Annotated in this window: 55 protein-coding genes and 3 tRNA genes (1 of these 58 cut by a window edge); 37 read left to right on the top strand and 21 right to left on the bottom strand. The window is 54.6% G+C overall.

Annotated elements, in window-relative coordinates; translation table 11 throughout:
• The first annotated feature begins 50 nt into the window (after positions 1 to 50).
• Together ACZ5ER_RS09625 and ACZ5ER_RS09620 are read left to right on the top strand one after the other, a co-directional pair.
• Positions 51 to 314, top strand: coding sequence for a hypothetical protein (locus tag ACZ5ER_RS09625; protein ID WP_464934317.1), 264 nt, complete (start codon positions 51 to 53; stop codon positions 312 to 314).
• A complete protein-coding gene (locus tag ACZ5ER_RS09620) occupies positions 311 to 715 on the top strand; it encodes a ParB/RepB/Spo0J family partition protein (protein WP_464934316.1) in 405 nt (134 codons plus the stop codon). Before ACZ5ER_RS09625 ends, ACZ5ER_RS09620 begins: the two co-directional genes overlap by 4 nt.
• Here ACZ5ER_RS09620 and ACZ5ER_RS09615 read toward each other — a convergent pair.
• The gene (locus ACZ5ER_RS09615; RefSeq protein WP_464934315.1) at positions 712 to 3,756 is read right to left on the bottom strand and encodes a peptide transporter; all 3,045 of its coding nucleotides are present in this window, start codon (positions 3,754 to 3,756) and stop codon (positions 712 to 714) included. The genes ACZ5ER_RS09620 and ACZ5ER_RS09615 overlap by 4 nt on opposite strands.
• 10 nt (positions 3,757 to 3,766) lie before the next feature.
• A complete protein-coding gene (gene glmS / locus ACZ5ER_RS09610; RefSeq protein WP_464934314.1) occupies positions 3,767 to 5,578 on the bottom strand; it encodes a glutamine--fructose-6-phosphate transaminase (isomerizing) in 1,812 nt (603 codons plus the stop codon).
• Between the two features lie 112 nt (positions 5,579 to 5,690).
• On the opposite strand from glmS, the gene ACZ5ER_RS09605 reads away from it, so the two are divergent.
• Positions 5,691 to 5,885: a PCNA-inhibitor gene (locus tag ACZ5ER_RS09605; protein WP_050003709.1), complete on the top strand. Its 195-nt coding sequence runs from the start codon at positions 5,691 to 5,693 to the stop codon at positions 5,883 to 5,885.
• Here ACZ5ER_RS09605 and ACZ5ER_RS09600 read toward each other — a convergent pair.
• Complete coding sequence (locus tag ACZ5ER_RS09600) at positions 5,880 to 7,031, bottom strand: methyltransferase (protein WP_464934313.1); 1,152 nt, start codon at positions 7,029 to 7,031, stop codon at positions 5,880 to 5,882. The two genes, ACZ5ER_RS09605 and ACZ5ER_RS09600, sit on opposite strands and share 6 nt — an antisense overlap.
• A 61-nt stretch (positions 7,032 to 7,092) precedes the next feature.
• Here ACZ5ER_RS09600 and ACZ5ER_RS09595 point away from each other — a divergent pair, with 61 nt between their 5' ends.
• Together ACZ5ER_RS09595 and ACZ5ER_RS09590 are read left to right on the top strand one after the other, a co-directional pair.
• Positions 7,093 to 7,557: a hypothetical protein gene (locus ACZ5ER_RS09595; RefSeq protein WP_464934312.1), complete on the top strand. Its 465-nt coding sequence runs from the start codon at positions 7,093 to 7,095 to the stop codon at positions 7,555 to 7,557.
• A gap of 14 nt (positions 7,558 to 7,571) precedes the next feature.
• Positions 7,572 to 8,507: a hypothetical protein gene (locus tag ACZ5ER_RS09590; RefSeq protein WP_464934311.1), complete on the top strand. Its 936-nt coding sequence runs from the start codon at positions 7,572 to 7,574 to the stop codon at positions 8,505 to 8,507.
• On the opposite strand, the gene rnhB is transcribed toward ACZ5ER_RS09590, so the two are convergent.
• From rnhB to ACZ5ER_RS09575, 3 genes are read right to left on the bottom strand one after another with little or no spacing between them, the layout of a single operon-like run.
• Entirely contained in the window at positions 8,479 to 9,177 is a 699-nt protein-coding gene (rnhB, locus tag ACZ5ER_RS09585; RefSeq protein WP_081947243.1) for a ribonuclease HII, read from the bottom strand. The genes ACZ5ER_RS09590 and rnhB overlap by 29 nt on opposite strands.
• 4 nt (positions 9,178 to 9,181) lie before the next feature.
• Positions 9,182 to 10,003: a metal ABC transporter permease gene (locus ACZ5ER_RS09580; RefSeq protein ID WP_050003707.1), complete on the bottom strand. Its 822-nt coding sequence runs from the start codon at positions 10,001 to 10,003 to the stop codon at positions 9,182 to 9,184.
• Entirely contained in the window at positions 10,000 to 10,797 is a 798-nt protein-coding gene (locus ACZ5ER_RS09575; RefSeq protein ID WP_050003706.1) for a metal ABC transporter ATP-binding protein, read from the bottom strand. The genes ACZ5ER_RS09580 and ACZ5ER_RS09575 overlap by 4 nt, the downstream gene beginning before the upstream one ends.
• Before the next feature lie 178 nt (positions 10,798 to 10,975).
• On the opposite strand from ACZ5ER_RS09575, the gene eif1A reads away from it, so the two are divergent.
• The 25 genes from eif1A (at position 10,976) to ACZ5ER_RS09450 (ending at position 34,440) form a co-directional block, all read left to right on the top strand.
• Positions 10,976 to 11,326 carry a translation initiation factor eIF-1A gene (gene eif1A, locus ACZ5ER_RS09570; protein ID WP_050003705.1) on the top strand — a complete coding sequence of 117 codons (351 nt, stop codon included), beginning with the start codon at positions 10,976 to 10,978 and terminating at the stop codon, positions 11,324 to 11,326.
• Positions 11,327 to 11,343: 17 nt separating this feature from the next.
• Positions 11,344 to 12,120, top strand: coding sequence for a serine protein kinase RIO (locus ACZ5ER_RS09565; protein ID WP_464934310.1), 777 nt, complete (start codon positions 11,344 to 11,346; stop codon positions 12,118 to 12,120).
• Between the two features lie 4 nt (positions 12,121 to 12,124).
• Complete coding sequence (locus ACZ5ER_RS09560) at positions 12,125 to 12,829, top strand: KH domain-containing protein (RefSeq protein ID WP_050003703.1); 705 nt, start codon at positions 12,125 to 12,127, stop codon at positions 12,827 to 12,829.
• Between the two features lie 2 nt (positions 12,830 to 12,831).
• Positions 12,832 to 14,517, top strand: a complete 1,686-nt coding sequence (gene top6B, locus ACZ5ER_RS09555) for a DNA topoisomerase VI subunit B (protein WP_464935190.1) — start codon at positions 12,832 to 12,834, stop codon at positions 14,515 to 14,517.
• Positions 14,510 to 15,664, top strand: a complete 1,155-nt coding sequence (locus ACZ5ER_RS09550; protein ID WP_464934309.1) for a DNA topoisomerase IV subunit A — start codon at positions 14,510 to 14,512, stop codon at positions 15,662 to 15,664. The genes top6B and ACZ5ER_RS09550 overlap by 8 nt, the downstream gene beginning before the upstream one ends.
• Complete coding sequence (locus tag ACZ5ER_RS09545; protein WP_464934308.1) at positions 15,661 to 16,914, top strand: DUF530 family protein; 1,254 nt, start codon at positions 15,661 to 15,663, stop codon at positions 16,912 to 16,914. The genes ACZ5ER_RS09550 and ACZ5ER_RS09545 overlap by 4 nt, the downstream gene beginning before the upstream one ends.
• 4 nt (positions 16,915 to 16,918) lie before the next feature.
• On the top strand, positions 16,919 to 17,314 hold the full coding sequence (locus ACZ5ER_RS09540; protein ID WP_050003700.1) for a DUF1699 family protein: 396 nt from the start codon (positions 16,919 to 16,921) through the stop codon (positions 17,312 to 17,314).
• Positions 17,315 to 17,361: 47 nt separating this feature from the next.
• Complete coding sequence (locus ACZ5ER_RS09535) at positions 17,362 to 19,452, top strand: McrB family protein (RefSeq protein WP_050003699.1); 2,091 nt, start codon at positions 17,362 to 17,364, stop codon at positions 19,450 to 19,452.
• Positions 19,449 to 20,858 carry a 5-methylcytosine restriction system specificity protein McrC gene (locus ACZ5ER_RS09530; protein ID WP_050003698.1) on the top strand — a complete coding sequence of 470 codons (1,410 nt, stop codon included), beginning with the start codon at positions 19,449 to 19,451 and terminating at the stop codon, positions 20,856 to 20,858. Before ACZ5ER_RS09535 ends, ACZ5ER_RS09530 begins: the two co-directional genes overlap by 4 nt.
• Positions 20,859 to 20,893: 35 nt before the next feature.
• Positions 20,894 to 21,697: a GTP cyclohydrolase IV gene (locus ACZ5ER_RS09525; protein ID WP_464935189.1), complete on the top strand. Its 804-nt coding sequence runs from the start codon at positions 20,894 to 20,896 to the stop codon at positions 21,695 to 21,697.
• A gap of 52 nt (positions 21,698 to 21,749) precedes the next feature.
• Positions 21,750 to 21,935: a hypothetical protein gene (locus ACZ5ER_RS09520; protein WP_050003696.1), complete on the top strand. Its 186-nt coding sequence runs from the start codon at positions 21,750 to 21,752 to the stop codon at positions 21,933 to 21,935.
• On the top strand, positions 21,925 to 22,200 hold the full coding sequence (locus ACZ5ER_RS09515) for a type II toxin-antitoxin system RelE family toxin (RefSeq protein WP_050003695.1): 276 nt from the start codon (positions 21,925 to 21,927) through the stop codon (positions 22,198 to 22,200). Before ACZ5ER_RS09520 ends, ACZ5ER_RS09515 begins: the two co-directional genes overlap by 11 nt.
• Before the next feature lie 293 nt (positions 22,201 to 22,493).
• Positions 22,494 to 22,835: a hypothetical protein gene (locus tag ACZ5ER_RS09510; RefSeq protein ID WP_464934307.1), complete on the top strand. Its 342-nt coding sequence runs from the start codon at positions 22,494 to 22,496 to the stop codon at positions 22,833 to 22,835.
• 24 nt (positions 22,836 to 22,859) lie between these two features.
• Positions 22,860 to 23,861, top strand: coding sequence for a hypothetical protein (locus ACZ5ER_RS09505; protein ID WP_464934306.1), 1,002 nt, complete (start codon positions 22,860 to 22,862; stop codon positions 23,859 to 23,861).
• A 4-nt stretch (positions 23,862 to 23,865) separates the two neighbouring features.
• A complete protein-coding gene (locus ACZ5ER_RS09500) occupies positions 23,866 to 24,996 on the top strand; it encodes a hypothetical protein (protein ID WP_464934305.1) in 1,131 nt (376 codons plus the stop codon).
• A gap of 44 nt (positions 24,997 to 25,040) precedes the next feature.
• Positions 25,041 to 25,808: an ABC transporter permease gene (locus tag ACZ5ER_RS09495; protein WP_050003691.1), complete on the top strand. Its 768-nt coding sequence runs from the start codon at positions 25,041 to 25,043 to the stop codon at positions 25,806 to 25,808.
• Positions 25,805 to 26,269 (top strand): hypothetical protein, encoded by a 465-nt coding sequence (locus ACZ5ER_RS09490; protein ID WP_464934304.1) that lies wholly within the window; start codon positions 25,805 to 25,807, stop codon positions 26,267 to 26,269. The genes ACZ5ER_RS09495 and ACZ5ER_RS09490 overlap by 4 nt, the downstream gene beginning before the upstream one ends.
• Entirely contained in the window at positions 26,266 to 27,015 is a 750-nt protein-coding gene (locus ACZ5ER_RS09485; RefSeq protein ID WP_464934303.1) for an ABC transporter ATP-binding protein, read from the top strand. The genes ACZ5ER_RS09490 and ACZ5ER_RS09485 overlap by 4 nt, the downstream gene beginning before the upstream one ends.
• A gap of 54 nt (positions 27,016 to 27,069) precedes the next feature.
• The gene (locus ACZ5ER_RS09480; RefSeq protein ID WP_464935188.1) at positions 27,070 to 28,146 is read left to right on the top strand and encodes an HD domain-containing protein; all 1,077 of its coding nucleotides are present in this window, start codon (positions 27,070 to 27,072) and stop codon (positions 28,144 to 28,146) included.
• A 98-nt stretch (positions 28,147 to 28,244) separates the two neighbouring features.
• Positions 28,245 to 30,443, top strand: coding sequence for an elongation factor EF-2 (locus ACZ5ER_RS09475; protein WP_464934302.1), 2,199 nt, complete (start codon positions 28,245 to 28,247; stop codon positions 30,441 to 30,443).
• Positions 30,444 to 30,880: 437 nt separating this feature from the next.
• The gene (locus ACZ5ER_RS09470) at positions 30,881 to 31,456 is read left to right on the top strand and encodes a hypothetical protein (protein ID WP_464934301.1); all 576 of its coding nucleotides are present in this window, start codon (positions 30,881 to 30,883) and stop codon (positions 31,454 to 31,456) included.
• The gene (locus ACZ5ER_RS09465; RefSeq protein ID WP_464934300.1) at positions 31,437 to 32,420 is read left to right on the top strand and encodes a transglutaminase-like domain-containing protein; all 984 of its coding nucleotides are present in this window, start codon (positions 31,437 to 31,439) and stop codon (positions 32,418 to 32,420) included. The genes ACZ5ER_RS09470 and ACZ5ER_RS09465 overlap by 20 nt, the downstream gene beginning before the upstream one ends.
• A 270-nt stretch (positions 32,421 to 32,690) precedes the next feature.
• Complete coding sequence (tuf, locus tag ACZ5ER_RS09460) at positions 32,691 to 33,977, top strand: translation elongation factor EF-1 subunit alpha (protein ID WP_050003684.1); 1,287 nt, start codon at positions 32,691 to 32,693, stop codon at positions 33,975 to 33,977.
• Between the two features lie 51 nt (positions 33,978 to 34,028).
• Positions 34,029 to 34,337 carry a 30S ribosomal protein S10 gene (gene rpsJ, locus ACZ5ER_RS09455; protein ID WP_050003683.1) on the top strand — a complete coding sequence of 103 codons (309 nt, stop codon included), beginning with the start codon at positions 34,029 to 34,031 and terminating at the stop codon, positions 34,335 to 34,337.
• 16 nt (positions 34,338 to 34,353) lie between these two features.
• Positions 34,354 to 34,440, top strand: a tRNA-Ser gene (locus ACZ5ER_RS09450).
• Positions 34,441 to 34,641: 201 nt separating this feature from the next.
• On the opposite strand, the gene ACZ5ER_RS09445 is transcribed toward ACZ5ER_RS09450, so the two are convergent.
• Together ACZ5ER_RS09445 and ACZ5ER_RS09440 are read right to left on the bottom strand one after the other, a co-directional pair.
• Entirely contained in the window at positions 34,642 to 35,850 is a 1,209-nt protein-coding gene (locus ACZ5ER_RS09445; protein ID WP_464934299.1) for a DEAD/DEAH box helicase, read from the bottom strand.
• Between the two features lie 71 nt (positions 35,851 to 35,921).
• A tRNA-Lys gene (locus ACZ5ER_RS09440) sits at positions 35,922 to 35,999 on the bottom strand.
• A 139-nt stretch (positions 36,000 to 36,138) separates the two neighbouring features.
• Here ACZ5ER_RS09440 and ACZ5ER_RS09435 point away from each other — a divergent pair.
• Entirely contained in the window at positions 36,139 to 36,846 is a 708-nt protein-coding gene (locus ACZ5ER_RS09435) for a DUF835 domain-containing protein (RefSeq protein WP_158506644.1), read from the top strand.
• A gap of 46 nt (positions 36,847 to 36,892) precedes the next feature.
• Positions 36,893 to 36,980, top strand: a tRNA-Leu gene (locus ACZ5ER_RS09430).
• 474 nt (positions 36,981 to 37,454) lie between these two features.
• On the opposite strand, the gene ACZ5ER_RS09425 is transcribed toward ACZ5ER_RS09430, so the two are convergent.
• Entirely contained in the window at positions 37,455 to 39,863 is a 2,409-nt protein-coding gene (locus tag ACZ5ER_RS09425) for a DEAD/DEAH box helicase (protein WP_464934298.1), read from the bottom strand.
• A 55-nt stretch (positions 39,864 to 39,918) separates the two neighbouring features.
• Positions 39,919 to 40,284 carry a DUF5658 family protein gene (locus ACZ5ER_RS09420; RefSeq protein WP_464934297.1) on the bottom strand — a complete coding sequence of 122 codons (366 nt, stop codon included), beginning with the start codon at positions 40,282 to 40,284 and terminating at the stop codon, positions 39,919 to 39,921.
• A gap of 116 nt (positions 40,285 to 40,400) precedes the next feature.
• Between ACZ5ER_RS09420 and ACZ5ER_RS09415 the strand changes: the two genes are divergently transcribed.
• Positions 40,401 to 40,835 (top strand): hypothetical protein, encoded by a 435-nt coding sequence (locus ACZ5ER_RS09415; RefSeq protein ID WP_464934296.1) that lies wholly within the window; start codon positions 40,401 to 40,403, stop codon positions 40,833 to 40,835.
• Here the strand turns inward: ACZ5ER_RS09415 and ACZ5ER_RS09410 are convergent.
• From ACZ5ER_RS09410 to ACZ5ER_RS09385, 6 genes are all read right to left on the bottom strand, one after another.
• Entirely contained in the window at positions 40,832 to 41,500 is a 669-nt protein-coding gene (locus tag ACZ5ER_RS09410; RefSeq protein ID WP_464934295.1) for a segregation/condensation protein A, read from the bottom strand. The two genes, ACZ5ER_RS09415 and ACZ5ER_RS09410, sit on opposite strands and share 4 nt — an antisense overlap.
• Before the next feature lie 2 nt (positions 41,501 to 41,502).
• Positions 41,503 to 45,069 carry a chromosome segregation protein SMC gene (gene smc / locus ACZ5ER_RS09405; RefSeq protein WP_464934294.1) on the bottom strand — a complete coding sequence of 1,189 codons (3,567 nt, stop codon included), beginning with the start codon at positions 45,067 to 45,069 and terminating at the stop codon, positions 41,503 to 41,505.
• Positions 45,070 to 45,113: 44 nt separating this feature from the next.
• The gene (locus ACZ5ER_RS09400; RefSeq protein WP_464934293.1) at positions 45,114 to 45,539 is read right to left on the bottom strand and encodes a DUF835 domain-containing protein; all 426 of its coding nucleotides are present in this window, start codon (positions 45,537 to 45,539) and stop codon (positions 45,114 to 45,116) included.
• A 154-nt stretch (positions 45,540 to 45,693) separates the two neighbouring features.
• Positions 45,694 to 46,095, bottom strand: a complete 402-nt coding sequence (mce, locus tag ACZ5ER_RS09395; protein WP_050003674.1) for a methylmalonyl-CoA epimerase — start codon at positions 46,093 to 46,095, stop codon at positions 45,694 to 45,696.
• Between the two features lie 4 nt (positions 46,096 to 46,099).
• Positions 46,100 to 47,068 (bottom strand): methylmalonyl Co-A mutase-associated GTPase MeaB, encoded by a 969-nt coding sequence (meaB, locus tag ACZ5ER_RS09390; RefSeq protein ID WP_464934292.1) that lies wholly within the window; start codon positions 47,066 to 47,068, stop codon positions 46,100 to 46,102.
• Between the two features lie 39 nt (positions 47,069 to 47,107).
• Positions 47,108 to 47,536, bottom strand: a complete 429-nt coding sequence (locus tag ACZ5ER_RS09385) for a cobalamin B12-binding domain-containing protein (RefSeq protein ID WP_464935187.1) — start codon at positions 47,534 to 47,536, stop codon at positions 47,108 to 47,110.
• Between the two features lie 119 nt (positions 47,537 to 47,655).
• Here ACZ5ER_RS09385 and ACZ5ER_RS09380 point away from each other — a divergent pair, with 119 nt between their 5' ends.
• A complete protein-coding gene (locus tag ACZ5ER_RS09380; protein WP_081947240.1) occupies positions 47,656 to 48,303 on the top strand; it encodes a PHP domain-containing protein in 648 nt (215 codons plus the stop codon).
• Positions 48,304 to 48,393: 90 nt separating this feature from the next.
• The gene (locus ACZ5ER_RS09375; RefSeq protein WP_464934291.1) at positions 48,394 to 49,923 is read left to right on the top strand and encodes a dihydropteroate synthase-like protein; all 1,530 of its coding nucleotides are present in this window, start codon (positions 48,394 to 48,396) and stop codon (positions 49,921 to 49,923) included.
• On the opposite strand, the gene ACZ5ER_RS09370 is transcribed toward ACZ5ER_RS09375, so the two are convergent.
• Positions 49,908 to 50,207, bottom strand: coding sequence for a DUF3216 domain-containing protein (locus ACZ5ER_RS09370; protein WP_464934290.1), 300 nt, complete (start codon positions 50,205 to 50,207; stop codon positions 49,908 to 49,910). The genes ACZ5ER_RS09375 and ACZ5ER_RS09370 overlap by 16 nt on opposite strands.
• Positions 50,204 to 50,968, bottom strand: coding sequence for a YchF/TatD family DNA exonuclease (locus ACZ5ER_RS09365; RefSeq protein ID WP_464934289.1), 765 nt, complete (start codon positions 50,966 to 50,968; stop codon positions 50,204 to 50,206). The genes ACZ5ER_RS09370 and ACZ5ER_RS09365 overlap by 4 nt, the downstream gene beginning before the upstream one ends.
• 93 nt (positions 50,969 to 51,061) lie before the next feature.
• Here ACZ5ER_RS09365 and ACZ5ER_RS09360 point away from each other — a divergent pair, with 93 nt between their 5' ends.
• Complete coding sequence (locus ACZ5ER_RS09360) at positions 51,062 to 52,003, top strand: DUF835 domain-containing protein (protein WP_227738715.1); 942 nt, start codon at positions 51,062 to 51,064, stop codon at positions 52,001 to 52,003.
• On the opposite strand, the gene ACZ5ER_RS09355 is transcribed toward ACZ5ER_RS09360, so the two are convergent.
• Together ACZ5ER_RS09355 and ACZ5ER_RS09350 are read right to left on the bottom strand one after the other, a co-directional pair.
• Positions 51,992 to 52,240 carry a DUF504 domain-containing protein gene (locus tag ACZ5ER_RS09355; protein ID WP_050003667.1) on the bottom strand — a complete coding sequence of 83 codons (249 nt, stop codon included), beginning with the start codon at positions 52,238 to 52,240 and terminating at the stop codon, positions 51,992 to 51,994. The two genes, ACZ5ER_RS09360 and ACZ5ER_RS09355, sit on opposite strands and share 12 nt — an antisense overlap.
• Complete coding sequence (locus ACZ5ER_RS09350) at positions 52,237 to 52,947, bottom strand: MBL fold metallo-hydrolase (protein WP_050003666.1); 711 nt, start codon at positions 52,945 to 52,947, stop codon at positions 52,237 to 52,239. The genes ACZ5ER_RS09355 and ACZ5ER_RS09350 overlap by 4 nt, the downstream gene beginning before the upstream one ends.
• A 153-nt stretch (positions 52,948 to 53,100) precedes the next feature.
• Here ACZ5ER_RS09350 and ACZ5ER_RS09345 point away from each other — a divergent pair, with 153 nt between their 5' ends.
• Entirely contained in the window at positions 53,101 to 54,156 is a 1,056-nt protein-coding gene (locus ACZ5ER_RS09345; RefSeq protein ID WP_464934288.1) for a M20/M25/M40 family metallo-hydrolase, read from the top strand.
• 423 nt (positions 54,157 to 54,579) lie between these two features.
• Here the strand turns inward: ACZ5ER_RS09345 and ACZ5ER_RS09340 are convergent, their stop codons facing one another.
• Positions 54,580 to 54,803: the 3' end of a DEAD/DEAH box helicase gene (locus tag ACZ5ER_RS09340; RefSeq protein ID WP_464935186.1), read on the bottom strand. Its footprint extends 2,560 nt past the window's final position; only the last 224 of its 2,784 coding nucleotides appear in the window; the start codon falls outside the window, past its right edge; its stop codon occupies positions 54,580 to 54,582.

The following is a 54,803-nucleotide window of genomic DNA, read 5'->3' as shown; positions in this document are numbered from 1 at the left end:
TGCCGTCGCAAAGGTGTTTCACGTCCGCTCTTCCCATTGGGGTGTGGTCAATGGCCGTCGTGGGGCTCTATCTCTTTCCCTGGGTGGAAGCCGTCTTTATCGGGACTGCCTGCCGCTATGCGCGCTTTTACACCCCAAACGAGCTGGAAGCTCTCCTGAAGAACGCGGGCTTCGAAGAGGTGGAGAGCGCTGGTGTAATACTCTTCCCCTCGTTCTGGCCGTTTATCGGCCTTGCGGAGAAGGCTGACAGGAAGTGCTACAAAAGATGCAAAAACATAGCCGCGTTTATCGCCGTTAGGGGTGTGAAAGGGTGAGCGAGATAAGCCTCATCACACGGGAAGGGGCATTCAAACGTGCCGAACGGATAAGGAGGGAATACGAAGCAATCTACGGCATTGGGTTTGACCTTGAGCGGGCCTTTGTCTCCCTTGAGAATCTCGTCCCCACCCAGGTGGAGCTCAGCGAGGGAAAGCTCCTCTTGGTTCTCCAGGAGATAAAGCACGGGTATGACGCCCCGATAATCGTGATACCGCACGGTGGGAGGTATTACATCATAGACGGCCACCACAGGGCCTTTGCCCTGAAGAAGCTCGGCTTCGACCGGGTTGAGGCGATTATCCTCAAACCACGCTCGGAGTTCGTTCCAGGCATCGTCAAAACAGCGGAAAAAGAAGGGCTAAAAAGGCTGGAGGATATGAAAATAGTGAGGGATTAACCCTCCCAAATTACATACTCCTTCTGTGTGATGAAAATCGGCTCTATCCTCTTTCCGACGATGATGACCTTGTCTTTGCCGTACTTCTTGTGGAGCTCCTGGATGTACTTGCCGAAGACGTTTTCGGGCATGCTGGCCTGAGCGACTATCGTGTTGTTGCCCTCCTTGACACTCAGCTCCTTGACCGGAACGTAGGTTATGATGTCCTGGTGGGGCTCGAGGTAGAAGTCGTCCTTCTCTATGTCCTTGCCGTTGGGGGCAACGTAGTAGACTATGCTCGCCCTGAGGGTAAGCTTCACGCTGTCGTAGTCCTTTCTGAACGCGGCCTTGAGCTCAAGCTGGCCGCTCTGGCCCTCGCCGAGTATGTAGCTCGGGTTGGCTACCTTCCCGTTGACCTTCGGTGCCCCGTTGAGCACTCCAACTGGGCCCTCCTGGATGAGGACGAGGCGGTAGCCGGTGGCGTTGGGTATCGTGAGGGTCACCTCAACGGGGGTCTCGTTCAGGTAGTCCATGCTGAGGCCCTCTGCGAGAACCTCTCTCTTTATGAGCTCGGTTCCGTTGTATGCCTCAAAGACGAGCTTTGCGTCCTTTATGTCCCTTCCGAAGGCCGAAATCCAGAGCCTCAGCTTCTGCTCCCCTGGCTGGAGCTTTCCGCCGCCGAGGGTGGTGTAAACGGTCTTCCAGGTGTCGTTCTCGTACCTGTCTATCCTGTAAACTGCGAACGGCCTGAACTCGTAGGTCGAAACGCCGCCGTTGCTATACACCGGCTTGAAGTTGGCGAACAGCTTCTGGGACTCCCAGGGGTCCGGGGAGTACGGAACGTGGAAAGCCAGCTGAACGAAGTTGCTGAAGGCTATCTTCTGGTACGCCAGCAGTCCGTAGTTGCCGAAGATGTAGAGGACGTAAGGTATGTCCCCCCTGCCGCCTATTACCTGCCCCGTGGTGAGGTCAATGGTCGCCAGCGGCTGGTACGCGCTGTTTCCTGATGCTATGTAAACGGCAAGCCTGCCGCTTTCGTTGGCGTACTGAATCTGCTGTGTTGATATGGCCTGGAACATCGGAATGTGCGTCTGCTCGTAGTGGTTGATGGCGCCGCCGAGGTAGCTTATGGCGTTGAACTTTCCTATGTCCTGCTGCCAGGTTATCATGTAGTTGAGGCCCCACGCCTCAAAGTCCTGCTCGCTCTCGTTTCCGTAGTGCGAGAAGAAGTCCGCAACAATGTAGCGCCTGTCGTATGCGTGGCCGCCGTCGGTGGCGGAGCGCCTGTGGCTGAGCAGGCTGGATTCAATCCAGTACCCGTAGTCCCACCAGCTGGTTGCGCTGTCGAGCGGGTGGCTGTTCTCCCTGAGCCAGCTGAGCGTGTTCACCCAGTCAGCCGGAACGGAGCCCTGGCTCCTTGCGTAGCTTTTGGCTATATCATTCATGTGCTGGGCACCTATAACCGGAACAGGCAGGAATAGGAGGATGAGGAGCGCCGCGTAGAGGGCCTTGGTGCCGAGGCTCTCCTTCATGTTCTCGACGAACAGGAAGGCCTCTCCAACCGGGACGCCAGCCAGGAGGAGTATGGCTCCAGAGGCCTGGAACACGAACCTGACCGCCATGAAGAGCAGGTATATAGAGCCGGCGTAGTAGCTGACGAGGAAAATTTCTTTCTCTGTTGGTTTACCCTTAGCTAGTTGTATTGTAAGTCTCAATAGTACAATGCCAAATCCACTTACTGAAATCAAGAATAACAGCCCGTCTTGAGGCTTTACGTTTGGGTACTCCTTGAAATAATACACGTAAGTTAATATGACTCCAAGTGTTATCCCTGCTGATATTCCTTGTGTCACGGGGGAGTTGTTTTCTTTTAATTGTTCTATGAGCTGTATTAATAAAATTACCAAACCAAAAAGTGCTATAGCACCTACTACAATTCCCTTTTGAATTCCAATGCTATAATAGCTGATTATTGTCCCCCAATCAGTCCTTGCGAGCTCGGCAACGGTCTGGTAGAGCGGGTTTGACTGGGTGGCGCCGCCGAGGAAGTTGAAGAGCTCCCTGCCAAAGTACGCGTAGAACGCCAGGAAGCCGAGAACCGCTATGGCCACTACCGTCCCAAAGCGGTGCTTTTTGTCGGAGTAGTTGAGGCCAAGCCTCTCACCGTAGAGCATCACTGCAACGAGCGCACTTAGCGCCATAAGGCTCTCGAAGGCGAAGATAAGGAAGCTCTTAATCCCGATAAACCCGATGCCGGAGAGCCATATACCGAGAACAAGCGAAAGTCCGTAGAGCGGGAAGAAGTCCTGGGTGAATTTCTTCAGCTGTGGAATCATGCCGAACGTGAAGAAGACGACCACAGTAAGGCCCGCGAAGAGCAGGAGTATTCCGACACCGAACTGGCTTCCGGTCCAGACTGCCATGTAGAGGACGCTGGTCGCGAGGAAGAGCACTCCTGAGAGCACCTTCTTCCAGTTCCACTCCTTCTCGTCGAGGTATATCATAAGGAATAGCACCGCGTATAGGAAGAACATCATGAACGGCCCTTCTCCACGGTTGTTGCCGGAGTAGGTCTTGCTGAAGCTGGCGTAGGAGAACATCATGAAGGCGGCTGCCCATACGCCGGCCCAGTTGGAGTGGAGCTTCCTCCCGAGGAGGTAGACAGCTATGACTGTCATCGCACCGACGAAGGGCGGCCAGAGCTTGAAGGCCCCGAGCTGGTCGTATCCGAACGCCGAGACGACTTTGTAAAAGAACGCCTGTACGGTATAGAGGCCGAGGTAGCCGCTGGCCTTAATTCCTGTGGGCGGATTGGCATATGCGAAATACTTGGGAATCCACTCATTGATGGCTATCTTGTACATCTCATAGTGGAAAAAAGTGTCGGGGTCGAGGAAGGTCTTGTAGTTGGACGTCACGTTCCTCAGTTTAAAGCCCAGATACGCGAGCAGGAGGGCTATCAGGGGGAGTCCATAGGCCTTGAACTTCTGGTAGTACGCTGAGAGGGAAGAGCTGTTCCCCCTTCCATTCTCCTGCCTCTTTTTAGCCTCAGTCTTCACCATTCCAATCACCTCATTCAACTGTAACGGACTTCGCAAGGTTCCTCGGCTTGTCGGGGTCGTTGCCCCTCAGCACGGCAAGGTGGTACGCGAGGAGCTGGAGCGGGACGACGTAGGGGATTGGACTTAAAACCTCGTCAACATCGGGCATCCTGATGAACGTGTCCGATACCTCACGCAGCTTTTCAGAGGAGCCGATGGATATTACGTAGGCCCCCCTAGCCTTCGCCTCCTCGATGTTGCTCACCATCTTGTCGAAGGTCTTCCCGTTCGGTGCTATCGCTACGACCGGGACGCCGTCCTCAATCAAGGCTAAAGGCCCGTGCTTGAGCTCCCCTGCGCTCAGCCCTTCCGCGTGGATGTAGCTTATCTCCTTGAGCTTCAGGGCACCTTCTAACGCCGTCGGAAGGCCTATGCCCCTGCCTATGTAGAAGAAGTCCTCTCTGTCCTTAAGGCTCTCTGCAAGCTCCCTGAGCGGTTCGCTGAGGTTTAAGATGCTGCCCTCAACGAGGTCTGGAACCTCCCTTAGGGACTCTTCGAGCCCCTTCAAGTACTCCTCGTCGGCGGTTCCGAGAACCCTCGCCAGCTCGATGGCGAGCATCGTCAGAACCGCGAGCTGGGTCGTGTAGGTCTTGGTCGCCGCCACACCGATTTCGGGCCCCGCGTGGGTGTAGAGCGTTAAATCGGCTATTCTAGTCGCCATGCTCCCGACTACGTTGACGATGGCTAAGACCTTGGCCCCCTTCTTCTTCGCGAGCTTCATCGCCGCGAGCGTGTCGGCAGTTTCACCGCTCTGGGTTATCGCTATGACGAGGGAGTCCTCATCAACGAGGTCTTCGAACTCGTAGCGGAACTCACTGGCGTCCTCGACGAACGGGACTTTCTTGGCAAGCCTCTGGAGGAGGTACTTTCCGACGAGGCCCGCATGGTATGAAGTCCCCATGGCGACGATGAATATTTTGTCGTAGTTCGCTATTTCCCTAGCCACGTCCCGGATTATCTCGGCGTTCCCGTGGATTGCGTCCCTCAGAACCCTCGGCTGTTCGAATATCTCTTTGAGCATAAAGTGCGGGAAGCCGCCCTTCTCCGCCATCTCAAGCGTCCACTCTACGGTCTGGACTTCCTTCTCCACCTCTTCGCCTGTCTCAAGCTTCTTAACCACCCAGGAGTCCTTCGTAACGATGGCATATTCCATGTCATCGAGGAAAACGACCCTGTTGGTGTACTCAAGGAAAGCCGGGACGTCGCTCGCCCCGAAGTTCTCGCCCTCCCCGATTCCGAGAACGAGGGGGCTCTCGTTTCTGACGAAGTAAATCCTATCCGGCTCCTCGGTGTAGATTACGCCGAGGGCAAATGAGCCTTTGAGCCTGAGAAGGGCCTTCCTAAGGGCTTCCTCAAAGCTCCCGCTCGATTTAAGCTCCTCCTCTATCAGGTGGGCTATGACCTCGGTGTCCGTGTCGCTCTCAAAGGCGTGGCCCTTTTCAAGCAGCTCCTTCTTTAGCTCCGCAAAGTTCTCAATTATACCGTTGTGGACGAGGGCTATCTTCCCGGTGCAGTCCTTCTGGGGATGAGCGTTAATATCGTTCGGGACGCCGTGGGTGGCCCAGCGGGTGTGTCCGAGGCCGCGCTTTCCGGGCATGTCGAGCAGGTTGAGCCTCTCAACGACTTCATCAATCTTTCCGGCACCTTTTTTGATATACAGCTTTCCGTCCTCTTCGGTTACAACGCCGACGGAATCGTAACCGCGGTATTCGAGCCTTTTCAGGCCCCTGACGATTACTTCACAGGCCTTCCTGTCGCCGATGTAGCCGATGATTCCGCACATGACACTCACCTCTTACTCTCTCCCACGATAATCCTCCGAACGTTAAAAGTTTTCCTGAAGCGGGCGGGGAAAAGCCTTTATACAAGGGCCTCAACCTTTGATGGGTGGGCTGATGAACAGGAAGCTCGACGAGTTTCTGGGGAACGTGGAGCCGAAGACGAAGCGGGAGGAAAAACCTAAGACAAAGAAAAAACGCCTGAAATCAACGAGTCTTGAAGCGTTTCTCCCTGAAGAGCACGTCAATTATTTCAAGCAGCTTAGAATCGGCTCCAAGAAGATTAGGAACGCGAAGATAGAGGAGCTATAGCGCCTCCGCTATAATTGCTTTGTCGCCCACCTTGAAGACGAATGCCCTTCTTTCGCCCTTCAGGTTTGCCTCTATTCTCTTCCTGATCCTCCAGTACTCCTCGTTCGGGACGCTTATCTTGAGCGTCGCCCTTCCAAAGCCCTCCCTCCTCAAGAGGTCGTTAATCCTAACCGGGTGGAAGGGCAGGACTGTGACAACTGCGTACGTCCTCTTGAGGTAGGGGCTCTTGATTGGCTCATCACCGGTGGCTAAAACGCGCCTCTTCTCCCTGAGGAGCATCTTGGCGTTCTCGCCGAGCTTGTGGAGAAGCTCGTTCAGCAGGTCGGCGTAGTCCACAGCCTGCGGGATTTCGTAGAGGTACTGTCCGGGCTCAGTTGTCCATTCGACGATGTTCTCAAGGTCGGGGTCGCTTTCAAGCCTGACGCCTGCGGGCAGGATTACCGCACTCCTCCCCGCCCTTGCCAGCGGTTCGGTGTAGAACGTCAGCCTGTTGAGGTGGCCGTAAAGGTCAATGTACTCAAACTCGCCCTTCCAGGGAACCCTCTCGCGCCTCATCTGTGGGGGTAAGTCGAAGATGAACGAGTCGGTCTTCGGGCTGTAGGCCTGGTATATCTCAAGCGGGCTCGGGAGCAGGTCTTCGAGCCTCCTCTCTGGCATCTCTGGGGGTCTAGCCGGGTCCGAGAAGATTACCTCGGCGCCCACTCTCTCAACGGTCTCGGGCGCGAGCGAGTCGGCGTTGATGAACTCGATGTTTTCGACACCGTAGCGCTCGGCGTTCCTTTTGGCGAACTCTATCTTGAGCGGGTCTACATCTATTCCGTAGGCATTCTCGACTTTCATCGCGTAGAAAATCAGCTGGATTCCGACTCCACAGGAGACGTCTGCGAGGCTTTTGACGCCGAACTCTTTCAGGCGCTCGGCGCGGTATTTGGCAACTATTTCGTGGGTGGCATAGCGGAGGCCTTCGAGGTCCATCCACAGGTCGTCGCGCGAGAACTTGTCCCTGGCCCTAATCCTGGCCCTCGCTATCTCCGCTATGAGTTCCCAGTCCTTACCGAGCCTCGCTCTAAGTTTTTTCTCGTCGAAGCCCCGTTTTATGAGCTCCACTGCCTCCCTGACTTTCTCTTCAGTGATTCCCTCGAGCATGTTTTCGCTTAAGGGGGAGACGCTTAAAAACGTTGCCCGCTTAGTTTGGACGGTGTTAATAATGGACTGGAAGAGGGCCGTCTTTGCTCTAATCGTCGTCCTCACCATGGCCGGAACAGTCTGGTTCACTTATCACTTCGCTTCTCAGGAGAGCCTAAACGACTACATCGGCGACGAGGTCTGGTACGTGCCCGCGAGCAGGAACGTCCTCCACCGCCTTGGGGTTCAGGTGGCCTACGAGCACAACGGCACCTACGGGGTGAACGTGATATTTGCAAACGAAAGCTCTAAAATAAAGTACCTCAGCACGGCCGATGCAGTGGCCACTTTCAGCGGTGTTAAGTTCAGGCTTCAGTACCACAACTTCCCCGGGGTCTACTACGAGATTCCTGCGGACAAATACGAGGACTTCCTTGAAAGGCTCTCCGGACGGTTACCGGGGGGAGCTATTACGTCGTCCCCGGATTCAGGTATCCCGACAAGGAGGACATCCAGAACTACCTCAACACGGAGCACCCCTTCCTAGGAAAGGACATCATAATGCTGGGCATGGTTCTCCTCGGGGACAGGCCAATCAGCTGGCGCCTTCCGGGCATAATCGAGTTCGCCCTCATAGAGCTCCTCGTAGTTCTCGCCGCATACAGGATAAGCAAAAGCTACCTCGCTTCGCTCATAGCGCTTGTCTTCGTCGCTGCCGACCCGACTCTCCAGGCAACCGCTGTAACTGCCATGCTCGACATCCACGTCGCTTTCTTCGTCGCGCTATTCGTTTTCGCCCTCGCGTACGGAAGCAACCTCGGCTCCTCTGTGGCGCTGGGTCTTGCGGGGGCAACAAAGCTGAGTGGTGCCTTTGGCTGGCCTGTTCTTCTCATCAAGGCCCTCAAAGAGGAGAACTCTTTCGTCCGGTTCTTTTCGACCGTTGTCATAGTGCCGGGAATAGCGTTCCTCCTGCCCGAGCTCCCGATAATAATGGCGATAGGCTTCGTCCCGTGGGTGAGGGAGTTCCTGGGGAGCTTCCAGTGGCACCTCAGCTATAAGGGCTCGAACCCGCACACCTCACCGTTTTGGGAGTGGTTTATCAACTACCGCCCCTTCCCGTTCCACTTCGACCCAAACGTCTTCGCGGAGACGAACCCAGTCCTGCTCATCAGCATGGTAGTCCTCATCCTCGCAGTGCCCTGGCTTTACAAGAGGAAGCCGGGAATCCTCGCGCCCTTCATGGTATTCTGGAGCACAATAGGGTTTTTTGCCCTTCAGTATGTCTTAGGGGGCAAGACTCAGTTCAGCTTCTACGCGACGGTTCTCGTTCCGCCCGCGTCAGTGGTCATGGGTGTAGCCTTAAACGAGCTCCTCAGGCGGGAAGCCTTCAAAAGCTCCCTCACTTTCTACTGGGAGAAGATGAGGGGGCTAAAAGAGTGGGCTCTTGAAAAGGCTGTACGGAGAAAAGCTAACCCCTCAGAAAGTCCTCAAGACTGAGCTGGCCCCTCTTTGACTTTTTGGCTTCCATCTCTGCCTTCAGCTTTTCCTCAATCTTCTTCAGGGTCTTCCAGCCCCTTCTCACAATCGGGGGAAACTCTCCGTGCTCGCGGTAGTAGCCTTCAAGGAAAGCCCTCGTCCGGGGGTCGCTCGGATAGCCGCTCCCTATCTCGCCGTACTCCTCTTTCAGCCTCTCGATTTCCCTGTCCCTGGTAACCTTCGCCACGATTGAAGCCGCTGAGACGACCGGGAACAGGGCGTCGGCGCGGTGTTTTGCCACAATCTCAGCCCCAAAGTTCAGCCTCGCCTCCAGCTCATTCCCAAAGCGCTCCTCATCAACGTCAGCCGCGTCCGCGTAGACGACATCGGGCCTGACCTTGAGGGAGTTCAGCGCCCTCGCAAAGTTCTCGACCTCGAACTCGTTGAGGGTCCCCTCGCGGGAGCTTATCTCCTCGGGCGAGAGCACTAGGATAACGTGGTCGTCGGCCATGCCGAGTATTTCGTTAAAGAGCTTCTCGCGCCTCTTGGGGGTCAGCTTTTTGGAGTCCTTGACGCCGAGCTTTTCCAGCTCTTCAGCCTTCTCCTCGTCAATGACTACGGCCGTTATGACCATGGGGCCTATCACTGGTCCCCTGCCGGCCTCGTCTATGCCCGCTATCTTTCTCCCCACTGGCTCACCTCCTGAATAGGATTGCCCCGTAGATTGCGCCGAGGATTATCGTCGCTATGCCGCTCGGCGGGATTGCGGTGAAGTATGCCAAGACTACTGACGAGAGCTGAACCGCCAGGGTAAGCAGAAGACTTACGGCGAGAACCTTTCTGAGGTCGGAGCTTACCATCAGTGCTATCGCGCCGGGCAGGACGGCGATGACCTGGAGGGTTATCAGGCCGACGGTTTGGACTATCAGGGCTCCCATCGCCCCCACAATGACGTAGAGAATCATCAGGTACGCCCTCACGTTCCCACCGTGGCTTTCCATTCCCTCGGGGTCAAAGCTGAGGTAGAGGAAATCGCGGTAGAGGACGAGAAGGACGAAGAAAATCAGCGCGCCCCCGAGAACCAGCACGGTCAAGTCCTGGAGCGTTATCAGGAAAATGTCTCCGGTGAGGTACGAGACTATGTTCTCGCTCAGCGGGAAATATGGCCTGCTCGCCATGACCTTGTAGAGGATTCCAAAGCCGAGAACGGTAAGTCCGGCGACGAAGCTCGCCACTATTCCGACGGCAGAGTCCGGTGTAAAGCCGAGCTTTTCGAGCTGGGCTATTGTGAGGACAATCGCGGTCGTTACGGCGAGCGCAACGAGGGTAACGAGGGCGTAGCTGTTGAAGATGAGCGCGAGGATCATTCCAAGGACTGCACCAAGGAGGAGCGCGTGGAAGAGGGCGTGGGTGAGGAAGGCCAGCCCCTTGGCGTTTATCAGCGGGCTCAGGAGGCCCAGCAGGACGCTGACCATTATGCTCGCCAGGAGGGCCCTGATTATAAACTCCGGGATCACTGCCTATCCCCCCTTCTCCCCATGTGGATGTGGAAGTCGCCGGTTATGCAGTAGAGCTTTCCGTTTACCGGTATCACTTTCGCCAGCGGGCCGTAGACGGACTTAATGACGCCGTCGTTGAGGACTTCCTCTGGACTGCCGAAGGCGATGAGGCGCCTGTTAATCAGCATTACGAGGTCACCTATCTCAAGGAGAGGGTTTATGTCGTGGGTGGTTATTATCATCGTGACGTTCTTCTCGGACTTTATCTTGCTGAGCACGTTGGTGACCTCGGCCCTTGCACTCGGGTCAAGGGCAGACAGCGGTTCGTCGAGGAGGAGCAGTTTAGGGTCGCTCATAAGGGCCCTCGCAAGGAGAACCCTCTGCTTCTGCCCGCCGGAGAGCTCCCTGAAAAGTCTATCCTTAACGTGGTCGAGACCAACGAAGACCAGGACTTCTTCTGCCTTCTGAATTATTTCCGCAGGAATCTTGAAGTGGACGAAGCCCCTCCTGTAAAGCCCGCCCATAGCGACCACTTCAAGTGCCGTAAGGGGCACTCTCTCGTTCAGGGAACTGCTCTGGGGGACGTAGCCGATGAGGTGCCTCGCGTCGCACGGGGGTTTCCCGAAGACCAGGAGTTTGCCCTCGTATTCCCTGTGAAAGCACGCTATCGTCTTGAGGAGGGTCGTCTTTCCTGCCCCGTTTGGCCCGAGGAGGAGAAGGGTTTTACCCTCATCTAGGCTGAACGTAACGTCTTTCAACGCGGGACTTCCCTCATAGAATATCGTGAGGTTCTGGGCTTCCACGGCTTTCATCTCTCTACCCACCCACCACTAATTTCAGTTCGTTTTTAAACTTTAATGTTCCTGTGGTGGACAGGTCTGGGTAATCTCGTTGCAAAAATTTTAAAAGTTTGGGGCCAAAGGCCACCTGGAGAATTTTTGCAGGGGTAAGCTTATAAGGGCTCAGGCAAAGCGGTTGGGGGTGATGATCATGGCGTACAAAAAGAAGGACAGGCAGGTTGAGGGTGAGGAAGTTATTCGTGTTCCTCTCCCAGACAGGAGCAAGGGACAGCTGTTTGGTGTCATAGAGCAGGCCCTTGGCGCTGGATGGATGGACGTCCGCTGCGAGGACGGAAAGATAAGGAGATGCAGGATTCCGGGCAAGCTCAAGAGGAGGATGTGGATGCGCGTCGGAGATGTCGTTATAGTCCAGCCCTGGCCGGTGCAGACCGACGAGCGCGGCGACATCGTCTACCGCTACACAAGGACTCAGGTGGACTGGCTCCTCAGGAAGGGCAAGATAAGCCAGGACTTCCTCACCGGTGGGGAGCTGTTGTTCTGATTTCAAAGTGATGGGAAATGCGCGAGGAGTTCCTTGAGAGGGAAGTCGAGGAGATACTCGGCCTCAGGGACAGGCGAGAGAAGGACAGCGAGCTCTACAAGATAGCCAACGAAGTCTTCGACAGGACTACCAAGGAGACTTTAGCATACCTCCACAGGCGTGGCAAGATAGAGGAGCTCTACGGCGTCATAAGTACCGGCAAAGAGGCCAACGTCTTCGCTGGCGTCGATGCGGAAGGCAACAGGATAGCCGTCAAGATTTACAGGACGTATACCACAGAGTTCAGGCGCATCTGGGAGTACCTGGCCGCTGACCCGCGCATCGGCTACCTGCCGAAGGATATGCGGAAGCTCGTCTTCGTCTGGACGAGGAGGGAGTTTAAGAACCTCCAGAGGGCGATAAAGTACGCAGTCCGCGTTCCCGAGCCAATAATCTTCCGCAACAACGTCCTCGTAATGGAGTTCGTTGGAGATGACGCCCCGGCCCCCCGCCTGAAGGACGTTGAGAAGGGCCTTGAAAAGAGCGACTTCGAGGAGCTCTACAGCTATTTAATCGGCGTCATTGAGAGGCTCTGGAAGCGCGGCGATATGGTTCACGGCGATTTAAGCGAGTACAATGTCCTTCTCTGGGACAGACCAGTCGTGATAGACTGGTCGCAGGCCACTGTAAGGAGAAACAGGATGAGCGTCGAGCTTTTAAAGCGCGATTTGAGGAACATCACGGGCTATTTCGCGAGAAAGGGCGTTGATGTTGAGGACTACGAGGTAAAGCTCCGCGAGCTCCTTGAGGGGTGAGAGCATGGACGAGTTTGAGAAGTTGCTGAAAAAGTATGAGCGCGTTGATAAGGATGGGGAACCCATTAAAGAACCTGAATTTGGCGAGATTGATTACATGGCAGAGGGTGAGCAGGAAGAGTTTGTTAGGATTCCTAAGGAGAGGATTGCCGTCCTCATAGGTAAGAAGGGTAAGACGAAGAGGGAGATAGAGAGGAGAACCGGAACGAAGATAGAGGTTGATAGCGAGACCGGAGAGGTATTCATCACGTCCACCAAGAAGACCAAAGACCCCCTTGCCGTCTGGAAGGCGAGGGACGTGGTTTTGGCCATAGGCAGAGGTTTCTCCCCCGAGAGGGCCTTCAGGCTCTTCAACGAGGGTGAAATCCTCGAGGTTGTAAACCTCACGGATATCGTCGTCGGAAACGAGAAGAACGCCCTGCCCAGGGTAAGGGGTAGAATCATCGGGCGGAAGGGAAGGACGAGGGAGATTATTGAGGAGATGAGTGGCGCCGATGTGAGTGTTTACGGAAAGACCGTCGCGATTATCGGCAACCCAATTCAGGTCGAGGTGGCCAGAACGGCTGTAGAGAAGCTCGCAAGGGGCTCGCCCCACGGTGTCGTTTACCGCTACCTCGAAAGGCGCAAGAAGGATTTGGAGCTCGAAAGCTCCGCCTACTACGAGGCCCTTGAGGGCGGGCCCGAGTCTGAGGATTGGGAGGAGGAATGACGATGGCCGAGGCGAGTCAGCTCTTTAAGGAGTTCAAAATCCAGAGCGTCAGCGAGTTCTTCAGGCGAAACGCGGCAATGCTTGGCTACACTGGAAAAGTCCGCTCGCTCACAACGCTCGTCCACGAGGCGGTCACGAACTCGCTCGACGCCTGTGAAGAGGCTGGAATTCCGCCCTACATAAGGGTTGAGATTGAGGAGCTCGGAAGGGAGCACTACAAGGTCGTCGTTGAGGACAACGGTCCTGGAATACCCGAGAAATACATAACCCACGTCTTCGGAAAGATGCTGGCTGGAACCAAAGCGCACAGAAACATACAGAGCCGCGGCCAGCAGGGTATCGGTATAAGCGGCGCTGTCATGTTCGCCCAGATAACGAGCGGAAAGGCGACCCGCGTGATTACTTCAACGGGCGACGAGATTATCGAGGCCTGGGTGAAGATAGACGTTGACAAGAACGAGGGTAAAATCGTCAAGAAGGAGAGGCACCCGAATCCAGACGGCTGGCACGGGACGAGGATAGAGCTCGAGGTAAAGAACGTCAAGTACATGCGCTCAAAGCAGGGCGTCTACTGGTACCTCAAGCTCACCGCCATAGCGAACCCCCACGCCCACATAGAGCTCATCGAGCCCGACGGAAGGCTGATAGTCTTCCCGCGCTCGAGTGAAGAGGTTCCCGAGCCACCTGTGGAGATGAAGCCCCACCCGAAGGGTGTCCTGACGGACGACGTCTACAGAATGGCCAAGAAGACTAAAAGGCAGAGTGTGAGGCGCTTCCTCATCGGGGAATTCTCAAGGATAAGCGACAAGAAGGTTGACGAGCTCGTCGAGTACATAGCGGCACTGAGGCTCATCAAAACCGTCGAGGACAAGAAGGTCCAGGAACAGCTCTACGAGAGGCTCATGAAGGGTGAAGTCAAAGCCGTTCTCCGCTCCTTCAGGGGCTACACCAAGGTCGTCAAGCAGGTCGCGAAGATGATGGAGAAACCGCCCGAGAAGCTCACCTGGCATGAGGCCGAGGAGATAGTCGAGGCCTTCAAGTACATGAAGTTCCTCGCTCCGCCGACGCACGGCCTCAGGCCCATAGGCGAGGAGAACATTGAGAAGGGTTTGAATGGAATCCTCAAGCCTGAATTCGTGACGGCCGTAACGAGACCCCCCAAGGTGTACTCAGGTGGAATCCCCTTCCAGGTTGAAGTCGGCCTTGCCTACGGCGGTGAGATACCGAGCGGTTTTGAGCTCCTCCGCTACGCGAACCGCGTCCCACTGTTGTTTGACGCGGGCTCGTGCGTGACCACCCAGGCGGCGCGCTCTATAGACTGGAAGAGGTATAAAGTTGACGACCTCGACAGAACGCCCCTCGTGCTCATGATTAACGTGGTTTCAGTCCACGTTCCCTACACCGGAACCGGAAAGCAGAGCATAGCGAGCGTCGATGAGATTTACAACGAGATTCGCCTGGCCATAATGGACGCGGCGAGAAGACTGCAGACCTACCTCAGTGGAAAGCACAGGCGCCTCTACCAGGTCAAGAGGAAGAAGACCTTCGAGAAGTACGTTCCTGAGATAGCGAGGGCTCTGAGCGTTCTGACGGGCGAGCCCGAGGAGAAGATTAGGGAGTACTTCCTCAACTTCATTGAGAGTCACTTCGCCTCGAAGGAGGCAGTGGAGGTGAGCGAGAATGCCTAAAGCAATAAAGCGCGAGAGGCCCAAGGAGAAGTTCTCCTACGACCCGAAAAAGGTGCTCAGCAAGCTCGAAGAGTACGGAAGGAGCGTCCTTGAGGCCATCAAGTCGGGTAAGAACCCCTACTTCGACATCCCGATGCGCGGACTCAACAACGTTTACTTCGACGAGAAGAGCAGGCTAATCAAGATGGGCGACAAGCTCTCAAGGCGTTACTTCCTCAACGTTGCTCATGCCAGAAAGTTCATGCAGACCTTACTCATAATGGCCTACGTGAAAAGGCTCGTGAGTGAGGGCAAGCACGCGAGCCTTCGTGAAGCCTACTACGCCAACAAGCACACGATTCCCGGAACGAGGGAGAACACCTTCGAGGACCAGCGCGAGAGCGACCCGATTATCGAGGATTTGGAGAGAATGCTCGGCGTTTTGAGGGAGGAGATGCACATAACCGCTGACAGGCGCGGCTACATCTACGGCGACATAGTCATACGCGACGGTGAGGATGAGTTCAACGCAAGTAAACTGGGAAGCGGTGGCTGGGCCGTTCCCGGAACAGTGGAGCACATTCAGTTCCCAGAGATAAACGTTGACTACGCCCTCGTTGTCGAGACCGCCGCTATGGCCGACCGTCTCATCGAGGAAAAGTTCCCGAAGAAGGAGAATGCCCTAATCATAGCCACCCAGGGACAGGCCTCGCGCGGCGTCAGGCGTTTAATCCACAGGCTCCACTACGAGGAAGGCCTGCCAATCATCGTCTTCACCGATGGCGACCCCTACGGTTGGTACATCTACTCCACAATAAAGCAGGGCTCCATCAACCTCGCTTACCTCAGCGACAAGCTGGCAACGCCCGAGGCGAGGTTCGTGGGCATGACGATGGACGACATAAAACGCTATGGCCTTGAGAACGTCACCGAGAAGCTCAAGGGAATCCCGCCCAACAAGAAAGGTGGCCCGACGGGCGACTACAAGCGCATTTTGGAGGAGATGGAGTACCCCTGGTTCCAGAACAAGGAGTGGCAGAGACAGCTCAAGTTAGCGCTCAAATGGGGCGTCAGGATTGAACAGCAGGCTTTGGCAAACAAGTCCCTTGAGTTCGTCGCCAAGGAGTACCTGCCAGAAAAGATAAACAGCGGTGATTTGTTGCCATGACGACGACTGAAGAGCTCGTCGCCCAGGTCAACAAGATACTCGACGACATAGGGATAGACTTGGGCGAGCTCTTCGAGGACTTCGACCCGGTTAGGTTAGCCCATACCCTCCTTCGGAATATTTCACTTTTAAACGACCTCCAGGACGAGCTTGAGAGGCGTGTGGGTGAGACTGCACCCTCCGCCCGCTTTATGGACAAAAAGAGCAAGGACCCGCACCTCCAGTGGATTTACAGGAAGAAGCACAACAGAACCCTGGCCCTTGAGAGACTTCGCTCGGCAATAACCGCCCACAAGATGGCCCTGGCCCTGCTCTCGGCCAACTACACCTTCAAGCTCGGCAGAAAGGAGATTCCGATAGATGCCATAACGAAGGAGAACATTGAGAAAATCAAGGCCGTTGAAAAGCCCGTAAAGCTCGGAAGGCTCGAAATCTTGCCCCATCTAGCTTACTCCGGCGACGTCCTCAGGTTGCTATCGAGGGAAAGCCTTGAGGTAAGAGAGGCCTTCAAGTTCATCAAGGGCAAGCTCCGGGAAAAGGGAACCGTCAGAACAAGGGGCATGAGGATTGAGGTTGAGTACTTCGAGAACAACAGGCTGAAGAAGGCCCGTCTCGACCTTCCGGCCGATGCAGACATAGAAATGGAGCTCAGGAAGCGCTTTGGAAGAAGGTTCCGCTGGCGCGTGCTCACCTTCGTGAAAACGAAGGGTGTTTTAATAAACAACCACTACACGGTTGACAACCTCGCCCTCGCCTACGCGTCCCTCGACCCCGAGGGGGGTGCCGAGAAGCTCGGCCTTGACATATTCCGCTATTACTTCCTAACCTCCCCCACCGAGAGGGAGACGCTTGGCATATTCCCCGGAATAAAGGTCTCCGTTGACTGCCATTACTCAATCCTCGACCTGCCCTTCAGGGGCGAAGAAGGCTTCAAGACTGGCCAGGGAAGCCTTTACGTCATAAGGAAGTGCGAAATGGAGGAACAGCTCATCGGCAAGAGAAAGGACATCACGATGATTCCCAACTATCTCCTCGGTGGGGTTCTGCTCTACGGCATGAGCCACTACGATGAGGGTAAAGTGGCTGAGCTCCTTGGAATCGACGAGGCCGAACTCAAGGAGGCCATAAAGAAGTTCGTAATCTCGGGCCTCCACAAAGTCCTGTTCAGCGAGAATGAGCTCAAGAAGTTCGAGAAGTTCATGCCGAAGACCGACAAGGCAAAGAAGTTCCTCGACCTCCTGCAGGGGTGAGTAGATGAAGGTAAGGGTCAGCGCGAGGACCTACGATGAGCTCCTGTGGAAGCTGTCCTCGCTGGGCGAGGACGTTACCGAGGTCTACGTCAGCCTGAGGCCCACCAAGGAGGTGGTTGTTAAGATACTTGAGAACGCCCCCAACGTGAAGCGGATAAGCTGTCCTCCGAGCCTTTACCCGAAGGTCTCGAAGAGGGTCATCTACGCCCTCGGCCAGCTCGGGATTGAGCTCGTCCCGGAGAAGAGGCCGCGCGGGAGGCCGCGGAAGTACGACGAAAAAACGGTGAAGCTCGTCCGCGAGCTGGCCAAGAAAGGCGTCCCGATGCGGGAAATCAGCGAACGCCTTGGGATACCCCTCCGAACGGTTTACTACATGGCAAGTAAACAGGTTAAGAGATAAACTATTTAAGTTGAATACTCTCAATTTTCCGATTGAGGTGGGGGTTTATGGGCCGTTTTGAACCCGTTAAGTCGGCAGTGGAGAGGATAAACAGCTATTTGTCCGAAGAGTATGAGGAAGAGAGGGTAGGGTTTTCTATTGAGGAGATGAAGCTCTCCGACGATGGAAAGTACCTGGCCGTTCTCGTCAGGGACGACTACGATTCGAGGTTTCTGCACGCGTTCTACACGTCCGGAGACCCTGTAAAAGGCTGGGAGGGGGGGGTGCCGATTCCCTGCCAGTCGGACGTCATAATTTTCCCTGGAAAGAACTACATCGGAGTTTTTTCGAAGTGCGGCGGTGGGGAAGTTGCTTTATACCCCCTTGAGGAGCCCCCAAAAGAAAACGCGCTCAGGGTGGCCTTCTCAAAGCCGCCAATCTATATCCTCCTGACGCCAAACGACAGGGTCGTTGTCTTCGGGGACATGAGCATAAACTTCACGGCCCCTGCGGAAACGGAGGTTCTTTTCATTCCAAAACTGCCAGGGGGATACGCGTTTTTTCATGGGGTGTACGACACTGAGGAGGAAGCTTACATCCTGCATACGTTCAGGGAGCCAAACGGGAAAAAGTCCGTCCTCAGGATTGGAAAAGTCCCGTTCCCAGTTTATCCATACTACTCGGCCCTTGAGTTTTGGGATGGGATGGAGATAGTGGCGACCTACACCGCCCCTCCCGCTGTAAAGGGGGCAATCGGTGACGTGTGGGTCAGGGACGGAAGGCCCATTGCCCTTCTCGGCACCAAGATGGGGACGGAGATATACATAATGGACAAAAGGACAACCGTCCTCCCCCTTCCAGGGGAGCTCGTTTTCGCCCGCTTTACCGAGAGGGGCCTCTTTGTGGTCATCGGCCAGTTCAGAGGGTACCTCTACGGCGGCACAGTCTCCTATGAAAAGCTGGAGGAGAAAAAGTCAATATCCCTCGATGACCTGGAAGACAGAACTATCTTCGGGCGCTATAATCCCGAATTCCTCGACCCGAAGTTTTCTGGCATCTCCCGGGACGGGCAGACGCTGTACATAGGCAGGACTTCCGGGAAGACGAGCCCGAGCGGCGGGTTTTACTACTACCTCCTCAAGGACAACCCGTACCTTTACACCCTCAAGACGGACAAGTCCCCGACCGGAGAAGGAGAAGTTGATGAAGACCCGATTCCAGGAATCATAGAGGCGTTCAGGAGCGTTATATTCTACGGCCCCCCTGGAACCGGAAAGACACAGAGGGCTATACAACTCGCAAAAAAGGCCACCCGGTTAGAGGTGGTGACCTTCCACCAGTCATACAGCTACGAGGACTTCGTGGAGGGATTCAGGCCCGCGGAGCAGGACGGGCGGCTGGTGTACCGTGTCGAGGACGGAATCCTCAAGAGAATGGCCGTCGAGGCGATATACCACGGCATAACCGGTTCGCGGGGCGCTGACTACGAGGAGATGAAAAAGGTTGTTGTGGACTTCCTTGAGCGGAAGAAAAACGGCGAAAAGCTTGAGTTCCACCCGAAGGGCAAATACTACCTCGTCATCGATGAGATAAACAGGGGAAACATAAGCAGGATTCTTGGGGACGTTATAACCCTCCTCGACCACGATAAACGCCTTGGAGAGGAAATGGAGACCATCGTGACGCTTCCGTATTCGGGAGAGCCATTCTCCCTGCCGCCAAACCTCTACATCATCGGCACGATGAACTCGACCGACAGGAGCATAGCATTCCTCGACATGGCCCTGAGGAGGAGGTTTGCCTTCGTTGAGTTCCTTCCGAGACCCGAAGAGCTCGGCCACGTGGAAGTCGGGGGAGTGAACCTCCAGCACCTTCTTTCTAAGATCAACGAGACGATTGAAGAGGAGCGCGGCAAGGACTACACCATCGGCCACGGCTACTTCATGGAGGTCGTCAGGTCGGAGGACAAGGTCAGCGCGCTGAAGAGGGTCTTCTACTACAAGATACTCCCCCTCCTGCAGGAGTACTTCTACGGCAACTGGGAGGCACTCCGCAGGGCCCTTCCGGGGTTCAGCTTCATAGATGAGAAGGGCAGGATAATAGAGATGAGCGACGAGGAGTTCCTTGAAACCCTCCGCAGAATGGTGAACGAGAAATGACCCAGGACGTCGTCGTGAGGTTCTACGAGTTTGGAAAAATCCCAATGAGCCGGCTCCGGGGCATGGGGGTGAATCTCTCGTACCCGGAGCTCTCCCACTTCGTTGAGGTCATCAACTCGGTTCACGGCGGCGAGCACACGGTGTTCAGCCTCGAATACTCTCCCAGGGACAGGGAGCACTACCTGAGGGCCCACGGGAGTGTTGGGTTCGCGTACTACGTGACCAACGGGAAGAAGATAACGTTTCAGGTTCTCCCGAAGCCTTTCAGGACAGACCCCGACGACAGGCGCTCCGTCCAGTTCTTCCTCCAGCTCCTCAACCTAGTCAGAGGAATGAGGGTGGGGGCTGGGGAGCTGAGGGCCCTTTCCGAAGAGTACAGCAGGACGGGGGACATAGACGAGCTCTTCAAGAGCATGTACGTCCTCCTCCTGGCGAAGGCCCTGAGCGAGGGGCCTTACATAGAGTACGGGGAGGTCGAGGAGAACTCTGGGGTGCTCAGGGGAAGGCTCTTGATGAACAGGATGGCGAGGAAGCCGCCCTGGAAGCTGGAAGTCCCGGTCAGGTATTCGGTGATGATGGAGGACAACCCCCTCAACAGAGTCCTTAAGAGGGCGCTTGAGATTGTTGTGACCACCTCCAAGTGGAAGTCAACCCGGAAGTTAGGCGGGATGCTGATGGGGGCTTTCGTGGAAGTCGGCCCGCTGAGATATGGGGACAGCTCCAGGGTGGCGTTTAACCACCTGAGCGAGAGGTTCAGGAACGTCTTTAACCTCGCGGAGGCGATAATTTCAGGTTTTGTAGGCATAGGCACCCGCAACCGCGTTCTGCCCGGGATATTCGTGAGCATGGACAGGCTCTTTGAGGGGCTTGTTTACCACACGATAAGGGCGGTTCTGGGGGGAGAGGCAGAGGTCAGGGCCCAGGAGAGCCTGCCCCACCTGATAAAAAACGCCCGCGAGTACGAGGAGAAGAGAAGGGCGATGTTCATGATGGGCAACCCCCTGCCCGACGTGGTCGTGAAGTGCAAGAAGGGGAGGTTTATAGTTGAGTCCAAGTACCGCAGCCTCAGCGTATACCTCCACAACCAGGGCAGGAGCGTTAGGAAGCTCGTTAGAAAGAGCTCCGAGCTGTATCAAGCTTATGCGTACGCCAAGCTGGTGGGTGGTGGCGTTATCCTGATATACCCACGCCTGGAGGGCAGGTACAACCACTGGATTCCTGACCTCTTTGAAGCGGGCGAGAGGGACGTTCTGCGCTTTTTTGACGGCACAAAGCTTGCAGTACTTGGGTACGAGCTTTCAAGGGTTGGAAAAGACGTGAGGATAGAACACGGGGCAGTAGCTGTTAGCGACGAAATCAGGGAGGGGCTTAAAGATTTCCTGCTGAACTTTTGCGGTGACCTTTAAAAAGGGGACGACCAACCCTCCGCTGGGTGAGAGACATGCTGGTTGAGACCCAGGAAGAGGTTCCCCAGATTAGAGAGCCGCTCAGGCGCGTTGGCATTACAAACCTCAGGACAGTCGCCAAGATAAACTGGAAGGGGAAGGTTTACACGTTCATCCCGGTGTTTGAAGTAACCATAGACCTTCCCGCCGAGAAGAAGGGCATCCACATGAGCAGGCTCGTTGAGAGCATAACAGAAGCCATGAGCGAGGCAGTCGAGGAAGAAGTAATGGAGGCCCACAGCTCGCTTGAGGAGCTCGGCAGGGCCGTTATAGAGCGCCTTGAGGGGAAGCACCCGCACAGGCGCGCGGAGGTGTGGATTAAGACCCACCTCATAATCCCCAGGGAGACGCCGGCGAGCAAGAAGACCACATACGAGCCCTACGACGTCGAGGTAGGCGTTATCAAGAACGAGGACGGCTCGTTTGAAAAAGTCCTCAGGGTCAAGGTCATCGGAAACACCGTCTGCCCCCACGCGATGGCCAACAACAACGGGAAGACGCACATACAGCGCGCCGTCGGCGAGCTTGAAGTGAGGGCCGGCTATGATGAGGAGATAGAGCTTGAAGAGATGATAGACGTCGTGGAGAGCTCCTTCAGCCACCCGACCTACACGCTCCTCAAGACCGTGGACGAGAACGCCGTCGTCCAGGGCATGTACAGAAACCCGAAGTTCGTCGAGGACGTTGCGAGGGAGATATTCGCCAAGGCGAAGGAGCGCTTCAACGGGAGGATACACGTGAGGGTCATCAGCAACGAGAGCATTCACAAGCACGACGTCATAGCGGAGACGTGGAGCTGAAGGTTCGAAAATTTTAATTATTTGAATCCCTAACAATACCCGAGGTGAGAGAATGGAGGCCACTCTCAGCGAGATTATCCACCGGATAGAGGAGATAGAACGGTTTCTGAAGGAGCTCGTGGATGTTAACCTTCAGCTCATTGAGGAGTCTGAACCGGAAAAGTGGGAGAGAGAAGCCATCGAGGAGCGCAGAAATGACGAGTTCCTCGAATGGGACGTGGTGAAAGATGAGCTTTGAGAACAGGGTTCTGATAAGCAAGAAAGCCCTGAAAGAACTCCAGGGTATCCCACAACACGAGAAGGAGTTGATAAAGGACAGGATATCCAAGCTGTCTTTCTTCCCTCTGGCCCACCTAGACGTCCAAAAGCTCAAGGGACATGAGAACGTTTACCGCCTGCGCGTTGGACAGTATCGAGTAATCTTCGAGTACCTGAAGGAAGATAGAGTTGTCAAAATCCTAAAAGTCGGCAAGAGGGAGAACGTTTACGGGGATAACCTATAGGGGAAGACGTGGAGCTGAAGGTTCGAAATTCAATATCGGTTTCCCATTTTTCGGGAGCCGAGCTTCTTTCAAAATGATAAAACATTTTGTTAAACAATTTCGCCAATCATAGTATAACTCGGTTATTAACTTGAAGTAATTCGCTCCCTTATTTGCACTATGTCTCTTCTATGTTCATCATGGTCGATTTTTTGAAATCTGCACCTCAACTTCGAAGTAAAACTTAAATATTGTTGGACGATAGTTAACACTGCCCGGGGGCAAGATAGTACCCGGGCAGGAGGGTCGGCACCATGAAGAAGCTGGTTGCCGTGTTGTTCGGCCTGCTGGTAGTGGCGGCAGGGTTCGCGGCAGCGACGATATGGCAGACCACAGTCGTTAGGGACTACAACCAGGACCAGTATGCAGAGGCCTATGCTGAGATTGGAGTCAGGTACGATGCTCAGCATCCCTATACGAACTATGACATAACCTACAGAACAGGTTGGGGGAGGTTAAAGGCCCCCTACAGCTATCCATACTACGTGTTCAAGAACAACCTCCCCAACGGCGTTGAAGTGAGCGTTTATGTCATGATTCCCGGACGCTCTCAGCCGGATGTGGTATCTGCCAGCGCAACTTGGCCATATATATGACTTTACTATTTTTGGGGTGGTAAAATGACGTTTAAAAAGCTTTACGCCGGCATTTATTTGGTTGTGATACTTCTCGGATCTAACTTGGCATTGTCCGCTCCATACTGGGCTGGAAAAGGTGCGGTCGTTGAGTACGTTGCCCACAGAGACAACACGTACGTCAGTGGACTGTTGCAGAGGGGAGTCCCTCCAGAGACCGTGACAACCGTGAGCATGTATTACCTTCGAAACGGTTCTGAGTATACAATAAAGGCGTACAACACATCATACTTGAGGTTCGAGATAATCGAAGATTCGGCAGAGTCTTTTAGGGTGAGGGCAGAACTAGTGCTATCCAACGTCACAATAATAACCGACGCAAGCTCTCCCAGGTTCTGGAGCGCCGAGGAGGTTATAAACCACACTTGCAGGCTGGGGACGTGCCTTTACAGGCTCGAAACACTAAAGATAACCGGGATTTATAGAATTCTCAAGCAAGGGGACCAGGTTGTAGCCGGTGGAAAAGTTTACGGGAGGACTTTCCTGTGGATTGACCCTACTGAACCTCCAGAAAACGGAACGGTCCTGTTTGACGCCGACGGCACCGTGCTCAAAGTCCAGCGGCTGGAAAATGTCAATCAGTCATTCAAAACGTACAGCGGCACCTTCGGGCCTCCGCTGGTAAAGATCTACACGAACAAAATTAACATTAACCTCGGTAGTGTCTCCGCAGAGGGAATGAACGTCTACCTCTACGATGGCTCCGACTTTGTACTTCTGAGCTGGTTCGGCCTAGCGGGAATAGCGGACCTCAGGGCGATGGGGATAGTAACGATGAGCCTCATGGACCAGAGGGCGGGGAGCGAGGGACTGCAGACGCTTGGCCCGACCTTGTATCGCTTCACACCCGCCCCCCAGACCCAGGAAGACGAGGGAGAGCAAAGCCCCCTCACCGTCGGCCAGGACAGGGACGGTTACGGTAGGGTAATCTTCTACGCGGTTCTGGCCACCTTCACCGTCGTTCTGGTTGTCAGGCTCAAGAGGTGATTCAATGCCAACCGCCGAACCTTCGGGGAGAGGGTGGAGGCGGGTAGTTTCCAATGGAATGCACCGGGCAGGGGCTTTCAAGCCCGGCCTGGCGGTCCTGATGTTCCTCCTCGCTCTCCCCACCCAGCTGGCGGTGGCCACCCCGTACTGGGCCAAGCCCGGAGTCTACGTTGAGTACGCGGCCATGAGGTACGACCCATATATCCAGTATCAGCTCTCCCAGGGGTACTCAACCGAGCAAAGGACTGCGTTTCTTGTTTACCTTTCCCACAACGCTTCCTACAAAATCTACGCGTACAACGACACTTACCTCAAGTTCACTATTCTGGAGGAGACTGACGGTTATCTAACAGTCGGCGTCCGTATTGACATGAGCAACGTAACGGTTAAAGTCACCGTCCCAGCTGGGGAGAACCTAAGCCCGATTTGGGAACAAAACGAGGTCATAAAAGTTGAAACTATACCAACCCCGGGCAATTTCGGTACCCGTGAATACAAGGTGTACCTCCGGTCCCTCGGGATTGAGGGTGTTTACAGAATACGGGAGAGCGATGGTACCGTTTTCAGCCTGAACGGAACCCGCTACGGTCATACTTTCCTCTGGATTGATACCGACCCAGGTTTGGTCCCGCAGGAGAACGAGACCTTCGTGGTTTTTCCCACCCTGAACTGGACGATGAAAGTCGAGAAGGTGTCCGTGAGGGATAAACCCAAGAAAACATACTATGGGGAATTTGGGCCGCCCACTGCCATGCTGTCTCTCCTGGGATCACCACTTGTCATGGAGGGTCTTGTGGAGTTCACCACCCAGACCCCGGGGGACTTGTGCTATGATCCCACCACGGGGGTGGTGTTATCTCTCACTACTATCTCAATACTGATATCCCCTGACCTTGCCGCCATAGGAATTCCCTTTGCATCTTTCATGGACGAACGTGTGGCCTACGACCAGATGGTGGAGAAGGACCTTTCATGGGCCGGTTTGCTACCGCTCTACAATACCAACGCTGAGTTCCAGAAAGTTCAAAAGATTCCCTTTTCGAGGGTCCAAACACCATTAAGGTACACTTTCTGGGTGTCACTGGTTCTCCTCGGCTCTATCGTGGCAGTAAGAGGTTGGGGGAAGATAAAATGAGGAAGTCATTCCCTCGATGTTAGTTACAAAAGGGAGGTGAACGAATGGGCAGGCTTAAAACGCTCTTGAAATGGGAGTTCAACGACGTTATAAAGAACGTTCTCTTTCTGTTTGGATTAGTTCTCGTGGGGATGTCGATGAAAAAGTCAATCATGGACGTGAACTACATACCAGGCTTTGCCTCAGGCACCGAAATAAAGCTTTTTGGGCCCTCCCTGGCACATGGCGTCGCAGGGGAGATACATGGAATGCTTTACCTGAGCGACGTCTGGACTCTAATGGGATTCCTTACCCTACTCCTTGGCGCTTTGTCTTTCCGCTACGACCGGGACAGTGGGGTTGCGCGTTCTATTTACTCGCTTCCGTACTCCAACACCGAAATCTTTGGAGTCAAGTTGCTCTCAATACTCGTCTACAGCGTCCTCATGATTCTTCTCCCCTTTGCATACGTCACGTTAACGAGCTACACCAGCATAGCCGGCTACCTGCCGGAGGTAACCTCGGGATTCATGAGTGATGCTCTCATTATTGTGCTCTTCCTAATATTATACCTCGTCGCCGTCGCAACACTCGTTTCCCTAGCATCTCCAAACGCCTTCCTGGCCTTTATGGTGGGCTTCACCATAGTCTACGCACCAAAAATCCTGGGACTTGAGAGCATTCCCCCGGCACTCTTTACGTACGCCCTTCACAGATGCGGAAGCACGGACTTCACTCCCCTCACGGCCCAATACCTTGGCTGGGGAATCGCAGTTCCGCTACTTCTCCTCGGGGCCGCGCTGGTTCTAATTAGGAGGAGGGATGTAGTATGAGGCGCTTCCTCACAGTGTTGCTCCTTGGCCTGCTTATACTCACAATCGGCTCCATTGGGATTTACCACTCATACGAGAACAAAGTCGGCTCCGTTGGCCCAGTCTTCCTTCAGCCAATAGAGAGGCAGGGAAACGTGACGGACATGATGATGGTTACCATGTACACCCCAACGAGCTCCCTCGTGGAAGCATCCTGCAACGGCAACGGGGTCGTGGAGGTGTACGACATCATAACGGGCAAGCTCGTGAGCAGGGAGAACATCTATGGGCATCTAACTTATCAGTTCGTCCTACCACGTGAGGGGGACTACCTTGTCCTCAACAACGGAACCGGGAAGTTGACCTGCGCCTTCCGCTTCATCAAGAACTACCCGACGAAGGACGTTCAGAACGCAATCTACGGCCTAGGGACCGTTTTTGCACTGCTCCTAGCCCTGGTCATTTGGAGGTGGAGGAAATGATTATCGAGGCGAGGGATTTGAAGAAATACTTCGGGAGCATTCACGCACTTGACGGGGTTACGGTTAGCATTCCGGAGGGAGTAACGCTGATACTCGGCCCCAACGGCGGTGGAAAGAGCACCTTTCTTAAGCTCGCCACTGGAGTTTACAGGCCGACATCTGGAGAGATTAAGGTGTTTGGAGAAAGTCCCTGGAACAACTGGAGGGTTAAAACCCGCTTCGGCGTAGCCTACGACCCACCGGCCTTCCCCCAGTTCGTAACGGGGCGGGAATGGTTGAACCTCTTTGCGGGGAGTAGGGGATTTGGAGAGGACGAAATTGAGCGCGTGGCGGAGCTCTTTGAGGTGAAGACCTTCATTGATAAGCGCATAAGCGGTTACTCCTCGGGAATGCTGAAGAGACTGAGCCTCGCTCAGGCCTTCATAGGAAAGCCGGAGCTGATATTCTTGGACGAGCCTCTCGCCAATATAGACTTTGACAGCATGGAGAAAGTCATTGAAATCATCGAGGATATGAGGGGGAAAACCAACTTCGTAATCATAAGCCATATCTGGGAGCCTCTGATGCCCATCGTTGACTGGGTCGTCGTGATAGGCAACGGAAAGCTTGTTCTGAGCGGAAAGGCTGAGGAGGTTCAAGAAGAGGTTGAGAGGCTGTTCAAGCCACACATCAGAAGGAAGAGGGGAGGGAGCACAGAGGCTCCCTCACCTTCCGGGCAGGAGGGTCCGCACCCTGCCAACGGTTGAGTTTTGGGCGGTTAGGTTTATTAACTTTTTTCTTACTCCCTCATGGCGGTTAACATGAAGCTCGTCCACGACCCGATACACGGCGGAATAGAGCTCGACGACTTCGCGGTAAAGCTGGTTGACACGCCGGAGTTCCAGAGGCTCAGGAGGATTACCCAGCTCGGCTTAGCTTTCCTCGTTTACCCTTCGGCCAGACACACGCGCTTCGAGCACTCCCTCGGGACCTTCCACATAGCGAGGCTTATAAGGGAGCGGAATCCCGAGATTAATGCGGGGGCGGTTTACGCGGCCCTGTTCCATGACCTCGGACACTACCCGTTCAGCCACACCCTTGAATGCCTCTTTCCAAGGCACGAGGACAACACGAGATGGCTGATAAAGCACGGGGAAATCGGCGACGTTCTGATGGAGCGCTTCTCGCTCAAGGAGTTCCTCGGCCTTCTCAAGCACCCGCTCGTGAGCGGTGACATAGACGCCGATAGAATGGACTACCTCGTGCGCGATGCCTACTACACCGGGGTCGCCTACGGACTCGTTGACCTTGAGCGCCTTATACGAAACCTCCGCTGGGACGGCGAGAGGCTAATCCTCGGCGAGAAGGGGATAATGGCTGGCCAGAACCTCCTAATATCGAGGAGCATGATGTATCCAACGGTTTACCAGCACCACACGGTCAGGATAGCGAGTTCAATGCTCTGCAAGGCTGTTGAGCTGGAGGGGATAAGCTTCGAGGAGATACGTGAGATGGACGAGGTTGACCTCGTCGCGAGGCTGAGGGCCAGCGAGAAAAAAGAGGTCAGAGAGCTCATCAGTGCAATCGAGAACAGGCGGCTTTACAAGCGTGTCGTTTGGAGCGGGAAGAAGCTCGATGAGGAGACAATCAAGGAGCTAAGAAGGGAGCTGGAAAGCGAGTTCGGTCACCTCGCGTTGCTCGACTACCCTGAGAAGCCGAGGTTCGAGGAGAGGAACGCCTTCGTGGAGTTCAACGGGGAAATTAAGCGGCTCAGTGAGGTCTCGCCAGTCGTGAGAGCACTCGTAGAGGCAAAAGAGAGCAACTGGCGCTGGGGAATCTACGCGAGGGAAGATAAAGTTGAAGAGGTCAGAACCTTCGTCTCCAAAAGGCTTAAGTAGTTTTGAATTCCCCGTCCCGTTCCATTTTCCCATCAGGAAAAGCTTTATAACCGAGCCTTTTAAGTTAAGCCGACAAGCTCATCCAAAGGTGGTGCGTTATGGGAAGAAGGGAAGAGATGATTGCGAAGATTAAGGAGCTCATGACCCAGCCCGAGAGGATTAGGAATATGGGTATTGCCGCTCACATTGACCACGGTAAGACCACTCTGAGCGACAACCTGCTCGCCGGAGCGGGAATGATCAGCGAGGAGCTTGCCGGAAAGCAGCTCGTCCTTGACTTCGACGAGCAGGAGCAGGCGAGGGGAATCACCATCAACGCGGCCAACGTTTCGATGGTCCACAACTACGAGGGCCAGGACTACCTCATCAACCTCATCGACACCCCGGGTCACGTTGACTTCGGTGGTGACGTTACCAGGGCCATGCGTGCCATAGACGGTGCGATTATCGTTGTTGACGCCGTCGAGGGTGTCATGCCCCAGACCGAGACCGTTCTCAGGCAGGCCCTCAGAGAGTACGTCAAGCCGGTTCTCTTCATCAACAAGGTTGACAGGCTCATCAAGGAACTCAAGCTCGGCCCGAACGACATCCTCAACCGCTTCGCCAAGATAATCACCGACGTCAACAGGCTCATCAAGCGCTACGCCCCCGAGGAGTTCAAGAACGAGTGGCTCGTCAAGGTGGAAGATGGTAGCGTCGCCTTCGGTTCAGCCTACTACAACTGGGCCCTCAGCGTCCCGTACATGAAGAAGACCGGAGTTACCTTCAAGGACATCGTCGAGCTCACCAACGCCGGTGACCTCAAGACCCTCAGGCAGAAGGCCCCGCTCCACGTCGTCGTCCTCGATATGGTCGTCAGGCACCTCCCGAACCCGCTTGAGGCCCAGAAGTACAGGATTCCGCACCTCTGGCAGGGCGACATAAACAGCGACGTCGGCCAGGCCATGCTCAAGTGCGACCCGAAGGGCAAGATGGTCATGGTCGTCACCAAGATAATCCTCGACAAGCACGCCGGTGAGGTCGCCACCGGCCGTGTCTGGAGCGGTACCGTCAAGACAGGCCAGGAGGTTTACCTCATCAACAGCAAGAGGAAGGCCAGGATCCAGCAGGTCGGTATCTACATGGGTCCCGAGAGGATCAACATGGAGGCCGTCCCGGCCGGTAACATCGTCGCCGTCACCGGTCTGAGGGACGCTATGGCCGGTGAGACCGTTTCCGTTGAGCAGATCGAGCCGTTTGAGGCCCTCCACTACGCCAGCGAGCCCGTCGTTACCGTCGCTATCGAGGCCAAGAACGTTAAGGACCTTCCGAAGCTCATCGAGGCCCTTAGACAGCTCGCCAAGGAGGACCCGACCCTCCACGTCAAGATCGACGAGGAGACCGGTCAGCACCTCCTCAGCGGTATGGGTGAGCTCCACCTCGAGGTCAAGCTCTACCGCCTCAAGACCGAGTGGAAGCTCGACGTTGACGTCAGCCCGCCGATCGTTGTCTACCGTGAGAGCGTGACCAAGAAGAGCCCGATCGTTGAGGGCAAGTCACCCAACAAGCACAACAGGTTCTACATCACCGTCGAGCCGATGCCCGACGAGATTTACGAGGCCATTAAGGAGGGCATCATCCCAGAGGGCAGGCCCAAGGACCCGAAGGCGGTCGCCAAGAAGCTCGCCGAGCTCGGCATGGACTACGAGATGGCCAAGGGCATCGTCGACGTCTACAACGGCAACATGTTCTTCGACAACACCAAGGGTATCCAGTACCTCAACGAGGTCATGGATCTGCTCGTCGACGGATTCCACATGGCGATGGACGAGGGACCGCTCGCCAAGGAGCCGGTCATGAAGGTCATCGTCAGGCTCCACGACGCCAAGATCCACGAGGACAACGTCCACCGCGGTCCTGCCCAGATCTACCCGGCCATCAGGACGGCAATCCACTGTGCCATGATGAAGGCCAATCCGGTCCTCTACGAGCCCTACCAGAAGGTCATCATCAACATACCCTACGAGTACATGGGTGCCGTCAGCAGGGAGCTCAACCAGAGGCGCGGTCAGCTCATCGACATGAGGCAGGAAGGCGAGGTCATGATCATCATTGGAGAGGCTCCAGTTGCAGAGATGTTCGGATTCGCTGGAGCCATCCGTGGCGCCACCAGCGGAAAGGCCCTCTGGACCACCGAGCACGCGGGCTTCAAGCGCGTCCCGAACGAGCTTGCCCAGCAGATTATCAGGCAGATTAGGCAGAGGAAGGGCCTCGACCCGAACCCGCCGACCGAGAAGGACGTCTGCCCGCAGCAGTGAGGGCTCTCCGCCCTCTGAACTTTCTATTCTCTCCATCTTGTTCTGGCCCCTGCGGGTATCTATGGACTGTTCTTTTACCGGGTGGTCCCAACCCATTTCTCGTTTCGGGAAACAAAACCCATTGAAATCTGTGTCCAGACGAAACATATTTATGTCCAGCAATAGAAAAAGTCACCATAATTCCTGGGAGGTTGGAACATGCATTCTGAAAAGAATGATTTGCATTATTTCATTACCCGCATTGTTAATCCAGATCTGAACTGGATCATCGTTTCACTGCGCTCTTCTCAGCATGTGGTTCACGGGCGGGATGGGTACACTAGTCTCAGATGGAGTGATCATTCGGTTCTGACAGAATTGCAAGCAGACTCGAGGAGTGGAGGGACAACCTGTGGTACAACTACAGGCGGGACTTTCCTTCGAATGGTAGGGAAATCTTGGATGAGTTTTTCGAAATTCTGGTTGTAGCTGAGGCAAAGCTCTTGGATAATCCCACTAAGAAAGAGGCATTGAAGGGACTCTGGGAACTTGCTGAATCAATGGGAGAGTATCTTGGCTTAGGTGGCTACGTTTTCCAGAAGGCTGAAGAAATCAAAACAAAGGCGGCGAGAATTCGAGAAAGAGATCTTTATCTGAAAGAGAAAGCGGGTGAGACAGGCATTTCACGAAGGTCCAAATCACGGCCCACTTCCCCACATCGCGGAAAAAGGCAAGTGACCTCACTTCCCTACACATCCTCAAGCACACACTTCAGCTCTGGCCATCATAAAAGAAGCTCCACTAGGAGGCACATGGCAGTGGGAATAGCAATCCTGCTACTGATTCTAATGGGGTATTTATACTCACAGGGCGCTTTTGATAATATTAAGCCTGTGTTCTCTGGGGAATCTGAAAATTCGTCCGAAACTAGCACATACACATATTTCTCGGGTTATCCCGATATCCAGACATCTTCAGAAACAACAGAAAGGCCTACTGGTGCTGTTGCACTTAGTGACTGCTCAAACGGTTAACGGTTATTGGAGGTATATCCTTCAGGACGCTCTTAAATGTGCTTTAACTGAAGAAGAACTTTCAAAGGTATCCCACCTTGCAAACCAATTAAGAGGAAAAACCCTTCAGGAGAGTGCTTGGAACGTTCTGGAGTGGCTTGATAGTAACATTGAGTATAATCACTCTAAAGCACTTTTGCCTTCCCCCGTCATCTGGAGGTCAAATGGAAAAATCACAAAAGTTACCGCCGAGCCTGGAGTGGAGATCCAGACTCCTTATGAGACGGTTCCTAGGGGCGCGGGCGTTTGTACTGATTACGCCATTCTGACCACCGCGATTCTACTAGAGATGGGATATTCTCCTGTTTATGTATTCGAGATTGATTTTGAAAACTCGGGTATTGGACACGCGACAGCGGCAGTAAAAATCAACGACGAGTATTTCCTCTTAGATCAGCACCCTCCTGCGATGGACCTGGGGACATATTATGACTATTGGTCAACATACCGGAAAGAGATACTTGGAGAGACACGGTTAATTTCGAATGCTACCATATACGAGATACGGAGAGAAGGTGAAAATGTCCGGGTCACAAAAATTGGGCTCCTGACGGCTGAAGACTTTAAATCCAAAGACTACGATTTTGGTTCTACGGATCTTGCAAGAATCTCCGAGGATTTACGGAGAGCGTTCTTGGAAAACCACCCAAATTTGGTTCTGGATAAAAATATTAAATCCTTGAATACAAGGGCTTACCTGCCCCGGGGATATTCTGATGGCATAACCTGGAGGATGGAGTTTCCACATTTTGCAAACTACTATCATCCGGCGGCATTTTACTACGAATTCGTGAAATACTTCTATAAGAGCCTCACAAGTTCTGCGGGAATTAAAAACGATCTAGGCAGGTTTAATATATTCTGGCTCAAGACTGTGCAGGAAGGAGACTCCATAGAAGTGATACTTAACCTTGCCAAAAAATAGCGAACCGAAAGTTGTGTTTCCCTCTACCAATTTATAGAGCTCCCCTAGCGGTTGTCGCGCACTTGGATAGTTTCTGATGCGCCCAAAAAATGAATTCCAGTCTGAAACTTCATTAGTTAAGTTTTTAAACCCGCTTCGTAAGTTAAGCACAGAACTCATGAGGCCCCCCCGATAAACGGCGGGTTTCCCGCCCGAGGGGGCCGAGGTTCGAAAGATTTAAAAAGCCATCCTAGTCAACGAGACTAGACCAAAATCTGGAGGTGTTTGAAAATGGCTAAGGAGAAGCCGCACGTTAATATAGTCTTTATAGGACACGTCGACCACGGAAAGAGCACCACCATCGGAAGGCTGCTCTTTGACACCGCCAACATACCGGAGAACATCATCAAGAAGTTCGAGGAGATGGGTGAGAAGGGTAAGTCCTTCAAGTTCGCTTGGGTCATGGACAGGCTCAAGGAGGAGCGCGAGAGGGGTATCACCATTGACGTCGCCCACACCAAGTTCGAGACCCCGCACAGGTACATCACCATCATCGACGCTCCTGGTCACAGGGACTTCGTTAAGAACATGATCACCGGTGCCAGCCAGGCCGACGCCGCTGTTCTCGTCGTCGCCGCCACCGACGGTGTCATGCCGCAGACCAAGGAGCACGCCTTCCTTGCCAGGACCCTCGGTATCAACCACATCATAGTCGCCATCAACAAGATGGACATGGTCAACTACGACGAGAAGAAGTTCAAGCAGGTCGCTGAGCAGGTCAAGAAGCTCCTCATGATGCTCGGTTACAAGGACTTCCCGATCATCCCGATCAGCGCCTGGGAGGGCGACAACGTCGTCAAGAAGAGCGACAAGATGCCCTGGTACAACGGCCCGACCCTCATCGAGGCCCTTGACCAGATACCGGAGCCGCCGAAGCCGACCGACAAGCCGCTCCGCATTCCGATCCAGGACGTCTACTCCATTAAGGGTGTTGGTACCGTCCCGGTCGGCCGTGTTGAGACCGGTGTCCTCAAGGTCGGTGATGTCGTCATCTTCGAGCCGGCCAGCACCATCTTCCACAAGCCGATCCAGGGTGAGGTCAAGAGCATCGAGATGCACCACGAGCCGCTCCAGGAAGCCTACCCAGGTGACAACATCGGATTCAACGTCCGTGGCGTTGGTAAGAACGACATAAAGCGCGGTGACGTTGCTGGACACACCAACAACCCGCCGACCGTCGTCAGGCCGAAGGACACCTTCAAGGCCCAGATTATCGTCCTCAACCACCCAACAGCTATCACCGTCGGATATACCCCGGTCCTCCACGCCCACACCACTCAGGTCGCTGTCAGGTTCGAGCAGCTCCTCGCCAAGCTCGACCCGAGGACCGGCAACATCGTCGAGGAGAACCCGCAGTTCATCAAGACCGGTGACTCCGCTATCGTCCTCCTCAGGCCGACCAAGGCCATGGTCATCGAGCCGGTCAAGGAGATCCCGCAGCTCGGTAGATTCGCTATCCGTGACATGGGCCAGACCGTCGCTGCCGGTATGGTCATCTCCATCCAGAAGGCCGAGTGAAGGCCTTCTCTAACCTTTCCTTTACCACTTTAAACGTTAGGAGGGACGGGAATGCAGAAGGCAAGAATTAAGCTTGCGAGTACTAACATCAAGGCCCTCAACGAGGTCACCGACCAGATCAGGCAGATTGCCGAGAGGACCGGCGTCAGGATGAGCGGCCCGATACCGCTCCCGACCAAGAGGATAAGGATCACCACCAGGAAGAGCCCCGATGGAGAAGGAACTGCTACCTTTGACAGGTTCGAGCTCCGCGTTCACAAGAGGCTTGTTGACATCGAGGCCGACGAAAGGGCCATGCGCCAGATCATGCGTATTCGTGTCCCCGAGGACGTCACCATCGAGATTGAGCTGATCTCCTGATTCCTCTCCTTTATGCGCCGGGGTAGCCTAGCCTGGGAAGGCGCGGGCCTGGAGAGTCCGTGGGCGTTTGCCCGCCAGGGTTCAAATCCCTGCCCCGGCGCCAAACTCCTTCTATCGTACTTCTCTCAAAGTTTCTGTTCAAAGTTTCTGTGCAGATTAACTTGTCCTGTCGTTTGTGGTATAAATCGTGGCTATTGACAGGATAAGTTGAGAACAACATTAACAATCTTGGAGCAACATGGTGCTGTTAGGTAGAATACATAGAGGACATAAATGTAGGTGAGTAGAGTTATAGCAAAGGCGCTCAGAAGCGCCTTCTTCTCTGTCTTGGAGCCTGCCTGCCCCACCTGTGCCTGTACTCGTTCTCAAGGTTGTCCCGCCTGAGCATCTCGCGGTATTCCCTCGGGAGTTCCTCACTCAGCTCGGACTTTCTGACGTCAACGCCCGCCTGCTTCGCCAGGTACTTAAGCCTCCTGAGCTCGCCGGGGGCTATGAACGTTATAGCCTTGCCCTTCTTGCCCATTCTGCCTGTCCTGCCAATCCTGTGGATGTACTGTTCGGCGTTCATTGGGATGGAGTAGTTGACAACATGACTTATCTCCGGGACGTCAAGGCCCCTCGCGGCAACGTCCGTCGCGACCAGTATCTCGGTCTTCCTCCGCTTGAAGCGCCCAAAGGTTCTCTCCCTTGATGGCTGGCTCATGTCCCCGTTTAGGGCCTCGGCCCTGAAGCCGTCCCTCCTGAGCCTCTCCGCCAGCTCCCGTGTTTCGGCCTTCGTCTGGCAGAAGATTATGCCATAGAATTCCCCACTCAGGATTTTCTTGAGTATCCCATAGCGCCTTGCTGGGACGGTCTCTACGAACTCCTGCTCGACCTCGCCAGGGACAAGCTCGTCCCTGCTCACGATGACGACCTCAGGGTTCTTCATGTACTTCTTTGCCAGAAGGAGCACGTCCATCGGCATCGTCGCCGAGAACATCATCACGCGCTTTTCCCTCGGTGTTGCCCTGAAAATTGCCTCTATGTCCTCCTGGAAACCCATGTCCAGCATTCTGTCGGCCTCGTCGAGGACGAAGAAGCGGAGTGAGTCGAGCCTGAGGGTTCCGCGCCTTATGTGGTCGAGCACCCTGCCGGGCGTCCCAACAACTATCTGGGCACTTTCCAGCGCCCTTATCTGGGGCCCTATAGGCTGACCTCCGTAGATGGCGTAGATGTCTATCTTCCGCTTTCCGCGTAGCGAGCGGAGCTCCTCACTCACCTGTATCGCCAGCTCCCTGGTCGGCGTCAGGATAAGCGCCTGGACTTCCTTCTCACTCGCGTCAACCATGTCGAGAATCGGCAGGCCAAAGGCAGCGGTCTTCCCGCTCCCTGTCTTTGATTGACCAATAACATCGCTTTTTCCTTCGAGGATGAGCGGTATAACCTCCCTCTGAACGTCTGTGGGTTCCGAGAAACCCTTCCTCTCAACGGCCTCAATGGATGCCTTCGATAGGCCAAGCTCCTTAAAACTCATTTTTCAAGTCTCCTTAATGTTGAAATCTCAAACGCGCTCCCTCTCAGAACGCGCCGAGGAGAAACGCGTTTTGGCGGGCCGGGGGGGATTCGAACCCCCGACCTGCGGATTAAGAGTCCGCCGCTCTAACCAGGCTAAGCTACCGGCCCACGACCCGAAACCATAGAGGTGAGGTGGGTTTATAAACTTTTCGGTTGACTGCCCGCAAAAGTTATGTAGGTAGTTATACATAATAATTAGTCGGGAGCCCTTATGAATGGGTATCATGCTATAAAACTCACGGCGGAGATGGTTGCATTTGTCACTTTAACTGTTGCTTTCTTAGTCATATACTCGCTAAAGGACACCATCTTGGCTTATGTGGATAAAAAGACGTTCAGACGAGCTTCTCTGGGGGCGCTAATTTTCTGGGCTGGCTACCTTGAGAACGTTCTTAATGATGTCTACTCCACGGAGTTTACCAAAATCTTTGATGACGTCTTGGTAGCCATTGGCATGGCCACGATAATGGTTGCTTCATTTCAAGTACGCAGACAGATTAGAGCAGTGAAGCCCAAAATGATTATGAACGGGCATTCCTCTATAGTGCCTGGGGCTTACGTTACCTACGTGACGTCCCCTTCAAAGCTTCTTTCCCTTCTTGGGGGCAGGCAGATTCTTGCCGTCACCAGGTACCCAAAACCATACGCGGCGCTTGGAGTTCCTTATATCTGGATCAGCAACGTTCCCTCCAAAAACGCTGTGAGGCCCACTGACCTTCCCCTCCTTACCCACAAGCTGGTCTCAAGTGTGGACGAGAACACCTTTGTAATCCTCGACGGTCTGGAGTACCTGATTCTAAACAATGGTTTTGACTCCGTGATGAAATTCCTCACGAGCCTCAAGGATTATGTGAGTTTGAAAAACGCTGGGATAATTGTTGTGGTTGAGCCTAAGACCCTCACCGATAAACAGCTGAACCTTCTCCTGAGGGAGTTCAGTATGTTGCCCTCATAGGAACCGTAAAATTTATAAAGCCTTGTACGCCCCTATATCTGGCAACGCGGGGGTTGCCGAGCCTGGTCAAAGGCGCGGGATTGAGGGTCCCGTCCCGTAGGGGTTCCGGGGTTCAAATCCCCGCCCCCGCACCATTCAAACTTCGCCTGTGCGAAGTTTGATCAAGGTTTGTAGCTCCTTCTGAAACCCGGACTCAAAGTGATTTTCTCTTTGAATAGACTGTTTTGGAAGGTGAGAACCTTTTGGCTTCCTCTTGCTTATGTGGTTTTTAATGCTAGAATAGACGCCCGGAGGGCGTCAAAGGGAAAAGTAAACCCCCTAACAAAGCCGGTGTAAACGTGTTCTCTTTGGAAACAAGAGCCTCGAAAAGAAGGTAAAAAATCCCGCATTACGGCCTTATGGGAAGAGCTACGAGCTTTTGGTGAAGCTTTTTCCAAAAGCTTCCGCGAAGTTTGATCAAGGTTTGTGATTCTTTTCTGAAGTACTGTTTTGAGAATGTTTGCGCTTTCAAGGGCTCTCGTGGGGTCTCTTCTGAGTGCTGAAATAGGCCTTAGTTTTGAAAAATTAAGTGGTCTCTAAATGAAGGGGGCGAGGATTTCTCTGAGCCTCTATTCGTCCTCGTCCTCAACGTAGGGGGCTGTTATGACCTTCCGTATCTCCCTCGCCTTCTTCTCTCCTATCCCCTCGACTTCTTTCAGCTCCTCCTCGGTCGCTGTGAAAACGCGCTCAACGTTGCCGAAGTGCTTCAAGAGGCGCCTGGCAAGGGTCGCGGAAACGTTCGGCAGGCCCTCGACTATGAGGCGCTGCCTCTCGGCCAGGGTTAGGGCCTTCTTCTCGCTCCTCAGCTTGACTTCCTTCTTCCTCTCCTCCTGCTCGCGCTTTGCCAGGAGGTAGATGAACTGGGCCGTCTCCTCTTTCCCTGAAGAGAAGAGTATCGGGACGCCCCAATCGATGGTCACGGAGGCAATTGCACCGCGAATGGCGTTGGGGTGTACGTTCCTTATTCCGTAGAGCTCGCCCTCGATGATTATTACGGGCTTCTCGTATGCCCTCTTGAGCCTCTCTACCTGTTCAAAGAGCCTGCCGTCTATGATTGACTGGATGAAGTCGTTGGCGCTCTTCCTCTCTATCCCAACGTCCTCGCTCACCACATAATCGGCGACATCTAAAGTCCTGACCTCAATCTCGGCTCCAAGCTCCTTTAGAATCTTGGGGACGCCGCTCCTCATCTCGCGGCTGTCAACGTAGACCACTATGCCCTTCGGCTTCCTGACGAAGATGGGTTTAACCGGGATTTCAGGCCTTTCTTCCGGTTTCTTCTCGGTTTTCTTATCTTCGGCAGAGGTCTGCTCATAGGTCTTTTTGGTGGTCTCTTCTGGCCCCGTTTCGTGTTCATCTTTCTTCGCCTTGCCAACCTTCAGGAACGCATCAAGAGGGGTTATCTTCCCTTTTGAGGGCATCTCAGCACTCTCCCCGGCAGTCTCCCTTATTTTATCATCACTCTTGTGGGCCTTTTCGAGTTCCCCGGCTATGCGCTTTATAGCGTCGAACATGCCCCTTTCCTTCCGCCGGGAGCTCCAGTAGTATGCCTCGTCCCTCGTGCCCTTTGCCATCAGGATTACGACTTTACCCGGCCTGTGCCTGCCAGTCCTGCCTCTCCTCTGTATGCTCCTTATGGCGGAAGGCACAGGTTCATAAAAGACGACGAGGTCAACCTCAGGCACGTCCAGACCCTCTTCCCCGACGCTCGTGGCAACTAAAACGTTGAACTCGCCGCGCGAGAACCCCTCAAGTATCTCCTTCTGCTCCCTCTGGCTCATTCCCCTGTCTTCTCCCCTGCTCGCCTGCCCTATGAACCTCTCCGCGGAGATCCCAAGGGCCCTAAGTTCTTCGACTATCTTCTTTCCGGTGTCGCGGTAGTTTGTGAAAACGATAATCTTTGAGTTGGGCTTTTTCTCAAGCTGTTTCCTTACGAGCTCCTTGAGCTTCTCCATCTTCGGGTGGTCGAGGCCGAGCTCCTTTGCCTGGACGAGGAGGTAAATCACCTTCCTCATGCGCGGGTCTTCCATGAGCTCCTTACCGGACTTCGAGCGGTCTCCCCGGAGCTTCTTGAGGTAGTTCCTAAGCGCCGTTAGGCCCTGCGTTTCGAGGAGCTCTATGGCGTGGTGGAGCTTCATGGCCTTGGCCTGGTGCTTCTTGAGGTAGCCGATTGAGTAGTCCCCCTTGGCCATCGCCTGGTTTATCTTTGAGCCCGCCATCAGGACTTCCCGCTTTGAGATGTCCGAGGAGGCCGAGCTAACGATGCCCGCATCGGCGAGGGGCTTTAGGGAGTCTTTGAGCATCTCGCGCAGGATTTTTCGGACTTCCTTGTATATTTTCGGCAGTTCTACCTTCACCCACTCAAAGGATATCTTCTGGACGTAGGGCTTTACGTCCGGGGAGCTCTCAGTCCTGACCTCGATGTGCTCCACGCCAAGGTTTTCCACTATCTCTCGGATTTTCTCCTCGTCGCTTCCGGGTGATGCAGTCAGACCGAGGACGAGTGGATGCTTTGCCGTCTTGAGGTACTCCTTGGCTATGAAGACGTAGGCGTAGTTCCCCACCGCCCTGTGGGCCTCGTCAACGACGAGCAGAACCACGTCCTCAATGGAAATCCTGCCAGTCAAGATGTCGTTCTCAACCGTCTGGGGTGTCGCCGTGATTACCATGCTCTTTTTCCACAGCTCGGCGCGCTTCTTAGGGGAGAGCTCACCGGTGAGGACGTTGATTTTCTCTGGCGGCAGGTTGAAGAGCCTTCTAAAGCTCTCAGCGTGCTGCATCGCCAGCGGTTTGGTCGGAGCTAAGAAGAGGACTTTTCCCCCGTACTTTGAGAGCCGGTAGTCCGCTATGAGCATCGCGATTAGGGTCTTTCCTAACCCTGTCGGGAGGACAACGAGGCAGTTCCTTTCTTTACAGCGGGCGTAGATGACTTCCTGATAAACGCGTGGCTCGATTAAATCCCTGCGGAGATACGGCATATATGGGTCTTAGGGGGAGGGAATAAAAGCTTTCCTTTTTCTGGGGGCGGTTGCCTTACGGCCACCCTGAGAGCGCTAGAGTCAGGAGGAACTTCGGCGTCGTTGCAACAATGCCTGAGGGGCCGAGGCCGGTGAGCAGGAGGAGGTTGTTGACTGCAGGAATCCCTTTCAAGACAACCATGCCGAGCGCGATTAGTTTAAACACTGGGTTCAGTTTTTCAAGCCTGATGGAGACCTCTACAACGCCCACCCCAAGTGCCGTGAAGAGCGCGTAGCTCCCGAAGAACGCGAGCGGGCTTGACAGCCTTTCCGCAACCAGGGGGTTTGCCTCCTGGAAGCCCGCCCTGACCCCGAACCACGTTGTGAGGGCATCAACCAGTGCGAGGACTACAAAGGCCAGGACGTAATTTCTGCTCCTCATCACCGAGTGCTCGGTTCGGAGGTTTAAATACTTTTTTCAATGGTTCGAACCTGCATATGTAGGTGCATATGTTGCTACACCAAAGGCTTTTTCAGATGCCTGCCGGAGGTGCCACAATGCTCCTGACAAGACACGCGGAGAGCAGGCTCATAAAGAGGCTCACCAAGAGGCGGAGGCTTGAGCGCCTTTATTCTGCGCTCTGGGAGTTCCTCGATCGCTCGCGGAGGATTGATGTAAACGAGCGTGTTGTAATATTCACCGACGGAAGGAAGAGCCTAGTCTGCGCGAGGCTCGACTGTGAAAGGCTTCCGCTGGACGAAATAAAGAAGCGTGTCGAAAACCTTAAGGGAACGTACAGGTGCGTTTTCCCAGAGGGACGGCTTGCGAAAGAGACAGCCCCCGCGAAGTTCCTATCTGAGATTCCAGACGGCGAGTACTGCTTCTACATAAACCGAGAGAAGAGGAGCCTTTACATCGGGAGCGAGGAGCCCCTCCTCGCAATAACTTTCAGGCCCGCTAAAAGGTCTGAGAGAGAAAAGGTTGAAAGTTAGTTTGGCTCCTCCCCCACGGGCACGACCAGGATTTCCCCGAAGGGCTCCTCCTGAACCAGATCTACCTTCCCCATGTTGGCAAGGAAAAGGAGGTAGAGAAAAGTCCTCGCTATGACCTTAGGCGTGTTGTCGAACACTAAATCCCAGAACCTTATTGGCTTCCTGGTCTCTGCGTATATCTTCTTCACGATTTCATAGAGCCTGTTGACGTGCTTCTCGATGTCAACGCGGAAGTCCTCGACGACGAAGACTTCCTCCTCAATCTCCTCGCGTTTCTTCTTCCTGGGCTTCCTCCGCTCGGCCTCTTCAAGGGCGTCCATCAGGGCCTCGATGAGGTCGTCGAAGGTGTAGTAGCGCTCAACCCTTCTGAGGGGCGGTGCTAACGGCTCCACCTCAACGCGGATTCTCTCCTCCTCGGAGTCCTCTTCCTCGCCCTCCTCTTCCTCTTGGAGCAGTGCCTCGCTCTTCATTCTCACCAGGATTGAGGCCGCAAGGATTGCCCTCGCCGAAACGCGGAGGTCGAGCTCCTTCATCTCCCTGAGCCTCTGAATATACTTTTCGGTCAAATCAACGATGTCTATGTTCCAAGGGTCAACGCGCCCCATCTGGACGAGCTGGAGCAGTATGTCAATTGGGGTTATCTCCTCTTCCCGCTTTGACTCCATCCTCAGCCCTCCACGCGCCCAAACATTTCTCTGTGCTCCTCGTCGCTCTTCCTCCTTATCTCCTCAAGGATTTTCCTCGCCTTCTCAAGGCTGAGGGAGACGACCTTTGAGACGCCGTTCCTCATCGTCACGCCGATAATCCTGTCTGCGTTGGCCATCATGACGTCGCGGTGGGTGATGACGACGAACTGGCTCTCCTGCGAGGCCTCCTTGATAAGGTCAGCGACGCGCTTGACGTTTGCATCATCGAGGTGCGCATCTATCTCGTCGAGTAGGTAGAACGGTGCGGGCTTGTAGCGCTGTATGGCAAAGACGAAGGCCAGCGCTATTATCGCCTTCTCACCGCCGCTCATCGCTTCAATCCTCTTGACGTCCTTGCCAGCTGGTTTCGCCTCAATCTCAAGACCGCCCGCGAACGGGTCGTCCGGGTTCTCAAGGATCAGCCTGGCCTCTCCTCCCGGTGAGAGCTTGGCGAAGAGCTCCGAGAAGTTCTTGGCTATGGCCTCGAGCGTCTGGAGGAACACCTGCTTCTTCTGCCCCTCTATCTCCTCTATGAACTCTTCTATGCTCTCCTTCTCGGCCAGAACCTGCTCGCGCTTGCTCTTGAGCTCAAGGTATCTTCTCTCAACGACCTCGAAGTCCTCGATGGCCTTCATGTTGACGGGCTCAAGGGCGCGTATCTCCTCCTCCATGCGCTCAATCTCTTCCCTCAGCGCCTCAAGCTCCAGCGGGATTTCCTTTATTGACTTAATCAGCTTCGCGTCGAAGTGCTTGAGCTCGGCCTTCTTTTCCTTCAACGTTGTCTCCGCCTGGGCGAGTTTTATCCTCAGGGTGTTGGCCTCTATCCTGAGCTCTTGGAGCCTCGCGCTCAGCTCGTCCTTTTCCTTTCTCAGCTCGGCGATCTCCTTCCTCAGCCTCTCGCGCCTCTCGCGGAGCTCCTTGAGCTCGTCCTTCACGTTCTCCTCGGCCTTCTTCAGCTCCTCGAGCTCGGCTTCGAACTTCTTTATCGCCCCCTCGTTCTCCCTTATGTTGGCCTGCAGGGCGCTTATCTTATTGACCAGTCCCTCGATTTCCTCTTCAAGGTCGGCCTTTCTCGGGAGCAGCTCCTCGTTTATCCTGCTCTCAAGGCCCTCAAGCTTGCTCTCCACCCTGCTGAGCTCCTCTTTGAGCTTGGAGATTTCCCCTTCGACTTCCCTTATCTTTGCGTTCAGCTCCCGTGCCTCGGGGTTGTCGAGGGCCTTCCTGAGCTTCTCCCTCTTCTTTTCGAGCCTCTCAATCCTTCCGCGGAGCTTTGCCATCTCGCCCTTTGCCCCTTCGATTTTCGCAGTGAGGGTCTCTATGAGCTTCTCGCTCTCCTCGATTTCCTCTTTAAGGGCTCTGTCCTCCGCGAGGAGCCTCTCAAGGTCGCGCTGGAGAACCTGCAGGTCCTTGGACAGCTCGCTCTTCCTCATGCGGAGCTCAAAGATGGTGTTCTCAAGCCCCCTCCTCTCGGCCTTCAGCGAGTTGACCTCGGCCTCAACGGTCTCTCTCTCGCGCTCAAGCCTTTCGACCTTTGCTTTAATCTCGTCCACGTTGATTCCGAGCCTGCCCCTCGGCCTGTAGTGTCCTCCTGTTATTGCACCGCTCCTTTCGAGGAGCTCTCCTCCGAGCGTTACCATTCTGACCCTGCCGATGCCGACGCTCCTGGCCTCGTCCATGTCCTCCACGATAAGGGTGTCGCCGAGGGCATATGCTACGGCGTTCTTGAAGCGCGGGTCGTAGCTCACAACGTCTATGGCAGGGATTCCGAGGGAAGGCTTTTCCCTCATCGAGCGGGGCTTTATCTTGTTGAGTGGGAGGAAGGTCAGTCTTCCGAGCTTCTTCTCCTTGAGCAGCTTGATGGCCTTCTCCGCGACCTTATCGTCCTCAACAACAACGTTATCGTAGTTTCCGCCGAGCGCAACCTCTACCGCTAGAGCGTACTTCCCATCCCCAACGGTTATCAGCTCGCCCAGAGTCCCATATAGGCCTGGGATGTTGCTGTTTTTGAGGAACTCGACGGCACGGTTGCCGCGGGCCTCCCTCTGGGCCTCGGCCTTTATGAGCTCTTCCCTGGCCGTGGCAAGCTCAGGCTCGAGCTTCCTGAGCTTTGCCGTCTTCTCTTCCAGCTCCTTCTCAAGCTTTCTCAGCCTTGCCTCGGCCTTTGAGAGCTTCCCCTCGACATCGGACAGCTCGGAGCGCTTTTCCTCAAGGGCCCTCTTGGTCTCCTCAATCCTCTCGCGGAGGGCGTTCCTCTTCAGGTTGGCCTGGGTAATCCTTGCTTTTGCTCTCTCGATTTCCTCCGTGAACTTTCCAATCTCGCTCTCCTTCTGGTAGAGGCCCTTCTTGGCGTCTTCGAGCTCCTCAACGACCCTGTCAAACTCTTCCCTCGCGATAGAATAGCGCCTGTCGATCTCGCCGAGCTTTATCACGAGCTCGTTCCTGCTCGCTTCAAGCGTCTTTACCTCTGCCAGGAGCTTCTCCTGCCTCTTCGACCAGCGCTTTATGGCGTTCCTGCTCTTCTCTATCTCTTCTCCGATTCTTTTTACCTCGCCCTTGGCCTTGGTGAGGCGCCTCTGGCTTTCCTCGATTTCCCTCCTCGCGTTCTCGATGTTCCTTTTGGCCATCTCAATCTTTGACTGAACCTCGCTTATCCGCCTCGTTACCTCAAGTATCCCGTCCTCGCTCTTCTCTTCGAGCTCCCTCTCGACCTCCGCGAGCTCCTTTTCCTTGGCAACTATCTCCTTTGCTACCTCCTTGAGCTTGGCGTTTAGGGCCTCAACTTCCGCCTCTATCTCCTTGTCCCTGGCGCTTTCGTCCTCAATTATCTTTTCAAGCCTCTTTATCTCCCCGAGGACGAGCGTGACTTTGGCCCTCTCAACGCGCTCCTTAAGGTCGAGGTAGCGGAGGGCATCGTTCCTCTCCTTTTCCAGCTTGTCGAGCTGGGCTTTAACCTCCCTTATGAGCAGGTCAACGCGCGCGAGGTTCTCCTCTGCCTGCTTGAGCTCCTTTAATGCCCTCTCCTTCTTGGAATCGTATTCCGCGATTCCGGAAATGTCGTCTATGATGAGCCTTCTCTCAGTGGGAGACATCTTGATGAACTTTGTGATGTCACCCTGGAGGACGATGTTGTAGCCCTCGGGCGAAATCATCGCGGAGCTGAGGAGGTCTATTATCTCGCTCCTCGTTGCCCTCTTCCCGTTGAGCCAGTACGTGCTCCTTCCGTCCTTGTAAACGCGCCTCTTGATGACGACCTCGTCCTCGTCAATCGGAAAGCCCCTGTCCTCGTTGTTGAAGTACATGGCAACTTCGGCGTATTTGGCCGGCGGTTCCCCCTTTGAGCCCGCAAAGATTAGGTCGCTTATCCTGCTGGCGCGCATTGCCTTCGCTGAAAGCCCACCGAGAACGAAGAGAACGGCGTCACCGATGTTGCTCTTTCCAGAACCGTTGGCCCCCACTATTGCAGTAAAACCCTTTGCGAGTGGAACAACGACCTTTTTGTTACCATAAGATTTGAAACCCTTCATTTCTATTTTCTCAATGTAAGGCATAGCTCACACCTAAGTGGAGAAGGGGAAACGGTGATATATAAACCTCACTCAACGATTCTCTTCAGCATGGCGAGAACCCTTTCATCAACGCCATCTCCAACCGTCACGTAGAAGTCCGCATTCGAGAGAAGGGCAATGTCTCTGAGTTTTCCAACGAACCGCAGGGTCTTTTCAAGCCCGTTTTCGAGAAGAAGGTATTCAAAGGCGTCGAGGATTACACTTTTGGCGCCCCCAGTGGAAAGAAGGTCCCACACCCTCTGTTCAATGATGTGGAGGTTTGTAGGTTCGACTGCCTGGGGGTGCCTCAGCTTTGTGACCCAGATATGGACAACATTGGAGTTAGAGAACTCACCTGGAATTTTTCTTGTTATGAGGATTTTTCTATCAGGGGTGAGGCTAATAAGTCTGGGCAGATGAGTGTAGTTGAGGACTCTTGGAATTTTACTCTGAGTTCTGCCTCTCATGAGCATAAGACATCACTTCCTGCCGTACAACAAAACTCATCGGAACATTGGGGTGATTACGTTGGCACTTATTATGTTCGCCTTATAAATGTTACTGGTATCATTATGGTAGGTTTGTACTAAATACAAAAGAAAAAAGGAGTTTTGTCCCCTGTGGGACTCATTCATTCCTCTCACAGAGTTCGAGAAGGACGCCGGTTACCGACTTGGGGTGGACGAAGGCTATCTTTGCCCCACCGGCACCAATCCTCGGCTCCTCGTCTATGAGGCGGTAGCCCTTATCCTTGAGCTCCTTGAGGTGCTCTTCAATGTTAGTAACGCCGAGGGCTATGTGGTGTATCCCCTCACCGCGCTTGGCTATGAACTTCGCTATCGGCGAGTCCTCGGCGGTCGGCTCAAGGAGCTCAATCCTGCTCTCGCCGATGTGGATTATGGCAGTTCTAACCTTCTGGTCGGGCACTTCCTCGATCTCCTCGACCTTGAGGCCAAGCCCCTCCCAGACCTTTATGGCCTCGTCGAGGTTCTTGACGGCTATACCAACGTGGTCTATCTTCCTGAACATGGAATCACCCCCATAGTTCCTCCTTAAGCTTCTCCATCACGATTTGAGACGCGGAATACGGGTCGAGCTTCCTCTCAACTACCTCCTCGATAAGCTCCCTCGCTTCTCCCCTCTCAAGCTTCTCCTCGACCTTGCCCGCTATGGTGGAGGCGATGATGGTCTTCACTTCCTCCCTCGCGCGGAAGGCCCTCCTCTCCCTCAGCCTTCCGCTCTCCTCCATGTGCTTCCTGTGCCTCTTTATCGCCTCCCAGAGGGGCCTGACGCCCTTGAGGGTAAAAGCTGTTGTCTCGACTATCGGGGGTTCCCAGCCAAGCCCCTTCCACTTCTCCCTCTCGAACTCAATGGCCATCTTGAGCTCCAGGTAGACCATCTCAACGCCTTCCCTGTCGGCCTTGTTGATGGCGAATATGTCTGCCACCTCCATGAGGCCGGCCTTAATGGCCTGAACCTCGTCGCCGAGGCCTGGGACGGTTACGAGAACGACGGTGTCGGCGGTCTTAACGATGTCAACCTCAATCTGACCGACTCCGACGGTTTCAACGAATATCAAGTCGTAGCCGGCCGCGTCAAGAACCTTCACTGCGTCGTTCGTGGCCTTCGCCAGACCACCTAGGGAACCGCGCGTTGCCATGCTCCTGATGAAAACGTCAGGGTCGGTCGAGTGCCTCTGCATTCTCAATCTGTCGCCGAGAAGAGCCCCGCCTGTAAAGGGGGACGTCGGGTCAATGGCTATTACGCCAACCCTGTGCCCTTCGTCCCTCGCAAGCTTGATGAGCTTATCGAGGAGCGTTGATTTTCCTGAACCCGGTGGCCCGGTTATGCCCACGACGTACGCCTTTCCGGTGAGGGGGTAAATTTTTTTGACGACTTCCCGCGCTTTCTCCTCATCGTTTTCCACGATGGTTATGAGCCTTGCTATGGCTTTCTTGTCGCCTGAGAGCGCGGACTGGACGAGGGAGTTGAGACTCTCCATTTTGCATCCCTGGAGAAATTATCCAAAGGGGATATAAAGTTAAGCCCTGAAGCGCTTGAGGTTCTCAACGGCCCTATCCACGAACTCGATGATGGTCTTGAGCGAGGTCCCCGGGCCGAAGACCTCGGCGACGCCCATCTTCTTGAGCTCCTCGGCGTCGTCGGGCGGGATTATGCCCCCTGCGAAAATCACGATGTCCTCGTTTGGTTTTATCCCCCTCTCCTCAAGGAGCCTGATTATCTTCGGTATCAGCACCATGTGCGCACCTGAGAGGATGCTTATGCCGAGAACCGCGGCGTCTTCCTGGACAACCGTCTCAACTATCTGCTCCGGGGTCTGCCTTATTCCCGTGTAAATGACCTCATACCCGGCTTCCTTAAGGGCCCTTGCGACGACCTTTGCACCCCTGTCGTGGCCATCGAGACCGGGCTTCGCTATGACGACGCGAACTTTTGAGCGCTCGACCATTGACACCACCGGATAGGGTTTCCCCTTGTCGTATTTAAAGGTTGTCAAAACTCAAGGTTTGTCTTTACGTTGGATTTTTTGTCCACAACCTTTTTTAAAGCTCCGGGGGAGGTTAAAACATGATTCACGACTCGCACACCCACACGCTCCACTCGGACGGGCTTGGGGAGGTCTTCGAGAACATAGCCGAGGCCGAAAGGAAGGGCCTCTCACTCGTTGCGATAACTGACCACAGCCACTACGTCCTGGGGGGCAGCTTCAACGCCTATCTGAGTGAAATAAGGCGCTGGGCCGAAGACAGTGAAATAACGGTTCTGGCTGGAATTGAGGCCAACATAACGCCCAACGGTGTGGACGTGCCTGCATGGGCCGCGGGGAAGCTGGACTTCGTGATAGCGAGCGTCCATGAGTGGGTGGACAGGCCCGACCAGTACGTCGAGCTCGTCAAGACTGCGCTCCTCGACGAGGACGTTGACGTCATCGGCCACTTTGGAGCGAGCTTCCCGTACATCGGCTATCCGTCGTGGGACGAGCTTTTGGAGCTCATAGAGCTGGCAGCGGAGAAGGGAAAGGCCTTTGAGATAAGCTCGCGCTACCGCGTCCCGGATGTGGATTTCGTGAGGGAGTGCATAAAGAGGGGCGTCAAGCTGACCTTTGCCAGCGATGCCCACAGACCCGAAAAGGTAGGGAACGTCGGCTGGAGCGTGAGCACATTTAGAAGGGCCGGTGGAAAGCTTGAAGACCTGCTCTTTGCCCCCTACCTGTGAGGCCAGCCCGATGACGAGCTACTCCCGACTGAGCGGTGACGAGCCACCTACCGGCCGAGGGCTTTTAAACCCCTGCCCGAAGGGATTACCATGAGAATCCTCCTCGTTACCGGCAAACTCGCCGAACCCCTCGTGAGGGAGTACGGAAAGGGCTGCGACGTCTTTGTCACGCCGGTCAGTGTGGCGGCATTCCTTACCCCCGAACTAATAGTCCGCTACCTGAAGAGAGCTGGCGTGAAAAGCGAGGACTACGACCTGATTCTTATTCCCGGCCTCGTCAGGGGCTCCGCTCAGCCCATCGAGGACGAAATAGGAGTTCCAACGTTCAAGGGGCCGAAGAACGCCATAGACATTCCCCAGACGCTCAAAGCCCTAAAAGAGGGCTTCAAACTGAGCAGGGAAAAGCCTGCGGACGAGCTCTTCTCCTTTGACGCCCTCAAGAAAGTTGAGGACATCAGAAACAAGACCAGGAACAAACGGTACATTGAGAAGGCCCTCAAAAAGCCGGGGAACGTTCTCATCGGGAACCTTCCTGCTGGAAAGGACTTCCCGGCAAGGATTCTGGGAGAAGTCGTTGACGCGCCAAAGCTCGGCGTCGAAAAGACCGTCGAGAAGGCCCTATACTACCTGCGAGAGGGGGCGGACATAATTGACATTGGGATGGTGGCCAGCGAGGCCAACCTCGATTTCGTTGACTCAATCCCTGAAATCCGCGAGAGGCTCAAGGACAACGGCTTCGACGTGCCGGTGAGCTTTGACTCCCTCAACACGAAAGAAATTAAGAGGGCCCTTGACTGCGCCGACCTGTTTCTGAGCGTTGATGAGGGCAACCTTGAGGAGCTCGTGACGGAAAAGCCCGTCGTCCTCATTCCCACCAACCAGAGAGAGGGCTTTTTCCCAGCTAAGCCCTGGGAGAGGGCCGAGTTCCTTGAAAGGCTCAAGGAGATGGCCCTCGATTTGGGCTACCGGATTGTAATCCCCGACCTAATCCTTGAGCACGTCCCGCACCTGGCGCGCTCGGTCACTGCCTTCCAGCTCTACCGGGAGAGAAACCCGGACGATGTCCTCTTGGCAGGCGTCGGCAACGTGGTCGAGCTGTACGACGCTGACAGTGTCGGGATAAACGCCCTCTTGGCTGGAATCGCGAAGGAGCTCTCAATAAACCTCCTCCTCACGACGGAGGTCAGCGCCAAAGCGAGAGGCTCGGTTAGAGAACTGAGAAGGGCTATTGACATGAACCTCTTTGACCTACCGAAAGACCTCGGCTTCGACCTGCTCATACTGAAGGAGAAGAGGGCGAGCGAGTGGCGGTTTGAGCCTGCCGAAGAGGTCGTTGAAGCCAGAGAGAGACCAGTCGAGCTCGAACCAATCTACTTCAGGATATGGGTCGAGGGCGGGAGAATCTGGATAAACGCTCACCGCGGAACCGAGACCGTCCTCACAGTGGTCGGCGAGGAGCCGAACGCGATAATAGACACAATCCTTGAGCGCTTCGAGATAAGCCCGAGGCACGCCTTCTATCTGGGGAGGGAGCTTGAGAGGGCAAAAACTGCACTAAATCTGGGGAGGAGCTACGTCCAGGAGGGTGAGCTTTTTCCCGAGTTTTACATTGGCCCCTGAAGGTTCTGCATCTTTGGTTTCCTGAAGAGCTCGTCCAGCTCGGCCCTCTTGGCTTTGATTTCCTCATATAAGTCCGCAACCTCTCCTTTCTCAGGATACTTCATCTTCAGAGTCATCAGGAGCCCTTCCAGAAAACTCAGGACGGAGAGCCTTATGTAGTCCTCGCCCTTCTTCGTCTCAAGCCCCTCGTTCAGCGCCATGAAGGAGTCAACCCTTGCAATCAGGGCTTTCTCTTCGAGCTCTTCGAGGAGCTCCTTCACTTTCGCAACTTCTTCCACTTTCATATCCTCACCCCCAGATTGAAGAACTCAATTGCGTTTTTCTCTGTTTCCCTTTCCACTTCCTCAAAGTCCAGCCCCTGGAGCCTTGCTATCCACTCAACGGCGACTTTGACGTTGCACGGGGTATTTCTCTGCCCCTTGAAGGGGCTCATGTACGGGCTGTCGGTCTCGACGAGGAGAGCATCAACATCGATAGCCTCGGCGACCGCCTTAACTTCGGGGATGAAGACTATCCCCGTGTTTATCCCTATCACGTGGCCGTTCTCGACTATCTCCTTCGCCAGTTCAACGCTCCCAGCGTAGGAGTGGAAGTAAGCCCTGACCCCGGCTTTCTGAACGAGCTCGTAGGCCTCTTTTTCGGCCTCCCTCGCGTGTATCACAACTGGTAGGTCGAGTTCAACGGCAAGCTCAAGGAAGTGCCTGAATATGGCCCTCTGGTTTTCCCTCTGAGCCTCGTTCTCGGCGTAGTGGTAGTCGAGGCCTATCTCTCCTATTGCCACTATCTCTCCCGAGTGCTCGCGGATGAAGTCCTCGACTTTTTTCACCTTCTCCCAGTTTCCCCTGCGCGCCTCGTTGGGGTGGTAGCCGAGCGTCGGAACGACGAACCCTAAGTATGGCCTGAGCAGCTCCCAGCTCTTCCAGACGTGGGCCTTGCGGTACTCGGTTATTGAGTCCACTACCGCCCTGAGCTGCTTCCTGCACTCCTCTATTACCCTTGGTGCGTCCTTTTTGTAGAACTCGAAATGGGCGTGTGCGTCTATCATGGTCGGTCGTTTAAGATGGGGCAGAAAAGTTTTTCCCTTGATAGGTGCAGTTAATCTGGGGATTGCTGTATGGAAAAAGACCCGAGTGAGCTCATGAAGGAAATTGTAAACCGCCTGAAGAACCTATCGGCAAAGGAGCTGTTAAGCTATGCCATCTTTAACGAGGAGGAAGAGGCCGAATATTATGCTGAACTCGCCAAGCGGGCCGAGCGCAGGAGCGTTAAGGCCCTCTTCAAGAAGATGAGCGAAGAGAGCAAGGGGCACGAGCAGCTGCTCCGCAGGCTCTTTAACAGGCTCTTCCCCGGAGAGGAGCCGGTAAAAGTTGATGCCCCTCCCGTTGAGGTCTACCCTTTCTATCCGAAGTTCGAGAGCGCCAGAGATTACCTCTCGGCCCTGAGCTACTGTATGGAGAGTGAACTCTTTGCCAAGCATACCTATGAGCTTCTGGCGAGTGTTGCACAGGACGAAGAAGTGCGGAGACTTGCCCTCGACCTGGCGGCCATAGAGCAACTCCACTACGAGGAAATCAAGCGCGTTTACGACCTCATCGAGGCCTTCGAACGCAGACATTTGTCTCCTCGAGACCTTACTTCGGGAGCATACCTACTCACAGACGACGAGAAGGTGAAGTACTTCCTCCTCGACTTCCTTGATGGACCGAGGGTTCTCCTTGCCTTTGTCCGAGAAAACCCGCGTAAATTCGCCGAGTTCGTCCAAAGTCCTGGAAAAGTGCTGTGGGTAACAAAGACTGACGTCGAAGATGGTATTCCACCCGAACTCATCTTCGACATGAAGAGAGAGGTTTCCAAGTTTTTCAAGAAGTGCTCCTCAAAGGGAGAGCAGGGAGTCGTGTTTATCCAGAACCTAGGCTATTTAGCGAGCCAGCTCGGCTTCAAAGAAGCGCTTGACTTCGTGCTATACGTCAAGGACCTCGCGACCCTCAACAACGGCTACCTTGTAGTGACGGCCATTCCAGAAGCCTTTGAGAAGAAGGAGTGGGCGATTATCACATCGGAGCTTGAGCTAATCTCTTGAGCGCTTTTCCCAAACTACCTTTCCATCTTTTCTGACAACGCGGATTATCCTGTGGTACGGAATCTGCGTCTCGCCGATGAAGAAGTAGCCGTGCCCCAGCTTAATCAGCTCAACGGGAATCTTTTTCTCGTTTCCATATGCCCCCCTGTGCTCGATTACGATGTAGTAGTCCCCCTCGTTCTCCCTGGGGTCGTGCTTAATCTTCGCCAGCACCTCCTTCAGGGAACCCTTCCTCATAGGAACCTCCTCACGGCCTCGATGTTCCCGCGCCAGTCCTTTATTACCCACCCGTGCCCAGGCAGGCCGAAGTCAACCCCAAGCTCCGCCAGCCTTTCGATGCTCCCCCTAAGCGCCCTGTGGTCTCCGCTGGGTAAGTCAGTCCTCCCGACTGTTCCCTTGAAGAGTGTGTCCCCTGTGAATGCAAGGCTCGGCTCTCCTTCAAGGTAGAGGCAGGAGCTTCCCGCTGTGTGGCCCGGCGTGTGAAGGAGGAGCAGTTTTCGCTTACCAATCCTCAGGTAGTCGCCGTCCTGGAGTTTGAGGTCAACCCCATGCCCCGGGAACCTTTTTCCGTAGGCGTAGTCGAGGATTATCGAGCTCTCGGAGCGCTCAATGACCTCCGCCGTCTTTTGGTGGGCGGCGAAAACAACCTCAACACCCATCTTCTCAAAAAGCTCTTTCATCTTGAGGTTTCCGCCAATATGGTCGAAGTGCTCGTGGGTGTTGAAGATTATGACCTTTTTGAGGCCGTTCAGGTAGCCCTCGCTGAGCCAGAGGGAGAAGTAGCGCTCAACGTTGTCCCCCGTGCCGGTATCAACGACAAGGGCTTCCTTCCCGGAGCGGAAGAGGTAGACGTTGGAGTCCCAGTCAAGGCCCCTCAGCATCACCGTGTTCGGCGGAATCTCAACCGGGAACAGGTCGGGGTATACCACTTCAAGGTTCTCCAAGCTCTCACCTCCAAAAGGGCTCGAGGGGGGACCGCGTCTTCATCTCGGGGGGAGCGAGTCCCCGTCAGGAGGGATGAATCTCTTCATCGCCCGGCCGTATTACTCGGGTGGGTTTATAAACTCCTCCCCCTAAAAGCCTATTAGGTGACCCAAATGAAGACCGAGAGAGCGAAGGAGATACTCCTTCAGCTTTTGAAGATACCCTCCCCCTCAGGAAAGGAAGACAGGATAATGCTCCACATCATGGAGTTCCTGCACAGGCTCGACTACGACGTCACGATAGAGAGCGACGGCGAGATAATAGACCTCGTCGTGAACCCCAATGCCGAGCTCTTCTACGAGGTGCACGTGGACACGATACCCGTCAGGGCCGAGCCCTTCGTTAGGGGCAACATCGTCTACGGAACCGGTGCGAGCGACATAAAGGGCGGTGCCGCCGCGATACTCCTCATGCTTGAGAACCTCCGCAAGGAGGGCAAAGACCTCAACGTCGGCATCGTTTTCGTCAGCGACGAGGAGCAGGGTGGCAGGGGAAGCGCCCTCTTCATGGAGCGCTACAAGCCCAAGATGGCGGTTGTCCTTGAGCCGACCGACCTGGAAGTGCACATAGCCCACGCCGGCAACATCGAGGCATACTTTGAGGTGGACGGTAAGGAGGCCCACGGTGCCTGTCCGGAGAGCGGAGTTAACGCGATTGAAGAGACCTACAAGATGCTTGAAAAGCTAAAGAACCTCGAACCTTTCAAGGCCAAGGGAGAGTTCTTTGACCCGCACATAGGAATTCAGGAGCTCGTCTGTGAGAACCCCGTCTACCTAATCCCCGCCCTCTGCAGGGGGAGACTTGAGGCGAGGCTTCTGCCTGAGCAGGAGGTCGAGGACGTCCTCGATATAATGGACCCAATACTCGACGAGTACACCAAGAGCTACGAGTACACCGAGATATGGGACGGCTACCGCCTTGAACCCGATGAGGAAATCGTCCAGATGGCCAAACAGGCCATGGAAAGGACGGGCCTTGACGAGTTCGGCGGAATGAGGAGCTGGACAGACGCTATAAACTTCATGTACAACGGGACGAGGACGATAGTGTTCGGCCCCGGCAACCTCGACATCTCGCACACAAAGTTCGAGCGCATTGACGTGAGGGATGTAGTAACTGCCAGCGAGTTCCTGAAGGCCCTCAACGAGATTTATGGAAAAGGGGCGTGAGCCTTTCCTTTTCGCTTTTAGTCTGGGCCCGCTAGTTACATTTTTCTTTTGAAAGCCTCGCCCTTTAGGGCGGGGATGCAGTAATTGAGGGTTTGGCTCTTTTAGACCGAAACCAGTAAATAATTTCCCGTTTAATAAGGGCCTCGAAGAGGCCACTGTAAAACAACCTCTCTCAAAGGGGTTTCACGTTACCTTCCAGCGTTGGAGGGTTGGCGCTGTTAAGCGTCCTTTTCAAGAACCGCCTTCGAGCGGTTGAAAACTCTGGAGGGTGACCTTTGAGCGATAACCCCGAACCGCTGGGCCGGAGACCCGGCCCGCGGGCTGAACCGAAAGTGGCAACACGAGTAGGTAATGAACCCTCAAACCTCCCCGTCGTTGGCGGGGGGTAATCCGTTGGAACCCTCAGCTAAGGCGGGGAGGAGGTCAGTGGGTAGACTTGTCTTCCTTTTCTTTCTCCTCCTTCCTGTCCACCCAGAACCGCCTCGTCCGTATGAACTGCCTCTCGCGCTCCATCAGGGCTACGATGAGGGCATCACCCTTATACTGTCCCAGAATCCTTGCCGCAGTGTCTGGGCCAGTCCCATAGCTCGCCAGGGCGAGGACGGCGTCGAAGCCGTATGAGTCTATAAGATCTGCCGCCTTCAGGA

This window comes from Thermococcus marinus (assembly GCF_055389025.1).
This window is presented reverse-complemented; position numbering and strand designations above follow the sequence as displayed.

What these genes read in the sequence shown, in the direction of transcription:
- ACZ5ER_RS09625 (WP_464934317.1), top strand. Translation starts at nt 51, where the DNA reads ATGGCCGTCGTGGGGCTCTATCTCTTTCCCTGGGTGGAAGCCGTCTTT.
- ACZ5ER_RS09615 (WP_464934315.1), bottom strand. Translation starts at nt 3,756, where the DNA reads ATGGTGAAGACTGAGGCTAAAAAGAGGCAGGAGAATGGAAGGGGGAAC.
- glmS (WP_464934314.1), bottom strand. Translation starts at nt 5,578, where the DNA reads ATGTGCGGAATCATCGGCTACATCGGCGACAGGAAGGCCTGTGAAGTA.
- ACZ5ER_RS09605 (WP_050003709.1), top strand. Translation starts at nt 5,691, where the DNA reads ATGAACAGGAAGCTCGACGAGTTTCTGGGGAACGTGGAGCCGAAGACG.
- ACZ5ER_RS09600 (WP_464934313.1), bottom strand. Translation starts at nt 7,031, where the DNA reads ATGCTCGAGGGAATCACTGAAGAGAAAGTCAGGGAGGCAGTGGAGCTC.
- ACZ5ER_RS09595 (WP_464934312.1), top strand. Translation starts at nt 7,093, where the DNA reads ATGGACTGGAAGAGGGCCGTCTTTGCTCTAATCGTCGTCCTCACCATG.
- ACZ5ER_RS09590 (WP_464934311.1), top strand. Translation starts at nt 7,572, where the DNA reads ATGCTGGGCATGGTTCTCCTCGGGGACAGGCCAATCAGCTGGCGCCTT.
- ACZ5ER_RS09575 (WP_050003706.1), bottom strand. Translation starts at nt 10,797, where the DNA reads ATGAAAGCCGTGGAAGCCCAGAACCTCACGATATTCTATGAGGGAAGT.
- eif1A (WP_050003705.1), top strand. Translation starts at nt 10,976, where the DNA reads ATGGCGTACAAAAAGAAGGACAGGCAGGTTGAGGGTGAGGAAGTTATT.
- ACZ5ER_RS09565 (WP_464934310.1), top strand. Translation starts at nt 11,344, where the DNA reads ATGCGCGAGGAGTTCCTTGAGAGGGAAGTCGAGGAGATACTCGGCCTC.
- ACZ5ER_RS09560 (WP_050003703.1), top strand. Translation starts at nt 12,125, where the DNA reads ATGGACGAGTTTGAGAAGTTGCTGAAAAAGTATGAGCGCGTTGATAAG.
- top6B (WP_464935190.1), top strand. Translation starts at nt 12,832, where the DNA reads ATGGCCGAGGCGAGTCAGCTCTTTAAGGAGTTCAAAATCCAGAGCGTC.
- ACZ5ER_RS09550 (WP_464934309.1), top strand. Translation starts at nt 14,510, where the DNA reads ATGCCTAAAGCAATAAAGCGCGAGAGGCCCAAGGAGAAGTTCTCCTAC.
- ACZ5ER_RS09545 (WP_464934308.1), top strand. Translation starts at nt 15,661, where the DNA reads ATGACGACGACTGAAGAGCTCGTCGCCCAGGTCAACAAGATACTCGAC.
- ACZ5ER_RS09540 (WP_050003700.1), top strand. Translation starts at nt 16,919, where the DNA reads ATGAAGGTAAGGGTCAGCGCGAGGACCTACGATGAGCTCCTGTGGAAG.
- ACZ5ER_RS09535 (WP_050003699.1), top strand. Translation starts at nt 17,362, where the DNA reads ATGGGCCGTTTTGAACCCGTTAAGTCGGCAGTGGAGAGGATAAACAGC.
- ACZ5ER_RS09530 (WP_050003698.1), top strand. Translation starts at nt 19,449, where the DNA reads ATGACCCAGGACGTCGTCGTGAGGTTCTACGAGTTTGGAAAAATCCCA.
- ACZ5ER_RS09525 (WP_464935189.1), top strand. Translation starts at nt 20,894, where the DNA reads ATGCTGGTTGAGACCCAGGAAGAGGTTCCCCAGATTAGAGAGCCGCTC.
- ACZ5ER_RS09520 (WP_050003696.1), top strand. Translation starts at nt 21,750, where the DNA reads ATGGAGGCCACTCTCAGCGAGATTATCCACCGGATAGAGGAGATAGAA.
- ACZ5ER_RS09515 (WP_050003695.1), top strand. Translation starts at nt 21,925, where the DNA reads ATGAGCTTTGAGAACAGGGTTCTGATAAGCAAGAAAGCCCTGAAAGAA.
- ACZ5ER_RS09510 (WP_464934307.1), top strand. Translation starts at nt 22,494, where the DNA reads ATGAAGAAGCTGGTTGCCGTGTTGTTCGGCCTGCTGGTAGTGGCGGCA.
- ACZ5ER_RS09505 (WP_464934306.1), top strand. Translation starts at nt 22,860, where the DNA reads ATGACGTTTAAAAAGCTTTACGCCGGCATTTATTTGGTTGTGATACTT.
- ACZ5ER_RS09500 (WP_464934305.1), top strand. Translation starts at nt 23,866, where the DNA reads ATGCCAACCGCCGAACCTTCGGGGAGAGGGTGGAGGCGGGTAGTTTCC.
- ACZ5ER_RS09495 (WP_050003691.1), top strand. Translation starts at nt 25,041, where the DNA reads ATGGGCAGGCTTAAAACGCTCTTGAAATGGGAGTTCAACGACGTTATA.
- ACZ5ER_RS09490 (WP_464934304.1), top strand. Translation starts at nt 25,805, where the DNA reads ATGAGGCGCTTCCTCACAGTGTTGCTCCTTGGCCTGCTTATACTCACA.
- ACZ5ER_RS09485 (WP_464934303.1), top strand. Translation starts at nt 26,266, where the DNA reads ATGATTATCGAGGCGAGGGATTTGAAGAAATACTTCGGGAGCATTCAC.
- ACZ5ER_RS09480 (WP_464935188.1), top strand. Translation starts at nt 27,070, where the DNA reads ATGAAGCTCGTCCACGACCCGATACACGGCGGAATAGAGCTCGACGAC.
- ACZ5ER_RS09475 (WP_464934302.1), top strand. Translation starts at nt 28,245, where the DNA reads ATGGGAAGAAGGGAAGAGATGATTGCGAAGATTAAGGAGCTCATGACC.
- tuf (WP_050003684.1), top strand. Translation starts at nt 32,691, where the DNA reads ATGGCTAAGGAGAAGCCGCACGTTAATATAGTCTTTATAGGACACGTC.
- rpsJ (WP_050003683.1), top strand. Translation starts at nt 34,029, where the DNA reads ATGCAGAAGGCAAGAATTAAGCTTGCGAGTACTAACATCAAGGCCCTC.
- ACZ5ER_RS09445 (WP_464934299.1), bottom strand. Translation starts at nt 35,850, where the DNA reads ATGAGTTTTAAGGAGCTTGGCCTATCGAAGGCATCCATTGAGGCCGTT.
- ACZ5ER_RS09435 (WP_158506644.1), top strand. Translation starts at nt 36,139, where the DNA reads ATGGTTGCATTTGTCACTTTAACTGTTGCTTTCTTAGTCATATACTCG.
- ACZ5ER_RS09425 (WP_464934298.1), bottom strand. Translation starts at nt 39,863, where the DNA reads ATGCCGTATCTCCGCAGGGATTTAATCGAGCCACGCGTTTATCAGGAA.
- ACZ5ER_RS09420 (WP_464934297.1), bottom strand. Translation starts at nt 40,284, where the DNA reads ATGAGGAGCAGAAATTACGTCCTGGCCTTTGTAGTCCTCGCACTGGTT.
- ACZ5ER_RS09415 (WP_464934296.1), top strand. Translation starts at nt 40,401, where the DNA reads ATGCTCCTGACAAGACACGCGGAGAGCAGGCTCATAAAGAGGCTCACC.
- ACZ5ER_RS09410 (WP_464934295.1), bottom strand. Translation starts at nt 41,500, where the DNA reads ATGGAGTCAAAGCGGGAAGAGGAGATAACCCCAATTGACATACTGCTC.
- smc (WP_464934294.1), bottom strand. Translation starts at nt 45,069, where the DNA reads ATGCCTTACATTGAGAAAATAGAAATGAAGGGTTTCAAATCTTATGGT.
- ACZ5ER_RS09400 (WP_464934293.1), bottom strand. Translation starts at nt 45,539, where the DNA reads ATGCTCATGAGAGGCAGAACTCAGAGTAAAATTCCAAGAGTCCTCAAC.
- mce (WP_050003674.1), bottom strand. Translation starts at nt 46,095, where the DNA reads ATGTTCAGGAAGATAGACCACGTTGGTATAGCCGTCAAGAACCTCGAC.
- meaB (WP_464934292.1), bottom strand. Translation starts at nt 47,068, where the DNA reads ATGGAGAGTCTCAACTCCCTCGTCCAGTCCGCGCTCTCAGGCGACAAG.
- ACZ5ER_RS09385 (WP_464935187.1), bottom strand. Translation starts at nt 47,536, where the DNA reads ATGGTCGAGCGCTCAAAAGTTCGCGTCGTCATAGCGAAGCCCGGTCTC.
- ACZ5ER_RS09380 (WP_081947240.1), top strand. Translation starts at nt 47,656, where the DNA reads ATGATTCACGACTCGCACACCCACACGCTCCACTCGGACGGGCTTGGG.
- ACZ5ER_RS09375 (WP_464934291.1), top strand. Translation starts at nt 48,394, where the DNA reads ATGAGAATCCTCCTCGTTACCGGCAAACTCGCCGAACCCCTCGTGAGG.
- ACZ5ER_RS09370 (WP_464934290.1), bottom strand. Translation starts at nt 50,207, where the DNA reads ATGAAAGTGGAAGAAGTTGCGAAAGTGAAGGAGCTCCTCGAAGAGCTC.
- ACZ5ER_RS09365 (WP_464934289.1), bottom strand. Translation starts at nt 50,968, where the DNA reads ATGATAGACGCACACGCCCATTTCGAGTTCTACAAAAAGGACGCACCA.
- ACZ5ER_RS09360 (WP_227738715.1), top strand. Translation starts at nt 51,062, where the DNA reads ATGAAGGAAATTGTAAACCGCCTGAAGAACCTATCGGCAAAGGAGCTG.
- ACZ5ER_RS09355 (WP_050003667.1), bottom strand. Translation starts at nt 52,240, where the DNA reads ATGAGGAAGGGTTCCCTGAAGGAGGTGCTGGCGAAGATTAAGCACGAC.
- ACZ5ER_RS09345 (WP_464934288.1), top strand. Translation starts at nt 53,101, where the DNA reads ATGAAGACCGAGAGAGCGAAGGAGATACTCCTTCAGCTTTTGAAGATA.